The organism is Vibrio sp. 10N.239.312.C11 (genome assembly GCF_041466065.1).
In the GTDB taxonomy this organism is placed as follows: domain Bacteria; phylum Pseudomonadota; class Gammaproteobacteria; order Enterobacterales; family Vibrionaceae; genus Vibrio; species Vibrio tasmaniensis_A.
Genome location: NZ_JBFSRZ010000025.1, coordinates 1 through 57,671, shown reverse-complemented (window position 1 = coordinate 57,671; position 57,671 = coordinate 1). Strand labels below are relative to the sequence as shown.

Below are 57,671 nucleotides of genomic sequence, written 5' to 3'. Positions count from 1 at the left end.
AGACAGATAACCAGAACATAGTGAAACCCATTATCGGGCTATGCCATGCTCAAGGGAAAAAGGTCACAGCCGAAGGAATTGAAACTCAATGCATGCATCAGTGGTTACAAGATGCGCAGTGCGATATGCTACAAGGCTATTATTTTGGTAAGCCAATGCCATTAGAAGAGCTGACGGAATGGTACCGACAGCATCAACTCAATTTTATCGATAATAAAAAGAATCAACCACATGAAATCTGTAATCATCGCATCGCTGAATCCAGCTAAAATTAGCGCCGTTAAAAGTGCATTCTTATCGGCTTTTCCTGATACTGAATTTGATTTCAAAGGCATCAGTGTCCCTAGTGGCGTCGCCGATCAACCCATGAGCAACGACGAAACCTATCAAGGTGCGGTAAATCGTGTTTACAACACGATCCAAGCTCAGCCTAATGCAGATTTTTATGTGGGATTAGAAGCTGGAATAGAAAAAAACGTTACCTTTGCTTGGATGGTCGTTGAAGCAAACGGTCAGCGCGGAGAATCTCGATCTGCAAGCTTGATGCTGCCACCTGTTGTGCTTGATAAGCTCCAGCATGCGAATGAGCTAGGGGATGTTATGGATGATGTGTTTGGCACAGATAATATCAAACAAAAAGGCGGGGCGATTGGCCTACTAACACATAACCAACTAACACGCAGCTCTGTCTATCATCAGGCTTTAATTTTAGCGCTGATCCCATTTGTGAATCCAGAGCACTTTCCTATCTAGATCTTCGCTAAACTTCGAAAGTCTCAGAGAACAATCACCAGAAATAAAAAACGCTAACATTCAGTTAGCGTTTTTATCGAATTCATAGCCACACTACTCAGTGGTTGCTTAACTCTGTTATTGTTTGAGCAAAAGGTCGGCGATCACGGCTTTCTCTTGTTCAGATTTGGCCTTTAGCTCATTCGAACCTCTGGTTATCGTCGCGACACCTACTCCCAGCATTTGGCTAACCTGTCGTTGCGACATCTCACCTTTCATCAGCTCACAAAAGATATTAATTCGAGCAACCAAAGCATCTCGCTCGTCTGGTGTCATCATCATGGTCAACAATAGTTCATGTTGATCTTTTTCGACAGCCGTCTTTACCAAGTCCATCAGTTGTTGCCAATTCTCATATTCAGGTTGTGATGCCATATCTCTACACTTACTTTTAAATTCTGACTTTAAAGAGTCGCTTAACGATTGAAAGCGTCGAACACTTTATACCGAAACACTTGATGTGATCCAATGTAAAAAGGCAGTAAGTGGAAATGGTTCGCACTCACTGCCTTTAATATTACTCAGCTTAGAGAAAAATGCAGAGAGCTTAGTATTTCATTTTTGCCTCGTGAGGTGCTAAAAACGTCCCTTTCTCACCCAGGATATCTCGATAGTAAGTCTCAAACATCAAGATATTCTGAACGTAACCACGAGTCTCTTTGAATGGGATCATCTCGATAAAAGCAAATGCATCGAGCTTTTCATCGCTGCGTGATCGCCACTGTTTCACACGACTAGGCCCAGCATTATACGCGGCAAATGCGAAGATGCGGTTATCATCATATTGAGCGAGTAGGCCATCTAAATAATGACTGCCTATCTCAATATTCTTACCTACATCATAAAGATCATCGCTGCCCTGGTACTTAATCTTATGTTTATTAGCCGTGTATTGTGCCGTCTTTGGCATAATTTGCATGATGCCACGCGCGCCAACTGGAGAGCGAGCCTCTGAATCCATCGCACTCTCTTGTCTTGCTAAAGACATCAAAGTAATTGGATCGAGATCGTGCTTCTCGGCATAGAAATTAAACCACCACTTATGAGCGACAGGGAAACGTAACGCAATGTTATCCCACATCTTCGCAGAAATACTCGCCGTTACCGTAAAGTGATTCCATCGCTGTGTCGCAGCATGAGCAGAAAGCATCGCTTTTTGCTCTTTATCTGCATGACTTAATAACCAGCGCCACTCACTCTTTGCAGCCGCTATTTTATCTCGCTCAATCAGCTCACCGATACGAACCAAAGAAGTGTCGAATGGTTTCACCATTTCTGCACTGTATTTAAGGGTCGAAGTTGGATAGCTAACTGGCTTATTTAATTGCTTAGCGGCAGCCACACTGTAGAAATTACGCTGACCCAAAATGTCTGACAGTCGCTTATTACCTTCAGCAGTATCGCCTAGCGCAATCTCAGCTCTACCCTGCCAATACTGCCAGCGAAGCGAAGCTTGATGTTTACCATCTAAGCGCGCAATCCACTCTTTCAAACCCGTCCAATCGGCATGTTGAATCGCTAAGCGAGCTCGTCTTTCCAGCAAAACTTGCTTTGATGAACTCGCGAGCATTTTGTCTCGCAACGCCATCAACTCTTCAGAGTCGGTATTGATCAAGCGGAACGCTAGGTAATCCGCGAGCTCTTGGGATTTTTCTTTCGAAAATTTTTGAGCTTTCACAACATCATCAAAAACCTCTTGAGCGCTGCTTGCGGATTTCCGTACTAGCTTCTCGAAACCAAATTCGGTTTGTGCTTGGTAGAATTCATTCGCTGGGTGCTTCTTAGCAAACGCGAGTACATTTTCAGGCTTGTTGTACAACGCCTTCATCTGCTTCGCTTGAGCAATTGACTCATCATGATCTAATTGCTTAACCAAGTAGCTCATTAACTTACCGTTTCGACTCTCGAACGCTAAAAGCATTCTGTCCAGAATCAGCTGATCCGTTCTTAAGCCCGCTTCATCCCAACTTTCGAAAAGTGAATCACAGTTATCATCAACACCACTGCCACTTAACCAAAGTTGTTTCGCACCTTTAAAGGCGAGATCTTGATTACCTTGTTCATAATTAGCGCGGTAATAGATACATTGATATTTTTCACCAACAGGCTCTTGGGTTTGAAACTCAAGGATCTTCTTCCACTGTTTTTGAGCCGCCAATAAATCTAAATAAGGCGCTCGTATACGATTGGAAAACGGCAGTGCTTTGTTCTCTTCAATAAAAGCATCCACCTCGCTTGGCGTTCGATCACCTAAGCCCAATAAAAAGGCGCGATAGTCAGTGTAAGGTGTTAACGGGTATGTTTGAATTTTATTACGAAGCGCTGAATAAGCTTTTAGATCACGGTTGTCTAAAACCTCTTGCGCTCTGTCATAAACATCACGCTGCATTTCAAGCTCGGAAGCATTGCTGGCCATAGCCATTGGAGCCTGTGAAAATGAAAACAAAATTGCCGATGCAGCGACAGCAATTTTCGTATTACCAATGCGGAAAAACATTCGCTCTTTCCTTAGTGCGTGTATGAATACGTGAAGTCTATTTACGCCCGACATCACATCAAATGTAAAGAGTTTGAGTGTAAATATTGTTAATATTTAACACATCGCCTCGAAAGCTTATTAAATATAGTTTTAATGACCAATGTGACAATAATAGGTGAGGATTAGTTCAAGAATGGCTTTTCTGTCCTAGGAGTAACATCTTTGAGGATATTGGTATAAAATAGCAAACAATTTTGAACAATAATTAGGATCGATCGGCAATGGCTGAATACGTATATACCATGTCTCGGGTGAGCAAAACTGTTCCACCTAAGCGTCAAATTCTTAAAGACATTTCTCTTAGCTTTTTTCCTGGCGCTAAAATCGGTGTTTTGGGTCTAAATGGTTCAGGTAAATCTACCCTACTACGTATCATGGCTGGTATTGATACTGATATTGATGGTGAAGCACGTGCACAACAAGGTCTAAAAGTAGGTTACCTACCTCAAGAACCTGTACTAGACGAATCAAAAACCGTTCGTGAAATCGTAGAAGAAGCGGTTTCAGATGTTGCTGACGCACTTAAGCGCATCGACGCAGTATATGCTGCTTACGCAGAACCTGATGCAGATTTCGATGCATTAGCGAAAGAGCAAGGTGAACTTGAAGCACTGATCCAAGCAAAAGACGGTCATAACCTAGAAACAGCTCTAGAGCGAGCTGCAGATGCACTTCGTCTTCCTGAGTGGGATGCGAAAATCGAATTCCTATCAGGTGGTGAACGTCGTCGTGTTGCTATCTGTCGTCTACTTCTTGAGAAGCCAGACATGCTGCTTCTTGATGAACCAACCAACCACTTGGATGCAGAATCAGTTGCTTGGCTTGAGCATTTCCTTGTTGATTACAGCGGTACTGTTGTGGCGATTACCCACGACCGTTACTTCCTAGACAACGCTGCAGGTTGGATTCTAGAACTTGACCGTGGTGAAGGTATCCCATGGGAAGGTAACTACACATCTTGGCTAGAACAGAAAGATGAGCGTTTGAAGCAAGAAAAAGCTGGCGAAAGCGCACGTCAAAAAACGATTGAGAAAGAACTTGAATGGGTTCGTCAAAACCCTAAAGGTCGTCAAGCTAAGTCTAAAGCTCGTATGGCTCGTTTTGAAGAAATGACGACTGGCCAATACCAGAAGCGTAACGAAACCAACGAATTGTTCATCCCACCAGGTGAGCGTTTAGGTGACAAGGTACTTGAAGTTAAGAACCTAACGAAGTCATTTGGTGATCGCGTTCTTATCGATGACCTATCATTCAGCATGCCTAAAGGCGCTATCGTTGGTATCGTTGGTGCCAATGGTGCGGGTAAATCAACACTATTCAAGATGCTAAGTGGCGCAGAACAGCCAGATTCAGGCACAGTTGAACTTGGCGAAACGGTTAAGCTTGCTTCTGTTGATCAGTTCCGTGACAGCATGGACGACACAAAAACAGTATTCCAAGAGATCTCTGAAGGCGCTGATATCATTAAGATTAACAACTTCGAAATCCCTGCTCGTGCATACTGCTCTCGTTTCAACTTCAAAGGCAACGACCAACAGAAGATCATCGGTCAGCTTTCAGGTGGTGAACGCAACCGTGTTCACCTAGCGAAACTGCTAAAAGCGGGCGGTAACGTACTGCTACTCGATGAACCAACCAATGACCTTGATGTTGAGACACTACGAGCTCTTGAAGAAGCACTACTTGAGTTCCCTGGCTGTGCAATGGTTATCTCGCATGACCGTTGGTTCCTTGACCGTATTGCGACCCATATCTTAGACTACCGTGATGAAGGTCAAGTTAACTTCTACGAAGGTAACTATACTGAATATACAGAGTGGCTGAAAAAGACTCTAGGTGCACAAGCGGCAGAACCTCACCGCATCAAATACAAACGTATTGCAAAGTAAATAAGCTTGTATTTTGAACAAAGGCCGCGATAATAGCGGCCTTTGATATATCTGGCTTACTATTTACCTATTGATATAGAGAGATTACCTATGCTTGAAAGACGTAAATTTTCACGAGTTATTTATCACGTTCCGACTGAGATTTCACAAGGACAAGTAAATGTATCAGGCTCAGTGCAAGACCTATCTCTTCATGGTTTACTCATTCAATGTGATAAATTACAGCAACTCAGAACTGACACTCCTGTTCAAGTCAGCTTTAAGCTCGAAAACAGTGATATCAATATTCAGTTAGAAGCAACGATAGTCTCGACCATCAATACCTCAATGCGTTTACGTATAGAGCATTTAGATATTGATAGTATCAGCTACCTTAAGCGCCTTGTGGAACTTAACGTTGGCGACGATGAACTGCTTTATAGAGAGATTGAACACCTTACCGATTTAGGTAATGAGTGACGTCTCCATTCCCCTTTTTCTATTAGAAGCATTTAGTTAATACAGAACCATGTCTAAAAAAGTTTCCATTACAATCCCCTTAACCCAAGGGGATCAGACGTTTTATTTCGGTCGAAAAGCCGTACTACTATGTACTACCGCAATTTTTTCAGTGCCTCTATTGATTGGCGGAGCTGCATACATGCACTTTGAGGGCAAGCAAGAACTCGCCCTACAAGCCGATGATGCACAACAATTGATTGAAACACTGATTGTTGAAAAAGAACAAACCGACTTTCTTTACGCTGAGCAGGTAGAAACCAATCACTCACTGTCTCAAGCATTAACCGAGAAAGAAGGCACTATTCAGTTACTTGGCAAGCGTGTATTTGATGTGGAATCAGTGCTTGGCCTGACCGATGAAGAGCCGCTTACTGATGACGTCTCTTTAGAAGACCGAATTGATGCAGCTGCAGTAGATTCAGCAGTCAGAGCCACAATGTTTCGTTTGATTCCAAATGACAGCCCTATGGCTTATCAACGCATATCATCCTCTTATGGGCGTCGCTCGAACCCTATAACAGGTAAACGCCACGTTCATACTGGTATCGACCTAACATGTAAGCGTGGTGAAGATATAGTAGCGCCAGCTGATGGCGTAATTGAAACCGTGCGCCCAAGTAAGAAAGGCTTCGGTAACTTTATAACTATGCGTCACTCATTCGGTTTCATGAGCTCTTATGCGCACCTACAGAAGTTCAAAGTACGTAGCGGTCAATTTGTGAGTAAAGGCGATGTGATTGCGAGCTGTGGTAACTCAGGTAACTCAACCGGGCCACACTTGCACTATGAGGTACGCTTTCTTGGTCGTTCATTGAACCCTCAATACTTGATGGATTGGACACCTGAGAACTTCAACTACGTGTTCGAGAAAGAGAAAAAGGTTAAGTGGGGTCCATTGGTTCAACTGATTGATAATGTGGTTCGCTTGCAGATCAACCTGACTAACGTGCCTTACATTAGCTCGACCATAGACACCGTATCGAGTGAAGATAGTAAGAAACCTATCACGACTAACTAGTTATTGGTTATTGAGGGATATTGATTTGGCCTATGATGATCTCATTGCTTTTAGCCTACAGTAGACCAAATGCTTTCATAGCGTTCAGTACAAACAAAAAGAGCGACCTGATGGTCGCTCTTTTTTATGATTTCAAATCGTAATTAGCCTCGATGAATCGAGTCATGTGCTTGTTTTAGAAGACTTTGGCTCTCTTGCAAGAACTGCTGCGAGTAGTCGCCAAACCAATCACTGACTTGATTAAAGCTATCAACGAATTTAGCTTTATCTTTCCCATCCAAGACTTCCAATGCTTCACCGAAACGACTATGGAAACGTCGAATCATCTCAATGTTCTCATCTGAAGAAAGAATGATATCACCGTACAAGTTCGGGTCTTGAGCAAACAGACGACCAACCATCGCAATCTCAAGTCGGTAGATTGGCGAGCTTAACTTCAGAAGCTGATCAATGTTCGGGTTCTCTTTACTTAGGTGTAAGCCGTAAGCAAAAGAAGTGAAGTGACGGAGAGCTTGAATCAGAGTCATGCCGTGATCGTGTTCCGCAGCATCCATCTGGCAAAGGCTCGCGCCCCAAATACCAAATTGATTCAGCAACCATTGGTAGCTTTCAGAGCCACGCCCATCACTGTAAACAATCACTTGTTTCGCAAGGCTTGGAACATCTGGACCAAACATTGGGTGCAACCCAACCACAGGGCCTTGATGCATGTTCATCATGGCTTGTAGAGGCTTTGATTTAATCGACGTCAAATCACAAAGAATACAATCGCTTGGTAGGTTACCTAGCTTCGCAATCACACCTTCTGTCAGGTGAATTGGAACCGTTACAACCACAAGGCCAGCATTATCTAAGATCTCATCGGCTTTATCCCAATCTTGACTGCCAAGGATTTTCACTTCGTAACCAGAAAGCTTGAACATACGTCCAAACAGACCACCAAGCTGACCATTACCACCAACGATAACCACTGAACGTAACTCTGGGTTAAGGCACTTAAAACCAGAATCTTTTTCACTGGCATAAGACTCACGCATCGTACGACGTAAAATATCTTCGATTAACTGCGGTGGTACTCCTATTTTCTCGGCTTCTTGACGACGAGATGCCAACATCGCGGCTTCACGTTCCGGTACATAAATAGGTAAACCATGTTCACTTTTTACTTCACCGACTTTCTCTACTAGAGCCAGTCGTTGAGCCAGTAAATCCAACATTTGTTTATCGACAGCATCGATTTGGTCGCGTAATTCGTTCAGTTCAACGGCCATTTTAATCCTTACTCATCTATAAGCCCGTGCCAATCTAAAAGCCCGCACTGATGCAGGTTCGTTAGCAACAGATCTTAAAATGCCCCATTAGATGAGGCACTTAAATTTAAACTCTGACTAACCTTTCAAGCGGTTCTCTAAGAACGGGACTAATTCCGTATGTGCATGTTTCAATAGTGCCTCAGTTGAATCCCAATTGATACACGCGTCGGTAATAGATACACCGTATTTCATCTCATTGAGAGGTATATCTGAAGATTGGTTTCCTTCGTTAATATGGCTCTCAATCATCAGGCCGATAATCGACTTATTACCTTCACGAATCTGATGGATGACATCTTCAGCCACCAGCGGTTGACGACGGAAATCTTTACGAGAGTTCGCATGACTACAGTCGACCATTAGTGCCGCCTCTAAGCCAGATTTACCCAGCTCTTGCTCACATTCGTGTACCGATACTGAATCGTAGTTCGTCTGCTTACCGCCACGTAAAATTACGTGACCATTTGGGTTACCTTGCGTCGTTAGTAGTGCGACTTGACCTTCACGGCTGATACCCATGAAACGGTGGCTAGAAGAAGCCGCCTGCATTGCATTGATTGCAGTACCTAGATTGCCATCCGTACCATTCTTAAAGCCGATTGGCATTGAAAGACCACTCGCCATTTCGCGGTGGGTTTGTGATTCAGTCGTACGAGCGCCGATTGCTGCCCAGCTGAATGTATCTGCTAGGTATTGCGGGCTGATTGGATCTAGCGCTTCTGTTGCTAGTGGGATTTCCATCTCAGCGAGTTCAACAAGTAACTCACGACCAACATGCAGACCATGCTCAATATCGAACGTACCATCTAGATGTGGGTCATTGATCAAGCCTTTCCAACCAACAGTCGTACGAGGCTTCTCAAAGTAAACACGCATTACAATATACAGTTGGTCGCTAAGCTGCTCAGATAAAGCTTTTAAGCGTTTCGCGTATTCTTTCGCAGCTTCAATATCATGGATAGAACATGGGCCACATACTACAAGCATGCGATGATCTTTCTTATGAATAATGTTTGCTATAGTTTGACGAGACTCTTGAATGAAACGACGAGCATTATCACTCAAAGGCAGTTTTGCTTTTAACTCCTCAGGAGTAATCAGTACCTGTTCGTCGATGATATTGACATTGCTTAATTCACTTTTCTGCATAACTCAACCTGTATATTTATTTTTACACCCACAATTTCCATTTGGGCTGACAATCTTTAAAAACACAATAACAGCTACAAAAACGATTGCAAGTGTAAACAACAAAAAACATTTGCTGTAAATTAAAACTTACACACCTTCTTTAATTCACTCTGATACACAAACCAGCTTAAACTGCACCTCACACATACAAAAAAGGCGATATTTCTCATATCGCCTTCTTCAAACTTATAGAGTGTTTATTTATCACCCAGCGTTTAACATTCGCTTAATTTGCTCTGAGGCCTCTTTCCATCGACTATCCGAGTGAAGCGTCGATAAATCAAAGCTGTGCTTTTTAAGCAATGAGTTGGCTAAAGGCACCTCTTGAATCGCTAAATGATCAAGAGCCTCAATTTGTGCATCTCGCTTATTACACATCAGCACCATGTCACAGCCAGCATTCAAAGCTGCTTTCGCTCTGTCTGCTGGTCCGCCCATAATGGCCGCGCCTTCCATCGTTAAGTCGTCAGAAAAAACTAAGCCTTTGAATCCAAGCTGCTGCTTCAATACTTTCTGCAACCAATACTCAGAGCCGCTCGCTGGTTGATCATCATAGTGAGAGAAAACCACGTGTGCTGGCATCATGGCATCCAATATTCCGGCTTCAATTTGCGCCTTGAAAATGGCCATGTCTGTTTCAAAGATATCATCTCTAGGATCGTAAGGCGTTTCTAAGTGCGAATCAGCAATTACACCGCCGTGTCCTGGGAAGTGCTTCCCTGTTGTCGCCATTCCAACCGATTTCATGCCTTTAATAAAAGCACTGCTGTGGCGAACGATGGTATCAATATCTTCACCAAACGCTCGGCTACCAATCGCTTTACAGTCGTGACCTTTATCTAATACAGGCGCAAAGCTCAGATCGATATCATGGGCAATCAATTCCGCCGCCATCAACCAACCGGCTTGTTCTGCTAACTGCTCACCATTATTCTTAGTCGCGAATTCTTGAGCGGCAGGGATAATTGAAAAGCCATCGCGAAAGCGCTGAACTCGGCCGCCTTCTTGGTCAACGCCAATCAAAATAGGACGTTTCGCTACCTTACGGATCTCTTTATTTAACGCCGAAAGCTGTTTGCTATCGTGGTAGTTTCGAGCGAATAAGATGAGACCACCAACGGTTGGGTGCTCTAAAATTTCTCTGTCTTCAGCTGTCAGTTCGTAGCCCGCGACATCTACCCACAACGGTCCCATATTTATCCCTTATTAAACCTAATTTCATAAACTTCCCGAGATTATTCTCTTTAAATTTGCTTTACAATGTTTTTAAACCAATCTGTGGAAGACTTTAAGAATGCAGTGCAAGAGCTTAGGAATGGATCGTAAAGAACTGTATATCGGTGTGATGTCGGGAACGAGTATGGACGGTGTTGATACCGCCTTAGTGTCGATTGAAGATTCGCGCATCACATTGCTCGCTCATGATGAGTTCCCAATGCCTGATGATCTCAAAGCGCGTCTGCTTGAAGTTTGTATTGGTCAGAAAACGGATTTGATTGCCATTGGCGAACTAGACCACCAGCTTGGTCATCTATTTGCTGATGCGGTTTTGCAACTTCTCGATAAGTCAGATACGCCTGCATCTTCTGTGACTGCGATTGGTAACCATGGCCAAACAGTATTCCACCAGCCAACCGGTACTTCGCCATTTACCATGCAGTTGGGTGACGCTAATATCATTGCCGCTAAAACAGATATTCAAACTGTTGCCGACTTCAGACGCAAAGACATGGCGCTTGGCGGACAAGGTGCGCCATTAGTCCCCGCGTTTCACCATACGATTTTTCACCCGCGAGACAGCTCGGTTGTAGTCTTGAATATTGGTGGTATCTCGAATATTTCAGTACTGCGCCCGAATCAGCCTACTCTTGGTTATGATACAGGCCCCGGCAATATGTTGATGGACGCTTGGGTAGATAAACACACGGGTGAGAAGTTTGACCGTGATGCACTGTTCGCGCTAACAGGCCAACTGAATCAAGCCTTGCTCGAACAGCTTCTAAGTGAATCTTATCTATCTCAACTGCCACCGAAAAGTACTGGTAGAGAACTGTTCAACCTACCTTGGCTAGAGCAACAATTAACAGAATTTAAAGATCTTGCGACAGAAGATATTCAGCGCACACTTTGTGAATACACCGCATTGACGATAGCGAATGAAGTGGAGACTTATCGCTTGGGTGATCAACCTGCACTGTATGTGTGTGGCGGTGGTACGAGAAATCCATTGTTGATGAAGAGACTGTCTGAACTGCTTCCAAGTTGGGATGTTGACTCAACCACCAGTAAAGGCGTTGATGCCGATTATATGGAAGCTATGGCCTTTGCGTGGCTTGCTCAACGTCATGTTCATCAACTGCCAAGCAATTTACCAGAAGTGACTGGCGCGAGCAGAGCGGCCTCTCTAGGCGTTCTCTATCGTGCTGACTAAACAACTTTAGAACCATCATTTTAGAATCACCATTTAAGGATCATTATGAGTAACGACGCTCTCATATCAGCGCTCTCGCACCTCGTTTCGGAGGGGAGAAACCCTGACACTATGGATATTGATCTGCTCACCTCTCTCGAAGTGGTTGAAAAGATTAACCAACAAGACAAGCAAGTCCCACTGGCGATTGAAGCGGAACTGCCACAGATCGCGAAAGCAGTCGATAAAGTTGCACAAGCCTTTCAAAACGGTGGTCGACTGATTTATATGGGCGCAGGCACCAGTGGTCGATTAGGTGTGCTAGACGCCTCAGAGTGCCCTCCGACTTTCGGTGTTTCAGACAAAATGGTTATCGGCTTAATCGCTGGCGGGCCAGAAGCGATTTTAAAAGCCAAAGAGGGAGCGGAAGATTCGCTGACTCTCGGTATTGAAGATCTCAAAGCAATTCAGTTTTCAGAAAATGATGTCGTGGTAGGTATTGCAGCAAGCGGTCGTACACCTTACGTGATTGGTGCGCTCAATTACGCCAATCAACTTGGCGCAGTGACGGTTGCATTGTCTTGTAACCCTGATTCTCCGATTGCTGAAATCGCTCAAATCGCAATTAGCCCAGTGGTTGGCCCAGAAGCATTGACTGGTTCAACACGACTCAAATCAGGGACAGCACAAAAGCTGGTGCTTAATATGCTCACCACTGCGAGCATGATTCGTATTGGTAAGAGCTATCAGAACCTGATGGTCGACGTAAAGGCGACCAACGAAAAACTGGTTGCCCGCGCAGCTCGTATCGTAATCCAAGCAACTGAATGTGATAAAGCCCTTGCAGTTTCGACACTTAAAAACACCGATTATGATGTGAAGCTATCTATTTTAATGATTCTGACAGGGCTAGATTTAGAACTAGCCAAGGCTCAACTTGATCAACAAAATGGCTTCTTGAGAAAAGCGGTCGAGAATAATCAGTAATCTTAATTTGGTTTGTGGCTTCTCATTTAGACAGCTACTTTAACGACATACAAAAAGACCAGTACACATGCGGTACTGGTCTTTTTAGTTCTAATTTTTTATCGCTAGCTTGGGCTTAATAGTCGTTTGAGAACTCATCCCAGCCACGTTGCCATTCCATGCGGAAACGCTGAGCATCTTCCGTACCAGAGCACACGCCTTCATACACCTGACCAGATAAACCAATCTGATATGCATGATTCGGATTACAATATTCAGTCACACCTAGATGGTAACCTTCTGTGTAACTCGCTTGATCGACTGCGCCTAGTTCAGTCATCTCTGAATACGAACGCTGAGTGTGACCTTTGATACCATCACGATAGCCAATCTCTTGCCAATTGCCCTCAGCGGCTAAATCTTGAACATTGGCGCTGCATCCTGCAAGGCTAAATGCCACGGCGAATAGTGCGATTATTTTTTTCATTTCAATCCTTTATATTGTTACTTCACCACTTCCTGACGAAGCGCTGCCTTTGTGGCGATTCTCCGCTGAACACTGACTGATGTCCACTTATGTCTGTTATCTGCCGTTGATATTTATTGATTACCGCTTAAAGCTGATAAGTCACCACTAACTAGAAGCAAGATACCTATCCACAGCAGTAACCAACCACTCCGCAAAGGTCACAAACCACTAAACCGGTTATAACACCACTTAATTAGCTATTCGACCACTCACTCTCATAGCGGAAGTTTCTTCTCATACACTCCTTTAATATACACCCTGACTTAATTAATACATTCAGGGATAACAAATTATGATGTGGTTTCTTACCTGTGTTGCAGCACTCATTGGTGGCTACTTTATTTACGGTGCCTTTATCGAGAAGATTTTCGGTATCAATGAAAAGCGTCAAACACCCGCTCACACCAAGCAAGACGGCGTGGACTTCGTTCCAATGTCGACGCCAAAGGTTTACCTAGTTCAACTGCTTAACATTGCAGGTGTAGGTCCAATCTTCGGCCCTATCATGGGTGCCCTTTACGGCCCAGCAGCAATGCTTTGGATCGTGCTAGGTTGTATCTTCGCAGGTGCCGTACACGACTACTTCTCAGGTATGTTATCTATCCGCAATGGTGGCGCTTCGGTTCCAACCATCACAGGACGTTACCTAGGCAATGGCGCAAAACACTTTATGAACATCTTTGCCATTGTTCTACTGCTTCTTGTTGGTGTGGTATTCGTTTCTGCTCCAGCAGGTATGATCACTAACCTAGTGAACGACCAAACTGATTTCGTAATGTCTACGAGCACCATGGTTGTCATCATCTTTGCTTACTACATCATCGCAACGATTGTCCCTGTCGATAAAATCATTGGTCGCTTCTACCCACTGTTCGGTGCACTGCTTATCTTTATGTCTGTTGGCCTAATCACTGCGATTGGCCTATCTGACGAGCACCAAATCATGGGTGGCTTCGAGATGAAAGACATGTTCACTAACATGAACCCGAATGATCTACCGCTTTGGCCTGCTCTATTTATCACCATCGCTTGTGGTGCAATCTCTGGCTTCCACGCAACTCAGTCTCCACTAATGGCGCGTTGCATGGAAAACGAGAAAAACGGTCGCTTCGTATTCTACGGTGCAATGATTGGCGAAGGCATCATAGCTCTAATCTGGTGTGCACTTGCTCTATCATTCTTCGGTTCAGTTGAGTCTTTGTCTGACGCGATTGCAAACGGCGGCCCAGGTAACGTGGTATACAGCGCTTCATTTGGCCTACTGGGTGTGTTTGGCGGTATCCTTGCTTTCCTTGGCGTGGTTATCCTACCTATCACTTCTGGTGACACAGCATTCCGTTCAAGCCGTCTTATCCTTGCTGAATACTTCAACATGGAACAGAAGACACTGCGTAACCGCCTACTGATGGCTCTACCACTGTTCGTTATCGGTGGTATCCTGACTCAAGTAGATTTCGGTATCATCTGGCGTTACTTCGGTTTTGCTAACCAATCAACAGCAGTAATGATGCTGTGGACGGCTTCAGCTTACCTACTTCGTCACAATAAACTGCACTGGGTAACAACGGTTCCAGCTGTGTTCATGACTTCTGTGTGTATTACATTCATCCTGAACAACAGTCAGCTAGGCTTCGGTCTGCCAATGCAGCTTTCAACCATCATCGGCGTAGTGAGTGCATTCGGTATCGCAGCTTACGTTATCAAAATTTCAAAAGGCAAAGGCGATATCGACCTTGCTGATGAAGAATCAGAAAAGGAAGCAAAGCCCGTAACAAAAACAGCTTAGCTTTCCCCGAAACATTCTCACTCTTCATAGAAAGAGGAGAATAAGAAAGCCAAAAACACTTCGCTTGTTCCACCACATCTTTGATGAACTGGAATCTAAGATCAAAGCCCATCATGTATGATGGGCTTTATTATTTTATCCATAACCACTGAATACGTTAGTTTCCACTTTACAAAAGAAAGACAACCTGCAAAAAAGCAAAGCTACCTTTCAGCCTCAATGAGCTTTACACTTAACAAGCGTCTCAATAGGTGAAAATATGGAACTCATTCTCTCTCTGCTGCAACAAACCTGTGTCTACTTAGTAATAGCTTACATGCTAAGTAAAACCCCGTTGATTCTCCCTTTGTTGAGCATCTCTTCACGCTTAAGTCATAAAGTCAGCTGTTATGTTCTGTTTTCTCTGTTCTGTATTATGGGCACCTATTTTGGACTGCAGATTAATGACGCCATAGCCAACACTCGCGCGATGGGTGCGGTAATGGGAGGTCTGTTTGGCGGTCCTGTCGTTGGTTTTGCCGTCGGCTTTACTGGCGGTATTCACCGTTACTCATTAGGCGGCTTCACAGACTTAGCTTGTGCGATTTCGACCACAGCTGAAGGCTTGATTGGCGGCCTATTGCACGTTTACTTGGTTAGAAAGAACAAAGCTAGCCAACTGTTTAATCCGTTGGTGGTGTTCTCGGTAACCCTGTTTGCAGAAATTATTCAGATGCTAATTCTGTTAGCGGTCGCGAAACCATTCGAGCAGTCCTATGCTCTGGTTTCTGATATTGCCGCGCCAATGATCATTGCTAACTCTGTGGGTGCGGCACTGTTCATGAGCATCATCCAAGATCGGAAAACCATCTTCGAAAAATATTCGGCAACTTTCTCACGCCGCGCATTAACCATTGCCGAACGTTCGGTGGGTATTTTGCATGGTGGATTCAATTCAGATAATGCGCAAAAAATCGTGCGCATCATTTACGAAGAGACCAACGTTGGTGCGGTGGCGATCACCGACCGAGAAAAAATTCTCGCGTTTGTTGGCATTGGCGATGAACACCACATACCTAACACTCCGATTTCATCGCAGAGCACGCTTACCTCGATGGAACAAAACGACATCATCTACCTTGATGGCAAAGAAAACCCGTACCAATGTTCTCTATCGCAAGATTGTAAATTGGGTTCTGCGCTTATTATTCCACTGCGCGCGGGTAATGAAGTGGTCGGAACCATCAAACTGTATGAGCCAAAGCTGAAACTATTCTCGACCATCAACATGTCGATGGGTGAAGGTATCGCTCAGCTATTGTCGAGCCAGATATTGTTTAGTAATTATCAGCAACAGCAAACGCTGCTCACCCAAGCGGAAATCAAACTGCTGCATGCACAGGTGAATCCTCACTTCCTGTTTAATGCACTCAACACCATCAGTGCAGTTACACGCCGTGACCCTGATAAAGCACGAGAACTAATTCAGCATCTCTCTCACTTCTTTAGAAGTAATCTGAAGCAGAACATCAATACAGTGAAACTCAAAGACGAACTGGCGCACGTCAATGCGTACCTAACTATTGAAAAAGCACGTTTTACTGACCGATTAGAAGTCGAATGGGATATCGCCTCACAACTATACGAGTCGCAACTGCCGAGCTTTACCCTGCAACCGCTGGTAGAAAACGCCATCAAACATGGGATATCTAATATGTTGGAAGGCGGTAAAGTGAAGATCTATAGCGAGGCTTTCGAGGGTGGATTCAAGTTAATCGTTGAAGACAATGCTGGTAATTATCAGAAGCCATCCCAAGATCACGTTGGATTAGGCATGGAGATTGTTGATAAACGACTCACTAATTTCTTTGGACAAGATTCAGCACTAAAAATAGAATCTCAACCACAGCAATTTACTCGAATGAGCTTTATCATACCTATACTGAAATAAAGGCATTTTCGGAGACGAATCACTCCGAGTTGAAACATTTAGAAGCCGACATTTAAAAGAAAAGCGTGAAACAAGCAGGGATAGAACCAAAATGAAGATTGTAGGATGTTAAAGGCATTAGTTGTCGATGATGAGCTTTTTGCTCGCGAAGAGCTGATTGAACTACTGACTGAAACCGGACAAGTAGAAATCATTGGCCAAGCGAGTAACGCGATCGAAGGACTGAAACAGATCAATCTGCTCAAGCCTGATGTGGTGTATTTGGATATCCAAATGCCGCAGGTTACCGGAATTGAACTGTTAAGCATGCTTGATCCAGACACCATGCCCTACGTGGTATTCGTCACCGCCTACGACCAATATGCGATTCAAGCATTTGAAGACAATGCCTTTGATTACCTACTCAAGCCGGTTGAACCTTGTCGATTAAACAAGAGTGTTTGTCGTCTGAATAAGGTCATCAAGCTGAACCAGAAAGCGCCAGAACAAGATATATCTGCGATTGCTCCCTGCCACTTAGAGCAGATCCCGTGTATCGGCCACAACCGCATTGTGATCATGGCGAGCCAAACGGTCGAGTGCGCTTATTCAGATATCAGTGGTGTCCACGTACGCAGCTCATCACAAACGGCAACCTCGCAGTTGACGCTAAAGATCTTGGAAGAAAAGACCGATTTGATCCGCTGTCATCGACAGTATTTGATCAATATAAAATCGATCCAAGAGATCAAACTGTTAGAGAATGGATTAGCGGAGATCATCACACTGACCGGCTTTGAAGTACCTGTCAGTCGTCGTTACTTAAAGGCTTTAAAGGAGCAACTCGGTCTCCAGTAACCCCATAAGTTTCGACTTTTTTCCAAAATACGATCAAAAAAGCCAACGCATCAACGTTGGCTTCCTGTTGTTTACAAATCAATAGTGTTTGCAAATCGATACTGTTTGCGAATCGATAAAGTTACGAATCGATCTTGTCACCAATCCATAGAGACTAGTCGACTTGCTTAATCTGCAGCTCTTTTGGTACTTCGAAGAACATGTTCTCTTCACGACCTTGAATCTCTTCAACCTCGGTAGCACCCAACTCACGAATACGATCTAAGATTTGGTTTACTAGCTCTTCAGGCGCTGAAGCACCCGCTGTCACACCAATTTTCTTTTTCCCTTCAACCCATTCAGTTTGAATGTCTTCAGGACAGTCGGTTAGATAACCTGGCGTGCCTAGCTTCTCAGCTAGCTCTTTTAAACGAGTAGAGTTCGATGAGTTCTTAGAGCCAACAACTATCACGACATCGACATCACCAGCCATCTCACGAATTGCGTCTTGACGGTTTTGTGTTGCGTAGCAAATATCATCTTTACGTGGTCCTTGGATCTCAGGGAATACGCGACGTAACTCTTCAATCACGTCTGCAGTTTCATCAACTGACAGCGTGGTTTGACTAACATAATGTAAGTTACTTGGATCGTTCACGACTAAGTTCTGTACATCTTCTGGTCTTTCAACCAAATACATACCACCAGCTTGGCTAGCGTATTGACCCATAGTGCCTTCCACTTCAGGGTGACCCGCGTGACCAATCAATACTACTTCCATATGTTTGCGGCTCGCTCGAGCAACCTCCATATGAACTTTAGTCACCAAAGGACACGTCGCATCAAATACCGTTAACTCGCGTTCTTTCGCTTCTTTGCGAACCGCTTGAGAAACACCGTGAGCCGAGAAGATCACGATGTTATCGTCTGGTACTTCACTTAACTCTTCGACAAAAATAGCACCACGTTGCTTGAGCCCTTCAACAACAAAGCGGTTATGCACCACTTCATGGCGAACATAAATCGGTGGCTGATACAGTTCAAGAGCGCGCTCTACGATGCTGATCGCACGATCGACACCGGCACAAAAGCCACGAGGGTTAGCTAACATTATTTTCATTTCATTGCTCATCATTTACCGCGGTACTAAGGTTGTTTCTATAGAGTTCGCTGTCAGCGAGGTTCGCATTCTACAGTGAAGCGCCTAGACAGTGAAGCTCTGGGTTGCATCACACCTGTAAGGCGATGTTATTCTACTGTTAAGATAGTGATTAGCCGCTAAGATAGCTACTCCACCGTTAAGACACTTAGTCCACAGCTAAGATGTTAACGTCAAACGTAACGTCTTGGCCGGCTAATGGGTGATTAAAATCAACCGTCACTGAATCACCCGCGATCTCAGTGATAATACCTGGAATTTCCATACCGTCAGGACCAGAGAAAGCCATAATAGTGCCAACTTCGACTTCAGAGTCGCCAACAAACTTAGCACGATCCATATGATGGATATGATCTGGATTTGGCATACCAAACGCGTCTTCCGCCTTCAATTCGATAGATTTTTCAGTCCCCGTTTCAAGGCCAATCAGGCACTGTTCAAAGTTCTCACTTAGGCTGCCATCACCCATCACGAACTTAGCGGGCTTACCCATATTTTCGGTGCTATCGGCAACTGAACCATCCTTCATTTTAATCGTAAAATGTAGAGTTACTGCTGAATCATTTTTAATTGCTGCCACGTTACTTTCCTTAGATTTCTTTATTATTTGAGAATGCATTTTGCTTTGCTCTCATATTACTTGCAGCATAAAAAAAAGCGCCGTCGGAATCAACCGACAGCGCTTAGGGCTATTCTATTCTGTGAGTCATAGGCTGACTTTAGGACAATCTATTACAAAGCGATTTGCTTGATACTCATTAATGTCTGAGTAGTCTATTGGCTTTCATCTTTCTTACGGAAACCATCTAAGATGATCATCGCGGCGCCGATACAGATTCCCATATCCGCTAGGTTAAATGCAGGCCAGTGGTAAGTACCCCAATAGAAGTCTAAGTAATCGACGACAAAGCCATGTACAACACGGTCGAACACGTTACCAACAGCGCCACCAATGATGATCGCATAAGCAATGTTGTTCCACTTATCTGTTGCTGGTAGCTTGCTCATCCAGTACGTCAGCATCCCCGTTACCGCAAATGCGATACCAGTAAATAACCAGCGCTGCCAACCACTTTGATCACTCAAGAAGCTAAATGCTGCACCGTAGTTATGCACGTACAAAAAGTTAAAGAATGGCAACACCTCAATGCGGTTTGCCCAGCCATAACCCATGTTGTCCATAACAAAGAGTTTGATACCGATATCAGCAAGGAAGACTAGTAGGGCCAACCATAACCAACGCACACCAGATTGTTTTAACGAAACTTCACTCATTTCTATTCCTAGTATTTACGAAGTTGGTATTCACTGTTACTCAATTTAAGTGACCTTGATTACCAAACTTGGCTAAACACATTTCCTATAATTAAAAATAACCCCAGTTGGTACTGGGGCTATGATTTTTACAAAAAGTTCAGTATTTCTCTGAGTCGTTATGCGTACTTACGCACTTCGCCTTCACCGTCGATGTTCGACACACAACGACCACAAACTTTCTCGTGACCTTCAATTGTGCCTACATCTGGAGTGTGGTGCCAGCAACGGTCACACTTCTCAGCTTCAGTTGCTGCAACTTCAACGTACAGACCTTCAACGTCTGTCGCTTGAGCTGTATCAGACTTATCGCTAAGTGGTTTAACAACCGCAGCAGAAGTAATAAGTACGAAACGTAGCTCATCTTCTAGCTTGTTGATTTTTGCCGCTAGTGCATCGTCAGCGTATAGAGTAACTTCAGCCTGCAGAGCGCCACCGATTGTTTTCTCTTTACGAGCATCTTCAAGAAGCTTGTTCACTGCGCCACGAACTGACTGGATTTCAGTCCAGAATTCGTTGCTTAGCTCTTCGTCGTCAGCAAGACCAAATAGGCCTTCGAACCACTCGCCTGTGAATACAAACGTGTCGCGTTCGCCTGGCATCTCGTTCCAGATTTCATCTGCAGTGAACGACATGATAGGAGCCATCCAACGAACTAGAGCTTCTACGATGTAGTAAAGCGCCGTTTGGCAGCTACGTTGAGCATGGCTGCCCTGCTTCGCTGTGTACTGACGGTCTTTAATTACGTCTAGGTAGAAAGAACCCATTTCGATAGAACAGAACTGCATTAGACGTTGAGTTACACCGTGAGTATTGTACTCACCGTATGCTTTAACGATCTCTTCTTGTGCAGCTTGAGCACGGCCAACAGCCCAGCGATCAAGTGCTACCATTTCTTCAGCAGGAACTAGGTCAGTTTCAGGGTTGAAACCGTTCAAGTTCGCTAGGAAGAAACGAGCCGTGTTACGAATACGACGGTAAGCATCAGCAGAACGCTTAAGAATCTCGTCAGAAACCGCAACTTCGTTAGTGTAATCCGTAGAAGCAACCCATAGACGTAGAATATCTGCGCCTAGTTTGTTCGTTACATCTTTAGGAGCAACAACGTTACCGATAGATTTAGACATCTTACGGCCGTTACCATCAACCACGAAACCGTGCGTTAGCACTTGCTTGTATGGTGCTTCGTCTTTCATCGCGATAGATGAAATCAAAGAAGACTGGAACCAGCCACGGTGTTGGTCAGAACCTTCAAGGTAAAGATCAGCACTGTGCGTTCTTTCTTCATTCGGGAAGTTGTACTCTTCACGAGAATCCACAACAGAGAAGTGCGTTACACCTGAGTCGAACCATACGTCTAACGTATCAAGTACTTTCTCGTACTTGTCAGCGTCTTCAGCACCCATCAGTTCAGCAGCATCTACATCCCACCAAGCTTGAATGCCTTTTTCTTCCACAAGCTTCGCTACTTTTTCAATAAGAGTTGGGCTATCTGGATGAAGTTCTGATGTTTCTTTATGAACGAACAGAGCAATTGGCACACCCCAAGTACGTTGACGAGAGATACACCACTCAGGGCGACCTTCGATCATACCTTCGATACGGCTTTGACCCCATTCAGGCATCCATTCAACACTCTTTGTTGACTCTAGTGCTTTTGCACGTAGGCCAGCTTGATCCATAGAGATGAACCATTGTGGTGTTGCACGGAAGATGATTGGAGTTTTGTGTCTCCAACAGTGTGGGTAGCTGTGCTCGTAAGCGTGGTGATGCAGTAGTGCACCCTTCTCTTTTAGAACTTCTAAAACAGAGTCGTTCGCTTTGAATACGTGCTGACCAGCAAATAGCTCAGTATCTGGCAGGTAAACGCCGTTTGAACCAACTGGGTTAGCGATTTCTAGGTTGTACTTCTTACCAACCACGAAATCCTCTTGACCGTGACCAGGAGCGGTATGAACCACACCAGTACCAGAGTCAGTTGTAACGTGGTCACCAAGAACAGCAGGAACCGTAAAGTTGTAGAACGGGTGGTTGAATTGAGAAAGCTCAAGATCAGCACCAGTAGCAAAACCAAGGTTATGGAAGTGCTCGATACCCGCACGATCCATTACGTCTTTTGCTAGTTCAGAAGCAACAACGATACGTTGAGCAGGCTGTTCGCCATTCGCTTCAACTTGGATAAGTACGTATTCAAGATCATCACGTAGACATACTGCGCGGTTAGCCGGCAGAGTCCACGGTGTTGTCGTCCAGATAACGATAGAGATTTCGCCCTGACCCGCGTGACCTTCCGCTAGAGTAAATTTCTCTAGTAGAGCCGCTTCGTCAGCTGCAGAAAATTTCACATCGATAGATGGAGAAACTTTATCTTTGTATTCAACTTCAGCTTCAGCCAGAGCAGAACCACAGTCAGTACACCAGTGAACAGGTTTGAAACCTTTTAGTAGGTGACCTTTGTCTGCGATTTTACCTAGAGAACGAATGATGTTCGCTTCAGTGCCAAAATCCATAGTGCGGTATGGTTTATCCCACTCGCCCATGATACCAAGACGTTTGAAGCTCTCTTTCTGACCTTCAACTTGGCCCGCAGCGTACTTACGACACTCTTCGCGGAATTCAGCCGCTGAAATCTTCTGACCAGGCTTACCTTTCTTCTTCTCGACCATTAACTCGATTGGAAGACCGTGACAGTCCCAACCAGGGATATACGGTGCATCAAAACCAGAAAGGGTCTTAGATTTGATAATAATGTCTTTAAGAATCTTGTTCAGCGCGTGGCCAATGTGAATGTCGCCGTTCGCGTATGGAGGGCCATCATGCAGTACGAAAGATTTTTTACCTTTCTTTGCCTTACGGATCTCACCGTAAAGGTCTTCTTTGTACCAACGCTTAAGCATTTCTGGTTCACGATTTGCCAGATTGCCACGCATTGGGAACCCTGTTTCTGGTAAGTTCAGGGTATCTTTATAATCACTCATCGATTCTTAATTCCGTTATATTGGGCGAAGTTAGACATTATGTTAATCGGTGGAATTATCCGACTAATTCTTTAGCTGAAGCAGCCACACCCTTGCGGCTTCAGCATCCAATTCTATTTGATTCTTTAATGCGTCGAACGACTCAAACTTTATCTCGTCGCGCAGTTTGTGCAAAAGTCGTACTTCTAACTGTTTACCATATAAATTGGCTTTAAAGTCAAAAAAATGTACTTCTAATTGCTGCCTTACACCATTAACTGTTGGTCGTTGTCCAATATTAGCAACACCACCGACAGGAACACCGTCGATATCTAATGCTTCAACAACATACACTCCCGACACAGGAGAAACACAACGTTTTAATGGAATATTAGCGGTAGGGAAACCGATAGTTCTCCCTAGTTTACGACCATGAGAAACACGACCACTGATACTGTAGTCACGCCCAAGCATAGTAGCACTAGAAGCCAAGTCATTGGCCGCTAACGCATTTCGTATCTCAGTGCTGCTTACTCGTAATTGGTTTAAGCAATAGCTTTGGGTGCTCACCACCTCAAAACCATATTTTTCGCCCGCTTCTTTAAGCATAGCGAAATTACCGGTTCGGCCTTTGCCAAAGCAAAAATCGTCACCAACCACCAAGAATTTCACACCAAGCTTATCAACCAAAAGATCCTTAATGAACGCTTTCGCAGACAAGCTTGCAAAATACTGATTGAAATTCACACACAATAAACGACTAATATCTAGCTTGCTCAATTGCACGTACTTATCTCGTAAACGAGTTAAACGCGCTGGCGCTCGACCTTTAGCAAACAACTCCATAGGTTGCGGTTCAAACGTCATGACAACAGAAGGGAGTCCCAGTGCTGTAGCTTGTTTCGAAACCTGACTCAGAACCTCTTGATGCCCTAAATGAACACCATCGAAGTTACCTATGGTTAATACACAGCCATGATGCTGTGCTTTAATATTGTGTATACCTCGGATCAGTTCCATTGTGATCAGCTAAAACCTGTTATTTGCATCATTTATTGTGTGAAACCGACGGATTATATACTAATCAGTATTAATCTGTCGCTGCTTTTAAATGTTTTACTCGGATACCTAAAACCAGTACCGACACAATATAAGCAAAGCCACCAAGTGCGATCAACCCTGTTAGCGTCAACGCTCTTTGGTTGAAGCTCCAATTAAGCCACAGCTGCATATTGTCTAGTTGCCATAAAATCACGCCAACCATCACAGTTCCAGATACTAATAATTTAAGGCTAAACAACAATGTAGTCTTGGTTAAACGATAAACACCCGCTATATGCAGACCACGATAAAGTAGAGTCATGTTCACGAACGCAGATAACGCCGTTGCGATTGCCAAACCAACATAACCATAGAAATAAGCGAAGATCGCGTTGAACACCATGTTAGTGACCATCGCAATGATGCCGTACTTCACAGGAGTTTTAGTATCTTGACGTGAGTAATAGCCCGGAGCCAACACTTTAATCAACATGAAGTTAAGCAAGCCTGAAGCGTATGCCACCAAAGACATGGAAGCCTGCTGTACATCGTGTGGTGAAAACTCGCCACGCATGAAGAGCACCATCAGCATCGGCTTTGCTAAAACAATAAGACCTAGCATTGCAGGAATGCCTAGCAATAAAACCATGCGCACGCCCCAGTCCATTGTATGAGCAAACCCTTCCCCTTGAGCGTCTACGTGTTTACGCGACAAAGCAGGAAGAATAACCGTCGCAATAGCAATACCAAACAAACCGAGTGGGAATTCCAATAATCGATCCGAATAATATAGCCAACTGATAGAGCCGGTTGCTAGAAAGCTGGCAATGAAGGTATCGAACAACAAGTTGATTTGGCTCACTGACACACCAAACAAGGCAGGGATCATTAGCGTGCGGATCTTAACTACACCGGGATCTCTCCACCCCCACTTCGGCTTAACCAACACACCCGCTTTAATCAAGAAAGGCATTTGGAAAAGGAACTGGACTAAACCACCAAGAAACACACCGATGGCCAAGCCAATTTCGGGTTGTTCTAAATTAGGAGAGATAAACCATGCTGAACCTATGATCATTACGTTCAGGAACACAGGGGTAAATGACGAAACCGCAAATTTGCCCATGGTATTGAGGATTGCACCAGATAAAGCAACAAAGGTGATAAACCATAAATAAGGAAAGGTAATCTTGAGCATAAAGCTCGCCAGCTCAAATTTTGGTGCTGCTGGGCCATCATTTAACCAATCGATAAACCAACCTGCGCCAAACATCGCAGTGATGACACCCGAGCCCAACACCCCGATAACGGTAACGATAGAAACTAGTACCCCGAGCGTGCCCGACACTTTGGCAATTAAATCTCGAGTCTTATCTTTATCACCTGCAGCGTGATATTCCGTTAATACAGGAACAAACGCTTGAGAAAAGGCACCTTCTGCGAAAAGTCGACGTAAGAAATTTGGGATTTTATTAGCGAAGAAAAATACGTCGGCACTCGCTCCTGCTCCCATCAAATTTGCTACTACTACATCACGTACTAGCCCCAATACGCGGGAAACAAAAGTCATTGCACTGACAATCAGGCCTGACTTTAATAGTCGTTTACTCACACAAACCTCTGACACTGGTTGATTACTTTCAAGCGAGGATAAATACTATCCTGTCCTAAGAAGCATATTTATTAGCATTGGTCTAAAAATGCTGTTAGAATCCCCGCCATCTTAACCGCGATGACCTTTTCATACCAAAGTTTGTTTGGCTACGATTGGTTTTTGCACAAATCATTTGACAATTAAGCGCCTATGAGGGATAGTCCTCGCCCTTAAATTGTCACCGAACTAAGTTTTTGGGAGTTAGACCTTGGCAAACAGTAAATCTGCTAAGAAGCGCGCTATCCAAGCTGAGAAACGTCGCCAGCACAATGCTAGCCGTCGTTCTATGATGCGCACTTACATGAAAAAAACTATTGCAGCTATTGAAGCTGGCAATAAAGAAGCTGCAACTGCTGCTCTTGTAGAAGTTACACCTCTTCTAGACCGCATGGCGACTAAAGGCCTTATTCATAAGAATAAAGCTGCACGTCATAAGTCTCGTTTCGCTGCTGCAATCAAAGCTCTTTAATAGAAATTTGATTACAACGCAAAACGAAAAAAACCGGCCTCGGCCGGTTTTTTTATATCTAAATTTTGAGTAACACAGAGATTTTTCTTGCTGAGCGTTACTTGGTTTACTTAAAGATATGCGGTTTACTGATAGGCACTAACGTTCGACATGAAATACTGACACTTCCTTGTGTCGACCCTACCCCTGGTAAGAAATCACTTCCCCCACCAGCAATAAACTACTTGCAGTACATACCATGCAGCAGGTTAATCATCGCTTTTACTTCTTCACTGCTCAATGTGTAATACACTGTTTGAGCTTCTTTGCGAGTTTCGACCAAACCATCTCTTCTCAACCAAGCAAGATGTTGAGATAAAGCAGATTGACTCAATTCCAACTTGCCACACAACTCCCCAACCGACAGCTCAGTACCATGCAATAGGCACAGAATCTGTAAGCGACGCTCATTGGCCATGGCTTTGAGTAGAATCACAGCTTGTGCTGAATTCTTCTCCATCTCTTTTAAGTTCATAGTTTGGCTCCATACAACCTTTACGCCAAGTCCGGGTTATCAGTATTTCCGGCAGATTATGAAGTCATGATAATCGATATCAATTCATTAACAAACAAGCTCACTCGAACAATTTGCTAAAATCTGCGTCACATACATTTTTTACTGCTGGATGTTGGATCATCCTCTCAGCAAATATGACGTAGTACTCCTCTTTTAACTCCTCGATTCCCCCCAACAATTGCAATGACGTATCTTCCTCAACCTCTGACATATATAGCGTAGGCGCTAAGAAAATAGCGTCGTGGTGGTAACGAGCGAAAGCCTTCATCAATGCCGCGTCATCAAACTCACCCAAAATATCAGGCTTAAGTCCTTGTCTATCAAACCATTGCAGTACTTTACGCCCCATCGAAGTTCGACTTCCTGGGATTAACAGTTTCTTTTGTTCTAATACAGCAGGAAAGTTAACACCTTCCACATTACCTGAACTGAAAAAGCTCATACCACTCTCACCCAACTTTTTACTAAACAGGCCTGGGCTTTGGCTAGAATCCACCGGGCAGTCTGACAAAATCATATCGAGCTTATGCTGAGAAAGTTGTTCAAGTAGCATTTCATGAGTCGATTCAAAGCAGCGTAAATGAATGCTGTTATCGGGTGGGATTGTCGACATCAATATCTTGCTGACTAATCTTTTGGACAGTGCATCCGCGACGCCAACATCAAACAAAATATTGGAGTGCTGGCTATAATTCACGATATCCAGCATCTCGTAACTCAGGCCAAACATACGATCGGCATATTTAAAGACCAACTGCCCAAGCTCTGTCGGCTCAACACTGCGACCATTACGCTTAGTTAGCTTGCCGTCCATACGCTCTTCTAAGGCTTTTATCTGACCAGTTACCGTTTGTGGTGTTAGGAATAGGGCTTCTGCAGCTTTAGTAACAGAGCCTTGCTTGCAAACCATCCAGAAGTAATAAAGGTGGTTATAGTTGAGATGCGACATAAATGTGCCGTAAAAAAAGAGAAGATAACCTGTTATATCAAATATGCCCTCCCCACTCAACAAACTCGGAAAAACCACACCTAACTATCAATTACCACTTATTTTTACGAAGTGTCTAATTTCATAATGTAATATTTCAACGATTATTTTCAATTTTTCTCTAACTTTTAAGATCTATATCACCTATCAAAAATACGAACAAAAAACTTTAAAAACAACAAGTTAAACCACCACCATTTCAAGACCAAATATTTAAAGAGCAAATCATCACAAAAAAGTCTCACCTAAACCAAAATGTAATATTACTGAAATATTTATTCTCTAACATCACGCTCAGATTAAACAAACAGACCAAACACAGACTAAAACGGTCCAATGGAGAAAACATTATGAACCAAGCTACTACTGCAGCAGCGCCTATCTCGAGCACAACTCGTTGGCTACGCTGGGCTAACTTGGCATTCATGCTTTACCTACTATTACTTTCAGTTTCAATGGTTGGTACAGGCTTCAAATGGGCAACAGGCGAGCAAGCAAAAGTTCTTTTCGAATTTGCTTCACATCCAGTTGCAGGCTTAATGATTGGTTTAGTGGCAACAGCCCTTATTCAATCATCAAGTACAGTTACTTCAATTATCGTTGGCCTTGTGGCAGGTGGTTTACCTGTTGAGCTAGCAATCCCTATGATCATGGGTGCAAACATTGGTACTACAGTAACCAATACGCTAGTTAGCCTTGGTCATGTTCGTTGTAAAGATGAGTTCAAACGTGCATTCGCAAGTGCGACGATTCACGATTTCTTTAACCTATTAGCCGTTGCTATCTTCCTACCACTAGAGATGGCGTTTGGTATTCTAGAAAAAATTTCTCACTGGTTAGTATCACCGATGCTAGCAACAGGTGATATGAGCATGGGTGGTCTTAACTTCATCAAGCCAATCACTAAGCCTGTAGTAAGTGCGATTAAAGAACCACTATCAACGTTTGGCGACACTGTTGGTGGGGTTATGCTTATCGTTCTAGGTATCGCGACTATCTTCGTAGCTATCACGGTAATGGGTAAGCTAATGAAGAGCCTAATGGTTGGCCGTGCTCGTGAGATTCTAAAGAACGCAATCGGTCGTGGTCCTATCCACGGTATCGCTTCTGGCTCTATCGTGACTATCCTTGTTCAGTCTTCTTCTACAACAACAAGCTTGATGGTTCCACTAGTAGGTTCAGGTGTTCTTAAAGTACGTGACGTTTACCCATTCACTTTGGGTGCAAACATCGGTACATGTATTACGGCTCTACTTGCAGCTACAGCAGTATCTGGTGAGTTCGCAGTATTCGCACTACAGATTGCTCTAGTACACTTGGTGTTCAACATCATGGCAACGGTATTCATCTTTGGTATTCCGTTCCTACGTGAACTGCCAGTGAAAGCAGCTGACATCATTTCAGACATGGCAGTGAAAAATAAAGCTGTAGTAGCTGGTTATCTTGTTGCGGTATTCCTTGTACTGCCAGGTAGCGTGTTAGCACTGACTGCTTAATAGCAAAACAAACATCGCTTATAGCAAAGCCCGCAACCTTCTAGGTTGCGGGCTTTTTCTTTTCTGAAAGGCAGATGTGGGAGACAAAAAGAAGATTCGAGTAGCGAATAACAAGTTGAAAGCAGATACGGAATGCGAGTGAACGAGTAACGAAAAGCCCGTTTTACTCGCATCTATATATCCCCGTCATTCCCTACAGCGAGGAACGAGCGTGATAGGGAATTACGGGGTTTTTGATCTTAGTATCCCGAATCTCTTCTACTTGTATCTAACTCCCCTTATCTCGCATCTAAAGAAACGCTTACTTACCTTGCTCATTACGTAGGTACATAATGGCAACCATGCCGAAGCCGATAAATTGCCATAGATACTGCCCGTCGCTTGCGCCTGTGATGGTTTGAGTGAAAGCCATACAAGCAGTCACAAACAGAGAAGCGAATGCCGCATAGAGTAACCACGGTCGCTCTTTACCGGCCATGAATTCACCAGCTATCACCGAGCGAAGTACCAATAAAAATGGTAAACATTGCAAAGCAATCAGAATAGGAAACATAAAATCGAACGTAGGGCTCAGTAAAACATGACCGACTTGGCTCTTATCCCAAGTGCCGACAATATAGCCTTTCCAGCCAGCCCAAGTGTCACCCGAATAAGCGGTATCGGGTGTAATGAAGCCAAGTAGCACGCCCATCACTTTATCGATAAAGCCATTTTTGAACCAAAAGACGAATAAGAAGATCTGAATTGGAATGATCTGAAAAGCAAACTTCTTCAACATGTGTATACCCCAAATAATAAATGATTTGGTGACCAGTATGTGGAAGTCGATGTTTTTACGCTTGATGCAAGGCAATCGAGCCTAAGTCCAAACAATAATCAAACATGTTGAGAAGTCTGTTGGCACAAGGAAACCTTGCGGAAGAGCCGTTACTATTAGCGGTAACTCAACGTCTTCACTTCAGAGAGAATTTTGTGGTTTAGGAAAGGTTTGTTTTTTATAAAGATTCAATAAGATCAAACAGTTGACCATTATACTCTTTTTTCACTTCGGTATAGCGCTGATAGTTGTATTGCGAACCTTCGGGATTATCCGACAGCTTGTCAGCCACACTAAGTAGATAAAAACTGATTGGGCTCGGTGTACTTTCGGCCGCGTAAAAAAGGTAAGGGAAAGCTTGATTGGCATGTTGGTTGATTAACAATGCAAGACCCAAGGTAAGATTAGCGATGTCACAACGTGGGTTCATCTCGAAGGCTTGCTTTGCCAGTTGCAGTGCATGTTCGCGATCTTCTTGCTCATGACTTTGCAAATAAGCCAAAGATTCCGAATACGACAATAAGGCATTGACCAAATAATTGTCTCTTCCTTGCTTTTGAATCGTATCCAACTGAAGTGCGATATCTGCAAATGGCTGTCCACCTTTACCTTGGTAGAAAAGCGATATTCCCTCTGAAATAACCTTCCAATCATCGTAGTTATCAATAGAAGTCACTCGATGACTGACGACGCCGTATTCTGAACTCATTGGGGCAATAATGGCTTTAATCTCAAGAATTACATCCCCAATGGCATCAAAGAAGTTATCTTGGCTAAAGCTCTTTTCCACTTTCTGGCTTTGATTGGGCTGGCGGTTGTTTTGTATCAGCACGCTCAGTATATAATCACTGCCCTTTTGCTTGAGCCAACCTTTGAGTTCGACACCATTATTGGCAAGTGATTGCTTGCCCTGTTTCGATAGCTGAGAGAAGTGGTAACCCGATAAATTTCTCGCTGAGTTCAGCCCGTAGAATAGGTAGTTGTACACGCTTTCCGACATCTCATAATCGTCCGCAGAATCGAGTGTTATGTCATGGATATAAACGGGAATCACATCACTTTGAGGCGCAGAAATAACAGCTGTGTCATTGGTTGAGACATCAATTTGCCACGCCCAAGTTGCTATTAAGCCAACAGAGAATACTGCGGTTGTAATCAGGGCGATGGTTTTCTTTTTCGAATTAGCAACAAAAGGTTTAGGCTCAGATTCAGGTAGAGAGGCGTCATCAACGGAAGTTGGTTCGACACTCGGCTGAGTCACCTCAACATCGAACAGGTAACCTTGCTTAGGAATGGTCTGAATGATGCGATACGGGCGTGACTTATCCTGAAGCTGACTGCGCAGTAAGCTGATGACCTGTCTAACCAAGTTGTCAGACACTTGAGTTCTTTGCCAGACATCAGCAGCTATCTGCTGCGTACTAACCACTTGCCCGCGCTTCTCGATGAAATAGCTGAGCAGCCTTGCTTGTAGTGGCTCTAAATGAATCTCTTCACTATCAATCACCAACTGGTTTTTATCAGGGTAGAAAGAAATAGGAAAGTCGTGTTGCAATACAAAGCAATGCGAGCGAGTCATAGTAGTTCTGTGGTTAGAAAAGACCACTCAAGATTATTGGTTTTACGAATAGTAAGCAAGCCAAGCATCAGAAATAAAAAGGCTGCGCAGAGGCAGCCTTTCGATAAATCAGTCAATCAAACAAAGCAGATTAGATTAAACCGAGAATGGGTACTTAATCGCTTCGTGGCATTCGTAGCCTTCAACCCAGAAGTCATCCATCGTCACCCACGTTTCCAAATCTTCTAGAGACTTAATCTCAGGATTGATATGGAATGTTGGCCCCGCTAAAGGCTCACGCTTCAACTGGATATCACACATAGGTGCGAGTTGATCTTCGTAGATATGAGCATTAACGAGCTTATGGTAAGCCACACCCGCTTTCTTGCCCGTGATTTGCGCCATGATTGCTAGGAACACATACACTTGAACCATGTTGAAGTTCAGGCCTAGAGGGACATCACAAGAGCGCTGAGTACTGTTTAGGTACAAAGTGTCACCAAGTAGAGAGAAGTGGTGGCTGTACATACACGGACGCAAACAACCCATGTGGAACTCACCTGGGTTATAGAAGTTTAAGATCTCGCCGCGGTCATCAATGCCGTTTGTTAGATCATCAACAATCTTCTTCAGTTGGTCGATATGACCGCCGTCAGGTTTTGCCCATGCACGTCCTTGAACGCCATAAACACGGCCCATGTCGTCTTCACCCTTGCGGTAAGGGTTATTTAGCCATGCTTCATTCAGGTTAGAATTCGCATCCCAAGTTTTAGTCCCTAGCTTACGAAAATCTTCAGCATTGTCGTAACCACGGATATAGCCAAGCAGCTCAGCAACTGCGGCTTTCCAAAAGCTTTTACGTGTTGTTACCAGTGGGAATTGGTTATTACCTACATCATATTCAAGGTCAGCATTGATTACGGTTAGGCAGCGCTTGCCTGTGCGTTCATTTTCAATCCAAGTACCGTCATTAACGATACGCTGACAGAGATCTAAATACTGTTTCACACCAATTCCTTACTTCGTTTGTTGTGGTAATTCATCTTTGTAGTGACCACGCTTGTATGCCCAAACCATCATCAGCACACCGATGATAACCATTGGCAGTGACAAAATTTGTCCCATAGAGATAAATCCACCGAACAAACCTAGGTGAGCATCAGGTTCACGTACGTATTCAACTAAGAAGCGGAATGTACCATATCCTGCTAGGAATAACCCTGACACAGAACCAAGAGGACGCGGCTTTTTGATAAACCAGTTCAAGATGAAGAACAACACAATGCCTTCAAGCGCCATCTCGTAAAGTTGAGATGGGTGACGAGGAAGTGGACCACCATTCGGGAATACGATTGCCCATGGCACATCAGTCACACGGCCCCAAAGCTCACTGTTCATGAAGTTGCCTAAACGACCCATGCCTAAACCAAATGGCACCAATGGCGCTATCATATCTGCGACACCAAAGAACGTTCGACCGTTCTTTTTGGCATACCAGAACATAGCAGTAATTACACCAAGCAAGCCACCGTGGAAAGACATACCACCGGTCCATACCTTAAAGAGGTAAAGCGGGTCTGCTAGGAAAAGGTCAAAGTTGTAGAAAAGCACGTAGCCAATACGACCACCCAGCACCACACCAAGGAAGCCAGCAAACAGGAGATCTGATACTTGCTCTCGAGTCCAACCACTATCTGGTTGATCGGCTCGGCGATTTGCTAACCAAAGAGCAAACATAAAACCAACAAGGTACATAAGGCCGTACCAACGAACTGAGATTGGTCCTAGTTCAATAAGAACAGGATCGATATTTGGGAATTCGATAAAACCCTGAGACATACTTGGCTCTCTATCTAAATTGATTAACGGTTAGCTCAATAGCTAACAGAAAAGACACTACAGCAGCATAGTGGCTGCTATAAACATTAAAAATACCGCAAAGAATTTCTTCAGAACAGAGGTTGGTAATTGAGTGGCCAGTTTCGCACCCACTCGAGTGGTCAACACTGAGGTACAAGATATCGCAATCAAAGCCGGCAGATAAACATAACCTAAGCTATACGCAGGAAGATCATCGACAGAAGATCCATGCCAAATGAAACCTAGCATTCCCGAAATCGCGATAACACAACCGCATACCGAAGATGAGCCAACGGCTTTACGCATTTCCACACCGTGATGGTTGAGGAAAGGTACCGACAAAGACCCACCGCCAATGCCCGCTAAACTTGATACCAAACCAATACCGCCACCACACAACACGGTTTTAGCTGAACCCGGCATCGACTTTTGGCTCTTAGAGCGAATCGACAACAGCATTTGCAACGCCAATACCAAGACAATCACACCAAAGACTTTTGGTAAGTATTGAGCTGGAATCACATCGGCCACGAAAGAACCTAGGAAGCCACCGACCACCACTCCGGGCATCAACCATTTAACGACAAACATCTCTACGTTACCCAATTTTAAATGGTTAATCGCAGACGATCCCGACGTAACGATGATGGTTGATAACGAGGTAGCCAATGCCATTTGCATCGCAAACTCTTGAGGGATACCCGCTTTAGGAAGCAAAAAGAGTAAAGCAGGAACCACCAGCAAACCACCACCAATGCCTAGCAAGCCAGCTAAAACACCAACAATAGCACCAAGGCCTGCTAGCAAGCCTGTCAGTTCATATGACACGTTAAATCCTATTTTTTACCCGCTCGAATGAAGCCTGTAAATTCACGCTCTTCGAAATAGTTGAGCATCATACTATAGATGTCACTTCCATACGGTTTTGATAGCGCCTCATTTGCCAAATCTTGCAGTTCACTAAGCTTAGATTGACGAATCAAATACTTAGTCCTTGCGACATTTGAGGTGTTCATACTTAACGTCTCATACCCTAACCCAATCAAGAGCAATGCACCCATTGGATCACCCGCAAGCTCTCCACATATACACACCGGCAATTGATATTGCTTACAAGTATCATGGATATGTTTCAATGCCATGATCACTGCAGGGTGCATGGATTCATAGACATCAGAGACACGGGAATTGTTCCGGTCAACCGCCAATAAATATTGAGTTAAGTCATTGGTGCCCACCGAAACGAAATCAACTTTATCCGCAATAAGCGGAAGAAGGTAAAGCATGGATGGCACTTCAATCATGATACCGATACGCGGCATACGCACTCGGTTATCAAGCTCATGCACTTCGTCATACGCTTGTTCAATCAGTTGGAACGCGTCATCCAGCTCCTGCGCACCAGAAATCATCGGCAGCAAGATACTCAAGTTATGGCTTTCACAGCTCGCACGTAGCATCGCACGTAACTGAATAATAAAGATGTCGGGGTGATCAAGGGTAAAACGAATACCACGCCAACCAAGGAATGGATTATCTTCTTCTATTGGGAAGTAAGGTAACGCCTTATCTCCACCAATATCCAAGGTTCGCATCACCACTTGCTTCTCAGGGTAACTCGCAAGCACAGAACGATACTGTTTGAATTGTTCGTCCTCTGACGGAAACCTTTGCTGCAACAAGAAAGAAATTTCGGTTCGATACAGACCAACCCCATCAACCCCTTGGTTGATAGCGATGTTAGTGTCTGCACTCAAACCCGCATTAAGCAGAATCTCGACTTGCTTGTCGTCTTTCGTTTTTGCCGGTAAGTACAGTTCTCGATTGACCATAGAGGAGAGCTCACTCTCTTCTAGAATCAGCCCCCGATACTCTTTGAGCAGGTTTTTAGTCGGCTCAATAAAGATCTCGCCGCTATACCCGTCAACAATCGCTTGCTTACCATTAGCTTGCGAAAGATTAAGGTTAACCCCCATAACAGAAGGGATACCCAAAGCTCGAGATAAAATCGCTGCGTGCGAGTTCGCCGCCCCTTCCAAGGAAATAACCGCTAATAGTTTTTCTTTAGGAATAGACGCTAATACAGAGGCCGTTAACTCACGAACCACCAAAATAATCGGTTTATCTAACGTGCGAAGTTCATGTTCAGAATTGTGGAGGAAATAGAGCAGCCTTTGACCAAGCTCTCGGACGTCTTGCGCTCTCTCCCGAAGGTACACATCTGACATACGAGCAAAACGGTTAGAGTAACTCTCAACAACCTGTCTCAATGCCCAATCGGCTTTGTCGCCTTTCTGAATTTGGCTCTTGAGATCCTTACGTAACATCGGATCGTTGAGTAAGTGAGTAAACAGATCAAAGATCGCCAACGCGTCTTTATTGATTTCACTGTCTAAACGCTTTCGCATTCGCTTGAAATCATTGAGAGCATTTTCGACAGCGACTGCCAACAGCTCATGCTCCCTTTCAACATTGAGCGTCGAAGCAGGGTAAACATCGGTGAGTTCAGGCTGAGTGTTGTCCCACCATAAGTCACCAATCGCCACACCCGATGAAGCTGCAATACCTTTGGTCGCAGGTAGCTTCTGTTGCTCTAACAGCCAATGGCCTTGAGTTTGGGCATGCGCCACAATAACCGCAAGTTGTGCTGAGAGTGTAACAAGGAAGGATTCTTCCATCTCACTGAATAAACGGGGGGACTTCTGTTGGATGACCAATACGCCAAGCACTTGCTTGCGATAGATAATCGGAGTGCCGAGAAAAGAGTGATAAACCTTTTCTCCAAGCTCTGGAAAAAACTTATAAGCAGGGTGAGCAGACGCCTGTGCAAGGTTGATCGGTTCAGCACTTCTTTTAACAAGGCCAACCAAACCTTCGTCAAAACCAATGTGAATGCTATTGCCTTTGAAGATCAGGCCTTGAGTTGCCATCAACTCAAGACGCTGCATATCATTATTTGCCAAATACACGGTGCAACATTCCGTCTGCATCGCGCTGCATGTCTCTTTAACCAAAATATCAAGAGCCGTCGACACATCTTCAACTCTTGATACGTGTTCAACTATTTCCCTTAGTTGGCTGAGCATGCTTAACCTCTACGCAATTTGCGCTTTCCTTTTGTTTTTCGCTCTTTAAACGGCATTGCTAAAGATGCGAATTCTTTCATCGCTCGACGGTAAACATCTCGCTTGAAAGATACAACTTGTCGAACCGGGTACCAGTAACTCACCCAACGCCAACCATCAAACTCAGGTGTGCTTCCACGCTGCATATTGATATGCGATTCATCGCAATCTAAGCGTAAAAGAAACCACTTCTGTTTTTGTCCAATACAGACAGGTTTAGAATCCCACCGAACCAGTCGTTTGGGCAGCTTATAGCGTAACCAATGACGACTTGTCGCGACGATCTTTACATCCTTTTTAGTAAGGCCAACCTCTTCATACAACTCGCGGTACATTGCCTGTTCCGGAGTTTCACCTTCATCTATTCCCCCTTGAGGGAATTGCCATGAATGTTGCCCGTATCGTTTAGCCCAGAAGACCTGACCATGGTTGTTACAGATTACAATACCAACATTTAATCGGTAACCATCGCCATCTATCACTGGCCAACCTCTATCTAAATTTTTAATTACACTGATTTTTCCACATATCCCCAATCGGAGCAAACTTAGTGACGTGACAAGCGCTATATTTATGAATAATAACTACGAATATGGATAAGTTTTGCTCAAATCTTAGTTACCCACACAAGAGTGAGACATAGACCACATTTATTCACCTTTTCTGTGAATAACTATGTGAAGAATTACCCTCAATCGTTTTTTTTAATCCATAGATTCATCAGAACCAAAAACAAAAAACCACCCACACCAAAATAAAACAATTAAAAATCAATAAATTAAAATAAATCCATCAATTTTAAAAACATGAAAAAAGCAAAAGATCTTTTAAAAATCACCCGTGATTAAAGATCAACCACTCCGATGTTTATCCACACTAGTAAGTGAAAGATTCATTTCAAACCCTATTTAGCAAGCATTTTATCCCCTGCAAACCCCTGTTTATTTATCCACTAAATTAATATTTCAATTAATTACCTTCATGTCCTGTGGATAACCATGAGTTTGATCCCTTCTCTAGCTAGGCGATCATTTCTTAACCAGTCGTCATATGGTGATAACTTCTGGTAAAATCATTTTTTTGATCATGCCTTTTATTATGAAACCAGAACCACAAACACAACAAGAGCTGTTAGACAGAGCATATGCTATTGCAGGAATGACCTTCAAAGAGCTCGCCGATGAAGCCAATATGGTTGTACCAAACGACCTAAAGCGAGATAAAGGCTGGGTTGGACAACTATTGGAATGGCACTTGGGTGCGCCAGCTGGCAGTAAACCAGAACAAGATTTTGCCAAGCTCGGGATCGAGCTAAAAAGTATCCCGATTGGTTATTCAGGGAAGCCACTCGAAACCACCTTTGTTTGTGTCGCGCCATTGATGGGCGTGCAAGGCATAACGTGGGAAACCAGTCACGTTCGAAACAAGCTGTCTAAAGTGTTGTGGATCCCGGTAGAGGGAGAAAGAGAGATCCCACTGGCAGAAAGGCATGTAGGATCCCCTTTATTGTGGACACCAACCCAAGCGGAAGACGAGATCTTAAAAAGGGATTGGGAAGAGCTCATGGAGCTGATCGTGTTAGGTAATGTTGAACAGATAACAGCAAGACACGGCGAAGCACTGCATTTGCGACCAAAAGCCGCCAACAGTCGAGTGTTAACAGAAGCTTACGGTGCAAGTGGGAAACCAATAAAGACCAAACCTCGTGGTTTCTATCTACGAACTCAATTCACCCACAGATTGCTGACAACCCATTACGCATAGAAAGCCATTACGCATAGAGGTTTTATCTAGCATAGATAGGCTAAAAGATCAGTACGTTATAAACCGTCTCAATTTAGAAGTAATTTCTCACTACAACGCTCGTTAAAAATACTCTCTAATGAGGTTTGAGCGCCAGTTCAATATCGCAGTAGCTTTGGTTGGGTTCATTACCAAACTCATCATACGCGTTGTGCAAGCGAAGGTAGGCCTTTTCAAAGCCGAGCCGGAGTAATTCCTCTTTCACTTGATCCAAGGATCCAAAGTGAAGCGGCTCGCCGTCTTGCTTTACCGGTTCTAGCTTGTGTTTGTACTCCACCGCCAGTAGATATTCTGAGATATCAGAGCAACCAATAACGTACACTTTCGGTGTCTGATAAGAGTCTTTGTGCTCTCCATGTAACCACATGTCTAATTGATGCTTCTGCATAGTCAGCCTCCCTTGCTCTATAAAGCTTAGCCGAACTATTTACCTTTACTAGATAACGACTTAAAAAAGCAAAAAAGAGAAGCAATAGCTTCTCTTTTTTGGCCAGTTCTAGTTCAAAAATTTGCACTTTCGACGCCATAACCATCACTGTGACTTAGCTTAGGGGTTGAACGGTGCTATCAACCCCGCAGATTACGTCGGTATTCGCGCACTTAGGACACGACGAAGATGGCGTACTCGGCGCTCAATCGTGACAACTTCAGGCTCAGAAAAACCAATTGGTCGACCATCGGCTTCAAGGCCAATATCTCTCAATAAGTGAGTATTGTTCCACGGTAGATCATATGAACTACGACGAACTTTTCGTTGCCATTCACGCTCTTCACGACGAAGATCGGCACGGATAAGGACTGTTGCTAGTTTTAAGTATACTGAGTGACGCATTATAACTCTCCAGTTGTTGAATCAACTGAGGAAAAATAGCGTTCTAGATAGTATGAGGGCTTCTCACTTAGCTGCTATTTTTCCGCAGCCAAATAAGGGTACGGATCTATTAGTTAGGTTTATCTTGGGTGTTTCGATCGGCCATGGCTGATGTGTGTGACATATCAGTCACCATGTCAGTACACGGATCAAACGACGCGCAAATATGCTGTATAAAATCGAAATGTTTCATTTGCGCCTCCAAGCTAACTAAGAAATCCAAAAAGAAATGGGGTTGTAAAAGCAGACAAGTCTTTGTTAAATCGTTGCTTTCACGGTTAAAGTCTAACCAAGTGAGTATATTATTCAACCGATAATTGGTTAACATTTTTAAAACAATGCATTCGCCTGAAATATCAGTTGCATATTCATTTACATATAACATATTCACTATGATTATATAAAATCACAGCATATCTATCTTAGGGCTCTCTCTATAGAACAGCGGACTATCCTTCAGAAACAAAAAAGCCACGTATGATACGTGGCCCTTGAATTTTCACTCACCGGATAGAGTCAATGAATAGAACGTTCTAAACAACGCCCTCAGATATAAGACCATGTTTATTGAGTAAGCGGTACATAGTTGCGCGTGAAACTCCAAGCTCCTTAGCGGCCAAAGACACTTGACCACCATAAGATTCCAACACAATGAGTAAAGCATCTCGCTCTGAACGTTCACGTATACTTTTCAGACTGCGGCGTTCATCATTCTGTTTTGGTAAATCCAGTTGATGATCCTCAATGATGACAGCATCAGACATCAACACAACACGCTTAATCTGATTCATCAATTCACGAACGTTGCCAGGCCAATGGTAGCGACTCATCGAGCGGATAGCATCGTCTGAGAAGCTCTTCGCTTGCGCATTAAACTCTTTTGAGTACTCACGCAGAAAATGATTCGCTAGCACTGAAATATCACTCACACGTTCTTTTAAGCTAGGAACATGAATACGCAGAACATTGATGTAATGATAAAGCTCTTCATTGAAGTCGCCCTCGATCAATGCCTTTTCAATATCAGAAGAGTTAGCAGCCAAAATGCGAACATCAACCGACTTAGCTCCCTTCGTGGTTTCAATTTTCCCTTCTTGTAAAAAGCGTAAAAGGTTCAATTGTTGATTACGAGGCATCGCTAGGACATCGTTGAGTAAGAGGGTTCCGCCATCGGCTTCTTCCAACATACAAGGCGCTGCCGTTGCTGGGGCTGAAATACCAAACATCTCAGTCTCTATCCTCATTTCAGATAGAGCACGGCAATTCACAGTTAAAAATGGTTTCTGAGCTCGCGATGAATTTTGATGAATGGAACGTGCAATTGTCTCTTTTCCTGTCCCACTCTCACCGTAAATCAGGATACTGACATCAGTCGGCCCAATGCGCTTTACTTGGTCTCTCAAACGCTTCACAGCCACAGAGTCGCCAAGCAAACCCATATTGTTGTTGATGCCGTAGTTTGGCCATACTTTCTGCTCAAGCTTGAGCATACCCAATTGGTGACCAATGGTACTCAATAACTGGGCATCTGGGATTGGCGCCGTGAAAAAGTCGATACAGAAGTTCACGATAAATTGGCAAATGGTATCAGAGCTCAATTGCGATTCACGAATAAAGGCGAGCCATCTTACTTGCTTGTTGTTGCTCACGAGATTAGCGATACCGTTAAGGCTAAACTCATCATGACTAAGATCCACAATGCCAATGCAGGGGCCAATATCAGTAATTAAGGCATCGGCTTTTCGTAAATCTGCACACTGGGTACATTGCCAACCCACTTGTTCTAACACTGATAACCAGGGTTCGTACGCACCACCAACGACGATAAGAGAACCTGGTAAGGAATCCATCTTAAATTGAGTTCCCATCCTTCTTCCTTATTCTGTTTTTATTTTTTCAATCAGGCTAACACGAGTTAAACGAATCATACGGGTACAAAGTTGCCGCAAGATCGTATTCAGATCCGATACGTATAGTAATGAGACTATCTTAGATTTTTTGTCTCAATGGTAAGACTATGTCATAAATAATCATTTTTCGAATCAAGAGTGCGGTACGAGCTAGGTTTTGACGCTAAAAACCGAAAAAGCCACCCGAAGGTGGCTTTTAAATTACACGGGCAGTAACACCCCATAAGCGAAAATTACGCTTGTGGGCGCATTGCCGGGAACAAGATCACGTCACGGATTGTGTGCGTGTTAGTAAATAGCATCGCTAGACGATCGATACCAATACCTTGACCCGCTGTTGGCGGTAGGCCGTGCTCTAGTGCAGTAATGTAGTCCGCATCGTAGTACATAGCTTCGTCATCACCCGCGTCTTTTGCGTTAACTTGTGCTTTGAAACGCTCGTCTTGGTCTTGTGCATCGTTAAGCTCAGAGAAACCGTTCGCTACTTCACGGCCACCGATGAAGAACTCAAAGCGGTCTGTGAAGAATGGGTTGCTGTCGCTACGACGAGCCAGTGGAGAGATGTCCGCTGGGTAACCCGTGATGAACGTTGGTTGAATTAACTGAGGCTCAGCCGTTTCACCAAAGATCTCTTCAAGAAGCTGACCACATGTCCAGAACTTCTCAACGTAAAGACCCACTTCTTCTGCAATTTTAACCATCAATTCTCTGTTCTGAAGATCATCTTCAGTCAGAGCTTGAATGTTTGCATTTTCAGGTGTGTAGTGTTTGATTGCATCGAACATGCTCATGCGAGCGTAAGTGCCACCGAACTCAACTGTTTCGTCACCGTAAGGCATAGAAGTAGAACCAAGAACGTCCATCGCCGCTGTGCTTAGCATCTCTTCCGTTAGATCCATTAGATCTTTGTAGTCAGAGTACGCTTGGTAGAATTCCATCATTGTGAATTCTGGGTTGTGACGTGGAGAAAGACCTTCGTTACGGAAGTTACGGTTGATCTCGAATACACGGTCAAAACCACCAACTACTAGACGCTTAAGGTAAAGCTCAGGTGCAACACGTAGGTACATGTCGATGTCTAGTGCGTTGTGATGAGTGATGAATGGACGTGCTGTTGCACCGCCTGGGATCACGTGCATCATTGGCGTTTCAACTTCTAGGTAGCCTTTTGAGCTCATGAAGTTACGGATTGAAGACACAAGCTTAGAACGCACGATGAATGTGTTACGAGAGTCTTCGTTCACGATTAGATCAACGTAACGCTGACGGTAGCGCATCTCTTGGTCAGTTAGACCGTGGAACTTCTCTGGCAGAGGACGAAGTGCTTTGGTTAGCAATTCAAACTCTTCCATGTTCACGTAAAGGTCGCCTTTACCAGACTTGTGAAGCGCACCTTTAACACCGATGATGTCGCCGATATCTAGGCCTTGGTACTTCTCTTTCAGTACTTTTTGAACGTCTTTCGCTGCGTACGCTTGGATACGACCAGAAGTTTCTTGAATCGCTAGAAATGGACCACGCTTCGCCATAATACGACCTGCGATCGCAACGATGTGGTTAAGCTCTTCTAGCTCTTCCTTAGTCTTCTCACCGAATTCCGCTTGAAGATCGCCAGCTAGGTGCTCACGACGGAAATCATTTGGGTGACCGTTAGCTTTGCAGTTTTGGCGGATATGATCCAGCTTGCTACGGCGCTCAGCGATTAGTTTGTTCTCTTCAGGTGAAGAAGCTTCTTGTGCATTTTCGTTTTGAACAGCATCAGTCATTTGAGATGTACCCTGCTTTTATAATTTGGACAGCTATATTTTTGAAAATATAGGCATTTTTACCAATATTATTGGTAAAGCTTAATAGTTGATAAAGCTTACAGACCTGATTTCAGGCTAGCTTCAATAAACTTGTCTAAGTCACCGTCAAGAACCGCTTGAGTATTACGGTTTTCGATGCCGGTGCGTAAATCTTTGATACGTGAATCATCCAGCACGTAAGAGCGGATCTGACTGCCCCAACCGATGTCTGATTTCGTTTCTTCGCTCGCTTGTTTTTCAGCATTTTGCTTTTGAATCTCAAGTTCAAAAAGCTTAGCACGTAGCTGCTTCATCGCTTGATCTTTGTTCTTATGCTGCGAACGGTCATTCTGACACTGAACCACGGTGTTAGTTGGAACGTGAGTAATACGTACCGCCGATTCCGTGGTGTTTACGTGCTGACCACCAGCGCCAGAGGCACGGTATACGTCAATACGTAGGTCAGAAGGATTAATGTCGATCGTAATGTTGTCATCAATCTCAGGATAGATAAACGCAGAAGCAAATGAAGTATGACGACGACCACTTGAATCAAATGGTGACTTACGAACTAGACGGTGAACACCAGTCTCTGTGCGTAACCAACCGTAAGCGTACTCACCAGAGATACGTACTGTTGCGCCTTTAAGGCCAGCAACATCGCCATCAGACACTTCGATAACTTCAGTCTTGAAGCCTTTCGAATCTGCCCAACGCAAGTACATACGCAACATCATTGAAGTCCAGTCTTGAGCTTCTGTACCGCCCGAACCTGACTGTAAATCGATGTAGCAATCTGATGCGTCGTGATCACCAGAGAACATACGACGGAATTCCAATTTTTCTAACTTAGCTTCAAGCTCAGCTAGTTCTGGCTCAATTTCATCGAACGTTTCTTGATCTTCTTCTTCAACCGCAAGCTCTAATAGGCCATCAACATCCTCAACACCTTGGTCAAGTTGGTCGATCGTTTCTACTACCGCTTCCAATGCTGAACGCTCTTTTCCTAGCGCTTGAGCACGCTCAGGTTCGTTCCATACATCCGGTTGTTCTAATTCTGCGTTTACTTCTTCTAGACGCTCTTTCTTTGCGTCATAGTCAAAGATACCCCCTCAGGATATTTGTGCGCTCAGACACATCCTGCAGACGGTTTTTTATAGGATTGATTTCAAACATTTTAGCTCATCATTTATGAGTAGAATTTAACCGGAGAATTGTACTCAAAAGTGTGACGGAGATACAGAATTTTTTAGAGTGGTACACCAAGATTCAATAACTTAATCGGATATAAAATTGACGGGCAGAAAAAACACGTAAAATTTGTAAGGCAATAAAGGAAAACAAGCCCTGTTTTTGAACAGAGCTTGTTGGATTAGGTACTAAATGATGAACCTCATTCAGTGAACGATAACGCTATTTGGCTTCAACTATTTCGCTTCGATATGATCAATCATCAACTGCAACGATTGATTGCCACGAAACTCGTTAATATCAAGCTTAAACGCAAGATGTACCGTTTTCACTGAGGCATCAGGCCAGCGACGTAGGTCAACATTAAAGGCAATACCATCAATCATCACATTGGTCGGGTGGCCTTTATACAATGGCTCAAGCATTAACTTTAGGTGCTTTTCACCCACTAATTTTTGATGCAGAACTTTAAACTCACCATCAAAGATGGGCTCAGGGAAAGCTTGTCCCCACGGACCACCTGAACGCAATGTTTCAGCGGTATGCATTGAGAACTCTTCAGGTAGCAGCTCACCATCAGACAAGATAATGCCCTTAAGTGCCGTCTCACCGAGTTCTTTACGCACAACGTCATCAAACATCTTGCTGAATCGCTCGAAGTCTTTTTCCATAATGGTTAACCCGGCTGCCATTGCGTGACCACCAAACTTCAAGATCAGGCCAGGGTTTTGAGTGTCGATTCTGTCTAGCGCATCGCGCATGTGCAAACCTGGAATCGAACGACATGAACCCTTAATGCTACCTTCACCACCATCAGCAAATGCGATCACTGGGCGGTGATATTTGTCTTTGATACGCGAAGCTAGAATACCAATTACGCCTTGATGCCAATCACGTTGAAACAGAGCCAAACCAGAAGGCAAATCGTCTTTACCAAATTCAAGGCGCTCACAAAAAGCCATCGCTTCTTGTTTCATGCCCTCTTCGATCTCTTTACGTGTTTGGTTCAAGCCATCTAACTCGCTGGCCATTCGACGCGCGGCATGGATGTTATTACTCATTAGCAGCTCAACACCAAAGGACATGTCATCCAATCGGCCAGCCGCATTGATACGTGGACCAAGCGCAAAACCAAAATCGGAGGCAACTAAACGCTTAGCATCTCGCTTAGCAATTTCAATCAAGGCTTGAATACCCGGACGAGCTTTACCCGCACGAATGCGTTGTAGCCCTTGGTGGACCAAGATTCGGTTGTTTTCATCAAGTGGTACCACATCTGCAACAGTACCCAGAGCCACTAGGTCAATCAGTTCCATCAACTTGGGTTCTGTCATGCCGTGTTGAGCAAACCAGCCCAACTTACGCATATGAACACACAATGCCATCATCAGGTAAAAGGCGACACCCACACCGGCTAGCGCTTTTGAAGGAAATGCGCAGCTTTCTAGGTTGGGATTGACCATTGCATCTGCAATCGGTAATTCAGAACCAGGCAAGTGATGATCAGTAACCAGAACCTCTAGTCCTTTCTCTTTAGCGAAGCGAACACCGTCAATCGAAGAGACACCGTTGTCCACGGTCATGATCACTTCAGCACCGAGTTCGATCGCCTGTTCGACAACCTCAGGGCTCAAGCCATAACCATCTTCAAAACGGTTGGGTACTAGATAATCAACGTTAGAGCTGCCCAACATACGCAGAGCAAGCACAGACAACGCCGAACTGGTTGCGCCATCGGCATCAAAGTCACCAACAATGATGATGCGTTTTTGCTGCTGAATGGCTTTGAACAACAATTCAACCGCAGCATCAATGCCGCCCAGTTTTTGATAAGAGTGCAAGCCTTTCGCTGCTGTCTCTAGTTGGTCAGCACTGTCGATTCCACGACTCACATAAATACGCTTTAATAAGTCAGGTAAGTGAGCAGGTAAGACTGAAATGTCGACCTCAGGACGGCGTTGGATCTCTATCATATAAAAATGGGCCTGATATCAATCAGGCCACTCCTTAAATCAAAAACAGGGGGGAATAATAGGTAATAAAAAAATGAAGATTACTGCTCTAAACGCTGAATAAGTTGCGCCGGAGGTAAGTAACCACTCACCAACTCACCACTTGCTAGCACGATAGCCGGAGTGCCATTGATGCCAAGCTCACGACCGAGTTGGTATTGTTTAGCAATGATCTGCTTTTGCTCTGCTAGGTCTTTACCAGACGCTGGCATTTGACGATTGACTTTAGCATCATGCATAGCTGTTTTTGGATCATCAGACGCCCAGATTGCCGCCATTTGATCGGCAACTTGCCCTGTCGCACCTTGGCGTGGGTAAGCCATGTAACGAACGGTGATACCCAGATCGTTGTAGCCTTGCATTTGACTGTGCAGACGAACACAGTAGCCACAAGTAATGTCAGTAAATACCGTCACAACGTACTTTTCGTTATCTGCTTTGTATTCGATAACCGTATCCGACATCGCTGCTACTTTTTCAGCATTCAGTGGAGCCTGACGCTCAGCCAAAACATCACTGAACTTACCGTTTTCATCCAAAGAGTAAAGTGTACCGGCTAGAAAATGATCGCCCTCTGGAGAAGAAAAGATAATACCGCTGTTGGTTTGAACTTCTAAAAGACCATCGATATCCGAAGGAACAATCTTATCGACCTTAATACCGATTTTTTCAAAACGCTTAGTTAACGCAGCTGTATCAATAGCTTGAGCTGGAGCAGCTTCTACGGCTGTTGATATTGTTTCTACTTTCGCTTCTGATGCATTACATGCAGTAATCATGAGAGGAAGCGCTAGTAGAGGAAGACGGCGTAATACGCTCATTAGGTTCACCTTAAAAATAAATGGATTTAAGCACGTGGGTGATGCTGAGCGTGAATTTGCTTCAGCCTTTCAGTCGCCACGTGAGTATAAATTTGGGTGGTCGATAAGTCACTATGTCCAAGCAACATCTGTACGACCCTGAGATCGGCACCATAGTTCAGTAAATGAGTGGCAAAAGCATGTCTCAATACGTGTGGTGACAATAGATCCGTGTCGATACCAGCGATAACCGAATAATGCTTGATACGATACCAGAACGTTTGACGAGTCATTTGCTTCGCGCGTTTACTCGGAAAAACCACATCCGAGCTGTTATCACCGAGTAATTGTGGGCGACCTTGTTCAATAAAAGTCTCTATCCAATCGACGGCGTTTTCGCCCATTGGCACCAAGCGTTCTTTACCGCCCTTACCAATAACACGCACCACGCCCTGTCTTAGGCTGATGTTTTCCATCGTCAAACTGACGAGTTCCGTAACACGCAGACCAGTTGCATAGAGTAACTCAAGCATCGCTTTATCGCGAAGCTCGATTGGATCGTTTGGATCTGGCGCTTCAAGCAGCGAATCCACTTGCTCTTCACTCAAATCTTTTGGCAAGCGCTTCGGCAGTTTTGGACTGATCAACAGCGCACTAGGATCGTCGGCTCTTACTTTCTCGCGGTGTAGATATTGAAACAAGCGACGAATGGCCGACAACATACGAGCACGGGAAGTCTGCTTAAAGTCAGCATCGGCTAACCAACCTTGATAATCCTGTAGTCCTGAAAGACTAATAAAATCGAGGCGGTAATTGTTCTTTTCCATCCACGTTAGAAGCTTAGACAGGTCGGTACGGTACGAGACAAGCGTATTCTCCGATAATCCTCGCTCCATCCACATAGCATCTAAAAACTGTTCTACTAGACCGTGGTCTGCGCTCTGCCCTTGAGGCGACTGCATAGTGTTACTCACAATATTGGAAACTGTTTTGAGAGTATGCCAGAGCAAATATGAATGCCATAAAAATTACGACTTGAGCGGATAATCGCTGCAATCGAAGTCGATTTATGGTTAGAATTCGCCATCTGAAATTAAAATTGAACGTTTGCTATGAAAATTGGATTATTTTACGGCTCAACCACCTGCTACACAGAAATGGCAGCAGAGAAAATTCGCGGCATTATTGGTGAAGACCTAGTTGATATCCATAACGTGAAAGAAACCCCTCTTTCATTGATGGCGGACTACGATCTTTTACTGCTCGGCATCTCAACTTGGGACTTCGGTGAAATCCAAGAAGATTGGAATGAACTGTGGGAAGACATTGCAACCACGCCAATGAAAGGCAAGGTTGTAGCGCTGTTTGGTTTAGGTGACCAAGAAGGCTACGGCGAGTGGTTCTTAGATGCGATGGGTCTATTGCATGATGAGCTGAAAATCGCTGGCGCAGAGTTTGTCGGTTTCTGGCCAAACGATGACAGCTACGAGTTCGAAGCGTCTAAAGCTCTCACTGAAGACCAATCTCAATTCGTTGGTTTGGCGCTTGATGAAGATTCACAATACGAACTGAGCGACGACCGTATCGCTAGCTGGGTTGAACAAGTACTGGTTGAGTACAGCGAAAAGCTATAACCAAACAGAAGTACACTCAGCTAAGTAACTCAGTAGCGAAGTAGCGAAGTAGCGAAGTAGCAGAATATTAAAAGATCACAGAATACAAAAAGGCCTCATTACTGCGAAGTAATGAGGCCTTTTCTATTTCATGTCGAAGGACAATGTCATCTCAACGGAAGATTAAACAGTCTCTTCAGCCATCTCTTGCTCTGTTGATTTACCAACGAAGAACATACAGATGATTGCGGCAGTCGTTGGAAGCAACCAACCCATACCGATTTCGAACAATGGCAGCATGTTCATTGCAGATACATCCATACCTGCAACTTTAGCACCATCGATAAGAGCAAACAGTAGAGACACTAATACCACTGCGCGGTAAGCCGCTTTTGGATTAGGGAAACGGCTGCGCAAGAATGTCAGTGCGACCAATGCGATTGCTACTGGATAAAGTGCAAACAGAACTGGAACAGACAGAGAAATTAACTGAGAAAGGCCAACGTTCGCTACGGTTGCACAAGCTACACCGTTGATGATTACCCAGGTCTTGTAAGACAAAGGTGTTAGCGAGCTGAAGTAATCAGAACATGCTGATACAAGGCCAATCGCCGTCGTTAGACAAGCCAATAGTACGATCACAGAAAGCACGAGTTGACCTGAAGGGCCAAACAAAGATTGGACGTATAGGCTTAAGATAGCGCCGCCATTATCTGCACCCGCTGCAACTGTTGCGCTTGTTGCGCCCAGGAAGAACAGAGAGATGTAAACAAATGCTAGACCCGCTGCGGCAATACAACCCGCACTAATTAGGTACTTAGTTGTTGCTGCGCGGTCAGTCACGCCTTTACTGCGAATTGCGTCAACAATCAGCATACCAAACATCAAAGCAGCAAAAGTATCCATGGTGTTGTAGCCTTCAAGGAAACCTTTGGTCAGTGGCTGAGTGATGTACTCACCGTGAGCCGCAAGGACATCACCTTGTGGGTTAATGAACACAGCAACTGCCAGTACAACCAAACCAACGAATAGTGCAGGCGTAAGTACCTTGCCAATAACGTCAATAAGCTTACCTTGTGACCATGAGAAGAACATCGCTACCACAAAAAATGCAATCGAAAAGAGAGTTAGATGAACTTGAGTCGCATCAATGAAGAACGGCTTTACCGCCATCTCATAAGCAACAAGACCGGTACGTGGTGCAGCAAATGCGGGACCGATGATGATGAAGATCAGCACAGCCATGATAGTTGCTGCTTGCTTAGGAAGATCTTTGGTTAGATGACCCCATGAACCACCCGCCACTGCGACCGCGACGATAGTGATTAACGGCAGACCAACGGCAGTCAGCAGAAAACCAGACATCGCTGGAAGAAAGTGATCACCAGCTAATTGGCCAGCTAGAGGTGGGAAGATGATGTTACCCGCACCTAAGAAAAACGCAAAAAGCATAAAGCCCAATGCCATTATATCTGTTAGTTTTAGACTCTGTTTCACAGATAATCCTTAATTATATTTATGAGTTTATGTTGTGCTTACATGAATGTTACAGCGAGAAGCTGCCAATCAATCTTTAAAATAGTCGCGCATAATGACGAAACACTCGGCTAGCTGCAAGTCACCATAAAAAAACACCATATAAATTTGCATATATAAACAAAAAGTAGTGAATTAAACTAAATATATGCAGATTAACATAATTATTAACCAATCATTGTTAGCAACAATAGATAAGCAATTAGAATATTAATTTACACAAATAGTTAACATTAGAGCTAATCACTTAAAATATCTCGATAATCAGAATATTCATGAAAGACAAAACGATAAATACTAAAAGCTTCAATTTTAAGAGGTTCTCTATTTACGGAGGACAGAGCGGCATGCCTGTTAGCACCGATGGAGTACTACTCGGATCATGGATTAACCTTGCCCCTGAATCATTAGTACTCGATATAGGGACAGGAACAGGTCTGTTGGCCTTGATGGCTGCGCAGCGTTTTGAGGATGCTTCAATCTCTGCGATCGATATTGATCAGCACGCCATTGATGCTGCCACAGTCAATATTGAGCAGTCGCCTTGGCAAGATCGTATCTCCCTTCATCACGACAGCGTGTTAACCACGGATTTCTCGCAACAATTTGATGCCATAATTTGTAATCCGCCCTACTTCAACTCTGGTGAACAGGCACAGCAAAGTCAAAGAGCCACCGCTAGACACACCGACAGCTTGGATCACCTTCAACTTGCCCAGTGTTGTTTCGAGATAACAACTGATGCCGCCACCGCCAGTTTTATACTGCCGACGCCCGAAGGAGAAGGCTTCATCAAACTTGCCGAGCAATGTGGTTGGTACCTAGCAAAGCGCCTTGATGTGAAAACAACCGACAAAAAACCGCCCAGCAGAATCCTGTTTGAACTATCTAAAGATCCTGTTAGCGAGCAAGATTTGCAGCGTGAATCGCTTACGATCCATCACGATGGCGGTTATAGCGAGGCATTTATTGCCCTTACTAAAGATTTTTATCTCAAGATGTAGCAAATACCATGTGATCCTAATCACTAATGCTTCTATAATGTCCGACTACTCTTTTTTATCGTCTGCTTTTTGAGGCAGAAACATTTATTGCTTGTGGAGAAACAACAGTGATCAGAACCTTTGCAGAACTCGATCTAAACCAAGAGCTGCTTAAAGCAATTGACGAAATGGGCTACGAACGCCCAACACAGATACAAGCTGAAGCAATCCCACAAGCGTTAGATGGAAGAGACGTTTTGGCTTCTGCGCCAACAGGTACTGGTAAAACAGCATCATTTGTATTGCCAGCACTGCAATACCTACTGGATTTCCCACGTAAGAAATCTGGCCCTGCACGTATGCTTATCCTGACGCCAACGCGTGAGCTAGCAATGCAGATCACCGAACAAGCACGTGAGCTTGCTAAATACACCAGCCTAAATATCTTTACGATCACGGGCGGTGTGATGTACCAAGAGCACGCAGATATCTTAAGCACGACTCAAGATATCGTAGTCGCAACACCTGGTCGTCTGATGGAATACATTGAAGGCGAGCGTTTTGACTGCCGTGCGATTGAATGGCTGGTTCTCGATGAAGCTGACCGTATGCTAGACATGGGCTTTGGTCCTGTTGTTGACCGTCTGTCTGCAGAGTGTCGCTGGCGTAAACAAACTTTACTTTTCTCAGCAACGCTAGAAGGTAAAGGTATTGAAGGTTTCACTGAAGACCTTCTGAAAAATCCAGCAGAGATCGATGCAAAATCGTCATTGCGTGAACGTAAGAAGATAACTCAATGGTATCACCGTGCCGATTCAGCTAAGCACAAGCTTGATATCCTAAAACATATCATCACAGAGCAAGCTGAACGCAGCATCATCTTCTTGAAGACTCGTGACCGCCTAGGTGACCTACGAGCTCAATTAGAAAGTGCACAGATCCCTTGTGTATGGATCCAAGGTGAAATGCCTCAAGATCGTCGTAACAACGCGATTTCTCGTTTCCGCGACGGTTCTATCAACGTACTGCTGGCAACGGACGTCGCAGCTCGTGGTATCGACCTTCCAGATGTGAGCCACGTTATTAACTACGACATGCCACGTACTGCAGATGTTTACCTACACCGTATCGGCCGTACGGCTCGTGCAGGTAAGAAAGGTAACGCGGTTTCTATCATTGAAGCGCACGATCAGCTAATGATTGAACGTGTGGCTCGTTACACTGAAGATGCGATCAAAGAACGCTTCATCGAAGGCATGCGTCCAACGCATAAGAAAGCCGCGGTAACGAAGAAAAAGAAACCGAAGAAAGAAGATAAGAAAGCGGTAGCGAAGCAAAAAATTGCTAAGAAAAAGAAAATCGCTAAGAAAAAGAAAGCCGTTAAGAACAAGTAATCTAACCGCCTTTCAATGATTCAATAAAAAGCCCCATGCAGTTATCTGCATGGGGCTTTTCTCTATCTGGCCTGTCTCGGTCTCTAATATTAACTACAGGCTAAAACCGAGAGTAACTCGTTAGCCAAGGGCTGTTAGTTTTGCTCTTCACGCTTGAAGACTAACTCTTTCGCGTTCGACTCTTCTTCAACGAAGTAGTAACCTGCGGTATCAAACTTGGTTAGCGCTTCCACTGAATCGATTTTGTTCTCAATGATGTAGCGAGCCATCATGCCACGCGCTTTTTTCGCGTAAAAACTGATCACCTTGTATTGGCCATTCTTACAATCTTTAAAAACTGGCGTGATGATTTGACCATCAAGGCTCTTCGGCTTCACCGCTTTAAAGTATTCGTTCGATGCTAGGTTAATCAACACATTGTCGCCTTGAGCATTCAGCGCTTCATTCAGCTTATCTGTGATGATGTTACCCCAGAACTGGTACAAGTTAGTACCACGAGCATTGGCCAAACGTGTACCCATCTCTAGGCGGTATGGCTGCATCAGATCTAACGGCTTAAGCAAGCCATATAACCCAGAAAGCATGCGCAGGTGATTCTGTGCGTAGTCAAAATCATCGTCCGACAGTGTTTCAGCATCTAAGCCTGTGTAGACGTCACCTTTGAACGCCAAAATAGCTTGGCGAGCATTCTCTTGGGTAAAGGTCTCACTCCATTGCTCAAAGCGCGCTACGTTCAGCCCAGCAATCTTATCGCTTACCTTCATCAGTGCTGATACATCAGCAGGTGTCAGCTTACGACACACTTCAATAAGCTCTGCAGAGTGCTCAACAAACTCTGGCTGGCTGAAGCGCTCAGTCGCTAATGGTGATTCGTAATCTAATGTCTTGGCTGGAGAAACGACAACTAACATAACTTTACCCTAATCGGTTATCTAACTGGATGCAGCTAGAGTATAGAAAAAACATCAACTTGTCTTTATGACTCTTCCTATTACTTTGATAGACAGATCTAGCTGTAAGTCGCTTACAAAGAAGAATCTCTTACAAAGAAAAATCGATAATAAAGAAAATATCGCAGGCAAAGAAAAAGGCTAAGGTCGAAACCTTAGCCTTTCTAATGATTTTAGGATGAGTGATGAATCACTCCAACAAGATTACTTCTTCTTGTTGTTAACCCAAATACCATCTTCCAATTGAGCCTTAAGCTCTGGGAAATCATCCGCATCGAACGTGGGTACTTTACCCGCGTCTAATTGACGGTTGTAGTCTTTCGCTAGCTTAATCACGATACCCGACAGCAAGATGATCGCTACCAAGTTCACAATCGCCATTAGGCCCATCGATACGTCAGCTAATGCCCATACCGTTGGCAGTGTCGCGAGAGAACCGAACATAACCATACCCAGTACAACGATACGGAACAGCACTAGGCCCTTCTTGTTGTTGTGCTCTAAGAAGATAAGGTTTGTTTCTGCGTACGAGTAGTTTGCAATGATTGAAGTGAAAGCGAAGAAGAAAATCGCTACCGCTACAAAGATACCACCCCATTCGCCGACTTGTGCTGTTAGTGCACGTTGCGTTAGTTCGATACCCGTTACTTCACCGTGCGGTACATACTCACCAGACATCAGGATGATAGCTACTGTTGCAGAACAGATAACAATTGTGTCCATGAACACACCTAGCATTTGCACATAACCTTGTGATGCTGGATGCGGTGGGTAAGGCGTAGCAGAAGCTGCTGCGTTTGGCGCAGAACCCATACCCGCTTCGTTCGAGAACAAACCACGTTTGATGCCGTTAATCATCGCTTGTGCGATTGCGTAACCTAGGCCACCCGCTGCTGCTTCTTGCAGACCGAATGCACTCTTGAAGATAAGAGCCAGAACTTCAGGCACTTTCTCAATGTTCATTAGCATTACGTAGATAGCGATAGCTAAGTAAGCCAGTGCCATAATTGGAACAATGATTTCTGCAGTGCGAGCAATCTTACGGATACCACCAAAGATAACGAATGCAGAGATAATTACGATACCAACACCAACGTAGCTGCGCTCAAAGTCGAATGCCGTGTTCATTGCGCTTGCAATCGCGTTCGCTTGAACCGCGTTGAATACAAGACCGAATGCAATGATTAGGAAGATAGAGAATAGAACCCCCATCCAACGCATACCTAGGCCTTTCTCCATGTAGTATGCAGGGCCGCCGCGGTAGTTACCGTCGTTATCACGCGTTTTGTATAGCTGTGCCAGTGTGCTTTCTGCAAACGATGTTGCCATACCTAGCATGGCAATTAGCCACATCCAGAAGATAGCGCCAGGGCCACCAGCGGTTAGTGCTACAGCAACACCAGCCATGTTACCCGTACCGACACGTGCTGCTAGACTAGTACAAAGTGCTTGGAAAGAGGAGATACCTGCACTGTCTGCTTTACGGCTGTTTCTAAGAACAGAAAACATGTGGCCGAAATGGCGGAATTGAATGAAACCTAGTCGTACAGTGAAGTAGATACCCACACCAACGAGTAAGTAAACTAAGATAGATCCCCAAAGGAGATCGTTCATCAAATTGATTAAGTCTGTCACGTGAACCTCGTAATTGAGTTTAAGCACCGATCTTGCTTCCTAGCCTTCCTCTAGATCACCTATGCCAGTGTCAATAGTTGTGTCGGCATTAGATTTATATTTATTTGTTGCGATCTAGATTGTAAATGTCGCTTCATGCATCCATTTTACGTATCGGTGTATTTTTTGACGGGCGGATAATGCAGCGAGACGGCCTAAAAATCAATATGAAAATAAACACATATTAAAATGACATTTCACTAATAATACACCTTTTGTTAACACAACTTTCAACAATAGCGCCTAATAAAAATCACATTGTCAGGACATAATATCAACAAAAACTAAGGTACTATAAAAACAAAAACACCATCCCGTAAAAATGACGTCAGCCTAGGTTTTACAAGGTATAGTGAAGATCTGTGTTTTTTTCTAGGGTAATGAGATCCCTATACTACACGGCACAATGCGCACTTAAATGCACTGTAGTCAAAATGCTATTCCATTTGCACAATGAATTAACATTCAATCCCCCCTAATTTAATCGTTTACTTAAGTTTGTTTGCTTGTTTTTTGTACACAAAAATCCCCGAAATGTGTGAGCATGCATAATAAAACAAAACAAAATCTTCATACACTTGAAACAAATGAGAAACAAATCAAGGTTATTGTGAACTTAAATATGATATTTAATGGTTCGTAAGAACGAATCCCACGGAAGGAGATATGCTTATGGATAGCTTTCAATTCGATGAATTATCAGAACTAGAAATGCCTCGTACCACTCAAAAAACACGCTCTAAACCACTCAAACGTAAATGGCGTGAAATTGAGGCAATCAATGATCGTAGACAGCTTGAGAAAGAGCTTAGAGAGATGAACCTAGGTCTCGATTTTAGCCTTGACGATATAAAGCTTTAATCAGCACGATAAGAAATCAGATAGCAAAAAGCACCTGTATAGGTGCCTTTTTTATTTTACGAGGTATTTAATCCGCTCAAAGCGTCATTTGGGAACTAGCCCTCTAAAATAGAGAGCATCTAAAATAGTCACGCTTCAACATGACAACTGGCTAAACGCACTCTTGTTCATTTTGTCGAACACGAGCCGCGAGTTGGCGGTACTCATCAGCAATTGTCTCTCCAAAGACAGGGTCGTCTTCAGGTTGAAGCCATTGAGACTCCACCTCTTGCCAATCTTTAACTGTGAACGACTCAACAATCATTGGTAACACATGCTTCTCTTCATATTCCATGTGTTTTCGTTGAGCTTTAACAAAAGCTTCAAGCTGCTCAATAAATACTTGTTGAGGAACCACCGCATCTTGAAGGATCATATCGACCACACCTAAAAAGTCCGCCGTTTTCTCGGAAAGCAATTGATGCTCCAGTTCCAAGTCTTCAATCACTTGATCACTGCCATATTGCTTTAGGTAGTAACGATAAATAACATCTTCTTTCGGGTGATGCACCTTGTCTGAATGGTTCATCAGATAATGAACCACCTCTGCGATCAGGCTATAGTTTATTTCTCGCTCTTGTTTTAGAAACTCTAACTTATTGTTGAGTATCGCTAGCAAACGAGCCATATAGCCATGCTCTCGTCTTATCCTTTCAATCATCATAGTATTGCACTCCATTACACCTACTGTTTATAAGTGTATATGAAGATAGCAATTTGTGGTTTGACCCTGCTCAGAAAACCATCAATCTACAGTGCCAGTGGTAATGTCCAATCGATAGGCTGTTGATTAATAGAAGAGAGTAGCTCGTTGGTCATCGAAAAATGCTGACAACCGAAGAAACCACGGCGTGCTGATAATGGTGATGGATGAGGCGCAACCAACACATGGTGCTTATCTGCATCAATCGCTTGGCCTTTCTTCTGGGCGTGTGCGCCCCACAACAAGAAGATAATCGGTTCAGAGCGCTGATTGAGCTCTGCAATAATGGCATCGGTAAAGGTTTCCCAACCACACTTAGCATGTGAGTGGGCTTTTGCCTCTTCTACTGTAAGGACAGTGTTCAACATCAACACCCCTTGAGATGCCCAAGAATCGAGGTAGCCATGGCTCGGGATCTCAAAGCCCTCTATATCTTGTGCAAGCTCTTTGTACATATTACGTAGAGAAGGAGGGATTTTTACACCTGGCAGTACAGAAAAAGCTAAGCCATGAGCTTGGTTAGCGCCGTGATAAGGATCTTGCCCTAGGATAACCACGCGTACGGACTCGAAAGGCGTCATATCGAAGGCACTGAACACCTGCTCTTGAGGAGGGTAGACGGTTTTCCCACTATTGCGTTGCTGTTCAACAAACGCGAGGACACTCTGAAAGTACTCTTTGTCACGTTCATCATTAATAATGGATTCCCAAGTCTTTGGTGCGCTCATCGTTTTACTTCCCAATCATCAAGGTTTCTAGGGGCTTTCGCCAGACAAAAAATAGCTGTATCGGCTAACTGTCCTAAATAAGGCTTTAGGGCGTGTTGACCTTTCGTGGTTAAATTTTGTTCGAGATAAAAGCGTTTTAATC

The 57,671-nt window shown here is 44.1% G+C and carries 51 protein-coding genes (1 of these 51 running past the window's edge); 17 read left to right on the top strand and 34 right to left on the bottom strand.

Features of this window, described 5'->3' with window-relative positions; genetic code table 11:
- On the top strand, nt 1-269 hold the end of the coding sequence (locus AB6D07_RS12585) for a bifunctional diguanylate cyclase/phosphodiesterase (protein WP_017103011.1). Its footprint begins 2,110 nt before the window's first position; only the last 269 of its 2,379 coding nucleotides appear in the window; the start codon falls outside the window, past its left edge; it ends in the stop codon at nt 267-269.
- A complete protein-coding gene (gene yjjX / locus AB6D07_RS12580; RefSeq protein WP_017103010.1) occupies nt 232-753 on the top strand; it encodes an inosine/xanthosine triphosphatase in 522 nt (173 codons plus the stop codon). Before AB6D07_RS12585 ends, yjjX begins: the two co-directional genes overlap by 38 nt.
- A gap of 117 nt (nt 754-870) precedes the next feature.
- On the opposite strand, the gene trpR is transcribed toward yjjX, so the two are convergent.
- Together trpR and AB6D07_RS12570 are read right to left on the bottom strand one after the other, a co-directional pair.
- On the bottom strand, nt 871-1,167 hold the full coding sequence (gene trpR / locus AB6D07_RS12575) for a trp operon repressor (protein WP_009848461.1): 297 nt from the start codon (nt 1,165-1,167) through the stop codon (nt 871-873).
- Between the two features lie 172 nt (nt 1,168-1,339).
- The gene (locus AB6D07_RS12570) at nt 1,340-3,289 is read right to left on the bottom strand and encodes a transglycosylase SLT domain-containing protein (protein ID WP_017103009.1); all 1,950 of its coding nucleotides are present in this window, start codon (nt 3,287-3,289) and stop codon (nt 1,340-1,342) included.
- A 263-nt stretch (nt 3,290-3,552) separates the two neighbouring features.
- Here AB6D07_RS12570 and ettA point away from each other — a divergent pair, with 263 nt between their 5' ends.
- From ettA to AB6D07_RS12555, 3 genes are all read left to right on the top strand, one after another.
- Nucleotides 3,553-5,220, top strand: coding sequence for an energy-dependent translational throttle protein EttA (gene ettA / locus AB6D07_RS12565; protein WP_009848459.1), 1,668 nt, complete (start codon nt 3,553-3,555; stop codon nt 5,218-5,220).
- 90 nt (nt 5,221-5,310) lie between these two features.
- Nucleotides 5,311-5,679 (top strand): PilZ domain-containing protein, encoded by a 369-nt coding sequence (locus AB6D07_RS12560; RefSeq protein WP_029222926.1) that lies wholly within the window; start codon nt 5,311-5,313, stop codon nt 5,677-5,679.
- A gap of 49 nt (nt 5,680-5,728) precedes the next feature.
- A complete protein-coding gene (locus AB6D07_RS12555; protein ID WP_017103007.1) occupies nt 5,729-6,739 on the top strand; it encodes a M23 family metallopeptidase in 1,011 nt (336 codons plus the stop codon).
- 143 nt (nt 6,740-6,882) lie between these two features.
- Here AB6D07_RS12555 and tyrA read toward each other — a convergent pair whose 3' ends face one another.
- The 3 genes from tyrA to nagZ all read right to left on the bottom strand — a co-directional run bounded on the left by tyrA (nt 6,883) and on the right by nagZ (nt 10,437).
- The gene (gene tyrA, locus AB6D07_RS12550) at nt 6,883-8,010 is read right to left on the bottom strand and encodes a bifunctional chorismate mutase/prephenate dehydrogenase (protein ID WP_017103006.1); all 1,128 of its coding nucleotides are present in this window, start codon (nt 8,008-8,010) and stop codon (nt 6,883-6,885) included.
- Between the two features lie 117 nt (nt 8,011-8,127).
- Nucleotides 8,128-9,201: a 3-deoxy-7-phosphoheptulonate synthase gene (locus tag AB6D07_RS12545; RefSeq protein WP_017059354.1), complete on the bottom strand. Its 1,074-nt coding sequence runs from the start codon at nt 9,199-9,201 to the stop codon at nt 8,128-8,130.
- 246 nt (nt 9,202-9,447) lie between these two features.
- Complete coding sequence (gene nagZ / locus AB6D07_RS12540) at nt 9,448-10,437, bottom strand: beta-N-acetylhexosaminidase (RefSeq protein WP_017103005.1); 990 nt, start codon at nt 10,435-10,437, stop codon at nt 9,448-9,450.
- Nucleotides 10,438-10,558: 121 nt separating this feature from the next.
- Here nagZ and AB6D07_RS12535 point away from each other — a divergent pair, with 121 nt between their 5' ends.
- Together AB6D07_RS12535 and murQ are read left to right on the top strand one after the other, a co-directional pair.
- Nucleotides 10,559-11,674: an anhydro-N-acetylmuramic acid kinase gene (locus AB6D07_RS12535; protein WP_029222925.1), complete on the top strand. Its 1,116-nt coding sequence runs from the start codon at nt 10,559-10,561 to the stop codon at nt 11,672-11,674.
- A 45-nt stretch (nt 11,675-11,719) separates the two neighbouring features.
- Nucleotides 11,720-12,640, top strand: coding sequence for an N-acetylmuramic acid 6-phosphate etherase (murQ, locus tag AB6D07_RS12530; RefSeq protein WP_017103003.1), 921 nt, complete (start codon nt 11,720-11,722; stop codon nt 12,638-12,640).
- 115 nt (nt 12,641-12,755) lie between these two features.
- Here murQ and AB6D07_RS12525 read toward each other — a convergent pair whose 3' ends face one another.
- The gene (locus AB6D07_RS12525) at nt 12,756-13,106 is read right to left on the bottom strand and encodes a DUF2799 domain-containing protein (RefSeq protein WP_017098352.1); all 351 of its coding nucleotides are present in this window, start codon (nt 13,104-13,106) and stop codon (nt 12,756-12,758) included.
- 334 nt (nt 13,107-13,440) lie between these two features.
- Here AB6D07_RS12525 and AB6D07_RS12520 point away from each other — a divergent pair, with 334 nt between their 5' ends.
- From AB6D07_RS12520 to btsR, 3 genes are all read left to right on the top strand, one after another.
- On the top strand, nt 13,441-14,934 hold the full coding sequence (locus AB6D07_RS12520; protein WP_017103002.1) for a carbon starvation protein A: 1,494 nt from the start codon (nt 13,441-13,443) through the stop codon (nt 14,932-14,934).
- Nucleotides 14,935-15,193: 259 nt separating this feature from the next.
- Entirely contained in the window at nt 15,194-16,864 is a 1,671-nt protein-coding gene (locus tag AB6D07_RS12515; protein WP_017103001.1) for a sensor histidine kinase, read from the top strand.
- 105 nt (nt 16,865-16,969) lie between these two features.
- Complete coding sequence (gene btsR / locus AB6D07_RS12510; RefSeq protein WP_009848448.1) at nt 16,970-17,701, top strand: two-component system response regulator BtsR; 732 nt, start codon at nt 16,970-16,972, stop codon at nt 17,699-17,701.
- Between the two features lie 154 nt (nt 17,702-17,855).
- On the opposite strand, the gene ispH is transcribed toward btsR, so the two are convergent.
- From ispH to murJ, 6 genes are all read right to left on the bottom strand, one after another.
- Nucleotides 17,856-18,812, bottom strand: a complete 957-nt coding sequence (ispH, locus tag AB6D07_RS12505; protein WP_029222924.1) for a 4-hydroxy-3-methylbut-2-enyl diphosphate reductase — start codon at nt 18,810-18,812, stop codon at nt 17,856-17,858.
- A 175-nt stretch (nt 18,813-18,987) separates the two neighbouring features.
- A complete protein-coding gene (gene fkpB / locus AB6D07_RS12500; RefSeq protein ID WP_009848446.1) occupies nt 18,988-19,419 on the bottom strand; it encodes an FKBP-type peptidyl-prolyl cis-trans isomerase in 432 nt (143 codons plus the stop codon).
- A gap of 194 nt (nt 19,420-19,613) precedes the next feature.
- Nucleotides 19,614-20,114 (bottom strand): signal peptidase II, encoded by a 501-nt coding sequence (gene lspA / locus AB6D07_RS12495; protein WP_009848445.1) that lies wholly within the window; start codon nt 20,112-20,114, stop codon nt 19,614-19,616.
- A gap of 158 nt (nt 20,115-20,272) precedes the next feature.
- Entirely contained in the window at nt 20,273-23,131 is a 2,859-nt protein-coding gene (gene ileS / locus AB6D07_RS12490) for an isoleucine--tRNA ligase (RefSeq protein ID WP_017102999.1), read from the bottom strand.
- A gap of 63 nt (nt 23,132-23,194) precedes the next feature.
- On the bottom strand, nt 23,195-24,130 hold the full coding sequence (ribF, locus tag AB6D07_RS12485; RefSeq protein ID WP_017102998.1) for a bifunctional riboflavin kinase/FAD synthetase: 936 nt from the start codon (nt 24,128-24,130) through the stop codon (nt 23,195-23,197).
- 70 nt (nt 24,131-24,200) lie between these two features.
- Entirely contained in the window at nt 24,201-25,763 is a 1,563-nt protein-coding gene (murJ, locus tag AB6D07_RS12480; protein ID WP_032500668.1) for a murein biosynthesis integral membrane protein MurJ, read from the bottom strand.
- A gap of 250 nt (nt 25,764-26,013) precedes the next feature.
- Here murJ and rpsT point away from each other — a divergent pair, with 250 nt between their 5' ends.
- A complete protein-coding gene (rpsT, locus tag AB6D07_RS12475; RefSeq protein ID WP_012603273.1) occupies nt 26,014-26,274 on the top strand; it encodes a 30S ribosomal protein S20 in 261 nt (86 codons plus the stop codon).
- 220 nt (nt 26,275-26,494) lie between these two features.
- Here the strand turns inward: rpsT and AB6D07_RS12470 are convergent, their stop codons facing one another.
- Together AB6D07_RS12470 and nhaR are read right to left on the bottom strand one after the other, a co-directional pair.
- On the bottom strand, nt 26,495-26,788 hold the full coding sequence (locus tag AB6D07_RS12470; RefSeq protein WP_009848443.1) for a metalloregulator ArsR/SmtB family transcription factor: 294 nt from the start codon (nt 26,786-26,788) through the stop codon (nt 26,495-26,497).
- A gap of 100 nt (nt 26,789-26,888) precedes the next feature.
- Entirely contained in the window at nt 26,889-27,779 is an 891-nt protein-coding gene (nhaR, locus tag AB6D07_RS12465; RefSeq protein ID WP_009848442.1) for a transcriptional activator NhaR, read from the bottom strand.
- Between the two features lie 389 nt (nt 27,780-28,168).
- On the opposite strand from nhaR, the gene AB6D07_RS12460 reads away from it, so the two are divergent.
- Nucleotides 28,169-29,314, top strand: a complete 1,146-nt coding sequence (locus AB6D07_RS12460) for a Na/Pi symporter (RefSeq protein ID WP_017102996.1) — start codon at nt 28,169-28,171, stop codon at nt 29,312-29,314.
- A gap of 301 nt (nt 29,315-29,615) precedes the next feature.
- Here AB6D07_RS12460 and AB6D07_RS12455 read toward each other — a convergent pair whose 3' ends face one another.
- From AB6D07_RS12455 to rppH, 7 genes are all read right to left on the bottom strand, one after another.
- On the bottom strand, nt 29,616-30,092 hold the full coding sequence (locus tag AB6D07_RS12455) for a hypothetical protein (RefSeq protein WP_017102995.1): 477 nt from the start codon (nt 30,090-30,092) through the stop codon (nt 29,616-29,618).
- Nucleotides 30,093-30,309: 217 nt separating this feature from the next.
- Nucleotides 30,310-31,710, bottom strand: a complete 1,401-nt coding sequence (locus AB6D07_RS12450; protein ID WP_017102994.1) for a winged helix-turn-helix domain-containing protein — start codon at nt 31,708-31,710, stop codon at nt 30,310-30,312.
- Between the two features lie 135 nt (nt 31,711-31,845).
- A complete protein-coding gene (locus tag AB6D07_RS12445) occupies nt 31,846-32,697 on the bottom strand; it encodes a thymidylate synthase (RefSeq protein WP_017102993.1) in 852 nt (283 codons plus the stop codon).
- Nucleotides 32,698-32,706: 9 nt separating this feature from the next.
- Nucleotides 32,707-33,528: a prolipoprotein diacylglyceryl transferase gene (gene lgt / locus AB6D07_RS12440; protein WP_010434825.1), complete on the bottom strand. Its 822-nt coding sequence runs from the start codon at nt 33,526-33,528 to the stop codon at nt 32,707-32,709.
- Nucleotides 33,529-33,585: 57 nt separating this feature from the next.
- Complete coding sequence (locus AB6D07_RS12435; RefSeq protein ID WP_017102992.1) at nt 33,586-34,377, bottom strand: sulfite exporter TauE/SafE family protein; 792 nt, start codon at nt 34,375-34,377, stop codon at nt 33,586-33,588.
- 8 nt (nt 34,378-34,385) lie between these two features.
- Nucleotides 34,386-36,635: a phosphoenolpyruvate--protein phosphotransferase gene (gene ptsP / locus AB6D07_RS12430; protein ID WP_012603267.1), complete on the bottom strand. Its 2,250-nt coding sequence runs from the start codon at nt 36,633-36,635 to the stop codon at nt 34,386-34,388.
- Nucleotides 36,636-36,637: 2 nt separating this feature from the next.
- Nucleotides 36,638-37,156, bottom strand: coding sequence for an RNA pyrophosphohydrolase (gene rppH / locus AB6D07_RS12425; protein WP_009848435.1), 519 nt, complete (start codon nt 37,154-37,156; stop codon nt 36,638-36,640).
- 616 nt (nt 37,157-37,772) lie between these two features.
- Between rppH and mutH the strand changes: the two genes are divergently transcribed.
- Nucleotides 37,773-38,438 (top strand): DNA mismatch repair endonuclease MutH, encoded by a 666-nt coding sequence (gene mutH / locus AB6D07_RS12420; protein WP_086017877.1) that lies wholly within the window; start codon nt 37,773-37,775, stop codon nt 38,436-38,438.
- Nucleotides 38,439-38,553: 115 nt separating this feature from the next.
- Here the strand turns inward: mutH and AB6D07_RS12415 are convergent, their stop codons facing one another.
- From AB6D07_RS12415 to xerD, 8 genes are all read right to left on the bottom strand, one after another.
- Nucleotides 38,554-38,865, bottom strand: a complete 312-nt coding sequence (locus AB6D07_RS12415; RefSeq protein WP_009848433.1) for a DUF6482 family protein — start codon at nt 38,863-38,865, stop codon at nt 38,554-38,556.
- A 192-nt stretch (nt 38,866-39,057) separates the two neighbouring features.
- Nucleotides 39,058-39,309, bottom strand: a complete 252-nt coding sequence (locus AB6D07_RS12410) for a hypothetical protein (protein WP_004735015.1) — start codon at nt 39,307-39,309, stop codon at nt 39,058-39,060.
- Between the two features lie 572 nt (nt 39,310-39,881).
- Nucleotides 39,882-41,216 carry a cyclic-di-GMP-binding transcriptional regulator VpsR gene (vpsR, locus tag AB6D07_RS12405; RefSeq protein WP_009848431.1) on the bottom strand — a complete coding sequence of 445 codons (1,335 nt, stop codon included), beginning with the start codon at nt 41,214-41,216 and terminating at the stop codon, nt 39,882-39,884.
- 275 nt (nt 41,217-41,491) lie between these two features.
- On the bottom strand, nt 41,492-43,024 hold the full coding sequence (lysS, locus tag AB6D07_RS12400; RefSeq protein WP_009848430.1) for a lysine--tRNA ligase: 1,533 nt from the start codon (nt 43,022-43,024) through the stop codon (nt 41,492-41,494).
- A 98-nt stretch (nt 43,025-43,122) separates the two neighbouring features.
- Nucleotides 43,123-44,221 (bottom strand): peptide chain release factor 2 gene (gene prfB / locus AB6D07_RS12395; RefSeq protein WP_100208942.1). Its coding sequence is split into 2 segments (ribosomal slippage): nt 43,123-44,145 and nt 44,147-44,221, totalling 1,098 coding nucleotides; the frame shifts between segments, so codons are not numbered across the junction.
- Between the two features lie 251 nt (nt 44,222-44,472).
- Nucleotides 44,473-46,209 (bottom strand): single-stranded-DNA-specific exonuclease RecJ, encoded by a 1,737-nt coding sequence (gene recJ, locus AB6D07_RS12390; protein WP_017102990.1) that lies wholly within the window; start codon nt 46,207-46,209, stop codon nt 44,473-44,475.
- An 80-nt stretch (nt 46,210-46,289) separates the two neighbouring features.
- On the bottom strand, nt 46,290-47,069 hold the full coding sequence (locus AB6D07_RS12385) for a thioredoxin fold domain-containing protein (RefSeq protein ID WP_017102989.1): 780 nt from the start codon (nt 47,067-47,069) through the stop codon (nt 46,290-46,292).
- Between the two features lie 26 nt (nt 47,070-47,095).
- On the bottom strand, nt 47,096-48,010 hold the full coding sequence (gene xerD, locus AB6D07_RS12380; RefSeq protein ID WP_009848426.1) for a site-specific tyrosine recombinase XerD: 915 nt from the start codon (nt 48,008-48,010) through the stop codon (nt 47,096-47,098).
- A 150-nt stretch (nt 48,011-48,160) separates the two neighbouring features.
- On the opposite strand from xerD, the gene fldB reads away from it, so the two are divergent.
- Nucleotides 48,161-48,682: a flavodoxin FldB gene (gene fldB, locus AB6D07_RS12375; RefSeq protein ID WP_009848425.1), complete on the top strand. Its 522-nt coding sequence runs from the start codon at nt 48,161-48,163 to the stop codon at nt 48,680-48,682.
- A 162-nt stretch (nt 48,683-48,844) separates the two neighbouring features.
- Here fldB and brnQ read toward each other — a convergent pair whose 3' ends face one another.
- Complete coding sequence (gene brnQ / locus AB6D07_RS12370) at nt 48,845-50,158, bottom strand: branched-chain amino acid transport system II carrier protein (RefSeq protein WP_017100503.1); 1,314 nt, start codon at nt 50,156-50,158, stop codon at nt 48,845-48,847.
- Nucleotides 50,159-50,472: 314 nt separating this feature from the next.
- On the opposite strand from brnQ, the gene AB6D07_RS12365 reads away from it, so the two are divergent.
- Both AB6D07_RS12365 and srmB read left to right on the top strand, forming a co-directional pair.
- Complete coding sequence (locus AB6D07_RS12365) at nt 50,473-51,201, top strand: tRNA1(Val) (adenine(37)-N6)-methyltransferase (RefSeq protein WP_017098336.1); 729 nt, start codon at nt 50,473-50,475, stop codon at nt 51,199-51,201.
- 107 nt (nt 51,202-51,308) lie between these two features.
- Complete coding sequence (gene srmB / locus AB6D07_RS12360; RefSeq protein ID WP_009848422.1) at nt 51,309-52,574, top strand: ATP-dependent RNA helicase SrmB; 1,266 nt, start codon at nt 51,309-51,311, stop codon at nt 52,572-52,574.
- Between the two features lie 134 nt (nt 52,575-52,708).
- Here the strand turns inward: srmB and yaaA are convergent, their stop codons facing one another.
- Both yaaA and AB6D07_RS12350 read right to left on the bottom strand, forming a co-directional pair.
- Nucleotides 52,709-53,485 carry a peroxide stress protein YaaA gene (gene yaaA / locus AB6D07_RS12355; protein ID WP_017102988.1) on the bottom strand — a complete coding sequence of 259 codons (777 nt, stop codon included), beginning with the start codon at nt 53,483-53,485 and terminating at the stop codon, nt 52,709-52,711.
- A gap of 243 nt (nt 53,486-53,728) precedes the next feature.
- Nucleotides 53,729-55,159, bottom strand: coding sequence for a sodium:alanine symporter family protein (locus tag AB6D07_RS12350; RefSeq protein ID WP_009848420.1), 1,431 nt, complete (start codon nt 55,157-55,159; stop codon nt 53,729-53,731).
- Between the two features lie 711 nt (nt 55,160-55,870).
- Between AB6D07_RS12350 and AB6D07_RS12345 the strand changes: the two genes are divergently transcribed.
- Nucleotides 55,871-56,059 carry a DUF3545 family protein gene (locus tag AB6D07_RS12345; RefSeq protein ID WP_009848419.1) on the top strand — a complete coding sequence of 63 codons (189 nt, stop codon included), beginning with the start codon at nt 55,871-55,873 and terminating at the stop codon, nt 56,057-56,059.
- A 151-nt stretch (nt 56,060-56,210) separates the two neighbouring features.
- On the opposite strand, the gene AB6D07_RS12340 is transcribed toward AB6D07_RS12345, so the two are convergent.
- Together AB6D07_RS12340 and ung are read right to left on the bottom strand one after the other, a co-directional pair.
- Complete coding sequence (locus AB6D07_RS12340) at nt 56,211-56,762, bottom strand: hemerythrin domain-containing protein (RefSeq protein ID WP_017102987.1); 552 nt, start codon at nt 56,760-56,762, stop codon at nt 56,211-56,213.
- An 86-nt stretch (nt 56,763-56,848) separates the two neighbouring features.
- Nucleotides 56,849-57,529 carry a uracil-DNA glycosylase gene (ung, locus tag AB6D07_RS12335; RefSeq protein ID WP_017102986.1) on the bottom strand — a complete coding sequence of 227 codons (681 nt, stop codon included), beginning with the start codon at nt 57,527-57,529 and terminating at the stop codon, nt 56,849-56,851.
- Nucleotides 57,530-57,671: the final 142 nt, after the last annotated feature.

What these genes read in the sequence shown, in the direction of transcription:
- yjjX (WP_017103010.1), top strand. Translation starts at nt 232, where the DNA reads ATGAAATCTGTAATCATCGCATCGCTGAATCCAGCTAAAATTAGCGCC.
- trpR (WP_009848461.1), bottom strand. Translation starts at nt 1,167, where the DNA reads ATGGCATCACAACCTGAATATGAGAATTGGCAACAACTGATGGACTTG.
- AB6D07_RS12570 (WP_017103009.1), bottom strand. Translation starts at nt 3,289, where the DNA reads ATGTTTTTCCGCATTGGTAATACGAAAATTGCTGTCGCTGCATCGGCA.
- ettA (WP_009848459.1), top strand. Translation starts at nt 3,553, where the DNA reads ATGGCTGAATACGTATATACCATGTCTCGGGTGAGCAAAACTGTTCCA.
- AB6D07_RS12560 (WP_029222926.1), top strand. Translation starts at nt 5,311, where the DNA reads ATGCTTGAAAGACGTAAATTTTCACGAGTTATTTATCACGTTCCGACT.
- AB6D07_RS12555 (WP_017103007.1), top strand. Translation starts at nt 5,729, where the DNA reads ATGTCTAAAAAAGTTTCCATTACAATCCCCTTAACCCAAGGGGATCAG.
- tyrA (WP_017103006.1), bottom strand. Translation starts at nt 8,010, where the DNA reads ATGGCCGTTGAACTGAACGAATTACGCGACCAAATCGATGCTGTCGAT.
- AB6D07_RS12545 (WP_017059354.1), bottom strand. Translation starts at nt 9,201, where the DNA reads ATGCAGAAAAGTGAATTAAGCAATGTCAATATCATCGACGAACAGGTA.
- nagZ (WP_017103005.1), bottom strand. Translation starts at nt 10,437, where the DNA reads ATGGGACCGTTGTGGGTAGATGTCGCGGGCTACGAACTGACAGCTGAA.
- AB6D07_RS12535 (WP_029222925.1), top strand. Translation starts at nt 10,559, where the DNA reads ATGGATCGTAAAGAACTGTATATCGGTGTGATGTCGGGAACGAGTATG.
- murQ (WP_017103003.1), top strand. Translation starts at nt 11,720, where the DNA reads ATGAGTAACGACGCTCTCATATCAGCGCTCTCGCACCTCGTTTCGGAG.
- AB6D07_RS12525 (WP_017098352.1), bottom strand. Translation starts at nt 13,106, where the DNA reads ATGAAAAAAATAATCGCACTATTCGCCGTGGCATTTAGCCTTGCAGGA.
- AB6D07_RS12520 (WP_017103002.1), top strand. Translation starts at nt 13,441, where the DNA reads ATGATGTGGTTTCTTACCTGTGTTGCAGCACTCATTGGTGGCTACTTT.
- AB6D07_RS12515 (WP_017103001.1), top strand. Translation starts at nt 15,194, where the DNA reads ATGGAACTCATTCTCTCTCTGCTGCAACAAACCTGTGTCTACTTAGTA.
- btsR (WP_009848448.1), top strand. Translation starts at nt 16,970, where the DNA reads ATGTTAAAGGCATTAGTTGTCGATGATGAGCTTTTTGCTCGCGAAGAG.
- ispH (WP_029222924.1), bottom strand. Translation starts at nt 18,812, where the DNA reads ATGAGCAATGAAATGAAAATAATGTTAGCTAACCCTCGTGGCTTTTGT.
- lspA (WP_009848445.1), bottom strand. Translation starts at nt 20,114, where the DNA reads ATGAGTGAAGTTTCGTTAAAACAATCTGGTGTGCGTTGGTTATGGTTG.
- ileS (WP_017102999.1), bottom strand. Translation starts at nt 23,131, where the DNA reads ATGAGTGATTATAAAGATACCCTGAACTTACCAGAAACAGGGTTCCCA.
- ribF (WP_017102998.1), bottom strand. Translation starts at nt 24,130, where the DNA reads ATGGAACTGATCCGAGGTATACACAATATTAAAGCACAGCATCATGGC.
- AB6D07_RS12470 (WP_009848443.1), bottom strand. Translation starts at nt 26,788, where the DNA reads ATGAACTTAAAAGAGATGGAGAAGAATTCAGCACAAGCTGTGATTCTA.
- nhaR (WP_009848442.1), bottom strand. Translation starts at nt 27,779, where the DNA reads ATGTCGCATCTCAACTATAACCACCTTTATTACTTCTGGATGGTTTGC.
- AB6D07_RS12460 (WP_017102996.1), top strand. Translation starts at nt 28,169, where the DNA reads ATGAACCAAGCTACTACTGCAGCAGCGCCTATCTCGAGCACAACTCGT.
- AB6D07_RS12455 (WP_017102995.1), bottom strand. Translation starts at nt 30,092, where the DNA reads ATGTTGAAGAAGTTTGCTTTTCAGATCATTCCAATTCAGATCTTCTTA.
- AB6D07_RS12450 (WP_017102994.1), bottom strand. Translation starts at nt 31,710, where the DNA reads ATGACTCGCTCGCATTGCTTTGTATTGCAACACGACTTTCCTATTTCT.
- lgt (WP_010434825.1), bottom strand. Translation starts at nt 33,528, where the DNA reads ATGTCTCAGGGTTTTATCGAATTCCCAAATATCGATCCTGTTCTTATT.
- ptsP (WP_012603267.1), bottom strand. Translation starts at nt 36,635, where the DNA reads ATGCTCAGCCAACTAAGGGAAATAGTTGAACACGTATCAAGAGTTGAA.
- mutH (WP_086017877.1), top strand. Translation starts at nt 37,773, where the DNA reads ATGAAACCAGAACCACAAACACAACAAGAGCTGTTAGACAGAGCATAT.
- AB6D07_RS12415 (WP_009848433.1), bottom strand. Translation starts at nt 38,865, where the DNA reads ATGCAGAAGCATCAATTAGACATGTGGTTACATGGAGAGCACAAAGAC.
- AB6D07_RS12410 (WP_004735015.1), bottom strand. Translation starts at nt 39,309, where the DNA reads ATGCGTCACTCAGTATACTTAAAACTAGCAACAGTCCTTATCCGTGCC.
- vpsR (WP_009848431.1), bottom strand. Translation starts at nt 41,216, where the DNA reads ATGGGAACTCAATTTAAGATGGATTCCTTACCAGGTTCTCTTATCGTC.
- lysS (WP_009848430.1), bottom strand. Translation starts at nt 43,024, where the DNA reads ATGACTGATGCTGTTCAAAACGAAAATGCACAAGAAGCTTCTTCACCT.
- recJ (WP_017102990.1), bottom strand. Translation starts at nt 46,209, where the DNA reads ATGATAGAGATCCAACGCCGTCCTGAGGTCGACATTTCAGTCTTACCT.
- AB6D07_RS12385 (WP_017102989.1), bottom strand. Translation starts at nt 47,069, where the DNA reads ATGAGCGTATTACGCCGTCTTCCTCTACTAGCGCTTCCTCTCATGATT.
- xerD (WP_009848426.1), bottom strand. Translation starts at nt 48,010, where the DNA reads ATGCAGTCGCCTCAAGGGCAGAGCGCAGACCACGGTCTAGTAGAACAG.
- fldB (WP_009848425.1), top strand. Translation starts at nt 48,161, where the DNA reads ATGAAAATTGGATTATTTTACGGCTCAACCACCTGCTACACAGAAATG.
- AB6D07_RS12365 (WP_017098336.1), top strand. Translation starts at nt 50,473, where the DNA reads ATGAAAGACAAAACGATAAATACTAAAAGCTTCAATTTTAAGAGGTTC.
- yaaA (WP_017102988.1), bottom strand. Translation starts at nt 53,485, where the DNA reads ATGTTAGTTGTCGTTTCTCCAGCCAAGACATTAGATTACGAATCACCA.
- AB6D07_RS12345 (WP_009848419.1), top strand. Translation starts at nt 55,871, where the DNA reads ATGGATAGCTTTCAATTCGATGAATTATCAGAACTAGAAATGCCTCGT.
- AB6D07_RS12340 (WP_017102987.1), bottom strand. Translation starts at nt 56,762, where the DNA reads ATGATGATTGAAAGGATAAGACGAGAGCATGGCTATATGGCTCGTTTG.
- ung (WP_017102986.1), bottom strand. Translation starts at nt 57,529, where the DNA reads ATGAGCGCACCAAAGACTTGGGAATCCATTATTAATGATGAACGTGAC.